Source organism: Paenibacillus sp. RRE4 (assembly GCF_031844205.1).
In the GTDB taxonomy this organism is placed as follows: Bacteria; Bacillota; Bacilli; order Paenibacillales; family Paenibacillaceae; genus Paenibacillus; species Paenibacillus xylanexedens_B.
In genome coordinates this window covers 634,386-691,163 of the sequence record NZ_JAUZUT010000001.1, presented here as the reverse complement: position 1 = coordinate 691,163, position 56,778 = coordinate 634,386, and the positions used below count along the sequence as shown (strand labels likewise).

The following is a 56,778-nucleotide window of genomic DNA, read 5'->3' as shown; positions in this document are numbered from 1 at the left end:
CATAATTCGGTTAGATTTTATTAAAATCCCACAAGGTCTAACTACGTTATTATTAGTGAACATCAGCACATCTTCTCCAGCATGAAAATTACCTGTAATCGCCACTGTTGCACTTGCAAGCGTAGTGCCGCTATCGGCCGTTACCGTTATGCCTTCACTATTGCTAAAAAATAAGCATTAATGAACACCGGAATTAGTTGAACCCCTTATAAAACCTTTACTACATAGACAAAATTCATTTTGCGGCATTATCGAAAAGAATTCCTGTGCTTTAAGAACTATCTTTAGAACTTTCGCCCTACTCCAAATCATTAAAACCAAAAAAACAGGTCACTTATCCTCTTTACGGAGAGAAAAGATGACCTGTCTATAGTCTTTAGAATGGCTATTTGAACCCTGATTAGGATAAATGCTTTATGTAAACCCCAACAACGCCTGCTCAACCTGATCCACAATCCCATTGATCCCCAACGGCCCATAACTGCCAATCCAGGTTGCCGCATCCACCGAATGCACTCGTTGCTCCTCGCCGCCACCGAGCATTCCCAAAACCCGCTGCTCTGTCGCCGATATCCCATCCTGCATAAGCTCATTACTCAGCAAAAAGTAGTGACTTGCCTGCACTGCGGGTAATCTCTCAACCGAAATATGATAGGCCGTATCCGAGGTGTCTGCGACAAACAGTGGAACAGGCAGACCCAGATCACTATACAGCACAGCACCTGTGCGATGAGCGGCGGAATGCACTCGAACGAGCGAATCCAGCGGACGGATCAGAGCCACACTTTTGCCTGCCAGTACTGTAGCTATTTCCTCAGATAGCAAAGCCGTTCTACGAAGATAGTCAGCAATAATATGCTTGGCTTCTGCTCGTTTGCCTGTCAGTTCACCGAACAGACTAAGGATCGTCTGCCAGTTTTCATTACGTTTGAACATGAGCACTGGAGCGGTCCCACTTAATCGTTCAAGATACTGCTCATGGACCTCGGTGCAGATAATCAGATCCGGTGCAAGTCTTTCTACCGCAGGTAGATCTGGATATTCATATGTACCTAGTAATTCAGTGTGCTGGAGTCCCGCCCGAAGGGATTGGGGGAAAGATAACTCTCGGCTTCCTAATCCGACACTTCCTACAGGTGCCAAGCCCAGCGCCAGCAAATGATCGGCATATTGCACATCAAGGACAGCGATACGCTGAGGTGTTTCGGTGACGGTGTACTCTCCTTGCATATGACAGATGACCGGGCCTTGGGCTGATTCATAGGATGAAGCTGTGCGGTTTTGTAGCAACGCCTTCGCATAGTCTGCATCGGTTCTCGACGCAGCGGCATGCCGGTAATGTAGCGGTGGGACGCCAACATACTTTTTAAATGCTCTGCTGAAATAATACATGTCTCGATAGCCCAGCTTGTCCGCAATTTCACCGATCGAAGCATCCGTATGACGCAACATACGTGAAGCACTTTCCATGCGTAGCTGAATGACGTACTCCATCGGTCCGAGCCGCTTTTCTTGTTTGAAGCGACGCTGCAATTGTCTCACACTACAGCCCGCAAGGGTAGCCAGCTCTTTGAGTTCCAGGTTCTGACGATAGTGCGACGCAATATAGGAAGCGACCACATCCACCATATCGGACTTCGCTCCCCCCTGACCACGTTCATACGCCATGATCAGCTCGTAGATCATTCCCTGTAGCAACGCGTTGGCATAGAATCGTTCCAGCCCTTCGCCGCGGCGCCATTTGGCCACGATTTTCTCCGCGTTTTCGATCCATTCGGCATTGGTTGCCGAGTTCTGCACAAAGGATCTGCGCAGCGGATGTTTTCGGTACGAAGGCATAACAATAGAGGCTCCCTCCATGGAAGAAGCCTTGTACTTGATTACAATATAATGAATGTCCTCTGATCTGGCCGTCAGCGTGTAGGATGATCCCTTCACCGCATGACAGGCAAAAGAAGCTCCAATGTGGCATCCCTCGCCATCCATTGCAAGCTCCCCTTCCCCTCCGTATGCCAGCAGTAGCACATTAGAAGTTACATTGGTTTCGTGTAAAACGCTGCCTGTCTGCAAAGTACCGCTATACCCGTCAAGCATCTTGATTGCTGTATCACTCCAACCACTTGTCTGTTCTTGCAGCGGCATTTCTCTCATCTCCTGACAATCGCATCGGTATAATCATTGCTGTTGTCATTGTAGTTGAGATTCTTTCTCATTGTCAATTTTCGGACTCGGCACGGCTCTTCGTCATGCAACTCACCCAGAGCAACGGTACGGACATTATGTAGGAAACGAATATTCAGTTGTTAGGAGAAGCTTCATCAATATTGATCAAACTCTCGTTAATCCCAATCCCTATCCAAACACTTAATATTTTTAACATATTTTTAACTTGTATGTATAACAATTACATGTATAATAGTGGTAATTGAGAGGAGGTGAATACAAATGAAAAAATTAGAGATTAAAGAATTGATTCTTAAATCGGAAAAACTGGCTAAAGTTAATGACTTGTGGTACTTTGTCCGATCTGGAGAAGGTGCTTGGATTATAGGTTCAGGTGGCGGAGCCAAGTAAAATGGCTTTATTGAATCTATGATTCTTAAAAGTTAAAACTCAAATTAGTGGTTGAGTCAATTAAAGCTCCAAGCTTCTTCATCCATTTTGGTACATAACATACGGGAATTACTCATGTGAGCTCTGGCACATTTTGCGCCTGAAGACTGCCAACCACTAATTATGAGGTCTGGCTACTTTATTGGGAATTATTTAGTAGGAGTTTCGAGAGACTGTGTATGAAAGAGTACTTTACATCTCACTTCATTTAAGAACGGTAGAAAGGAAATGTTTATGTATAACAATGCGGTAATAAATCTTGGAGCAAAATGTAACGCAGCCTGCGCTCATTGTTGCTTTTCTTGTTCTCCAGCATCGACTCAAACTATGGATCAAACTTACATAAGAAAACTTGCCCATGAATTGGCTGAAAATAATAAAATAAACGTGATTTCATTTACAGGTGGAGAGATTTTTTTGAACTATCCATTTTTACAAGAGCTATTAGAGATCATTAAACCTCATCAGAAGAGAATCACCCTTATTAGTAACGGCTTTTGGGGCATCAGTAGAAAAAAAACAGAACAGTATTTTAACGACATGGAGTATTACAATGTGACTAATCTAACCATAAGTTATGATGAATTTCATGAACCATACGTTAAAGCTGATGCCATTAAAAATATACTGGAATGTAGCAGAGACTTCTCTAGTACGAGAGTGGCGCTAAATATGGCTGTAACAAAAAGTAAAATGTCTAATCGTATATTAGAATATATGGGAGAATCTTTGCTTGGGATCAGAGTGACAAAGTTTCCACTCATGCCTGTTGGAGAAGCAAAGCATGAAGACCCGGACAGCTTTCAACATATTTATAAACTCAGTAACGAAAGGAGTTTGTATTGTCCTGGATTTGAAGTCGTGTATCATTTTGACGGTCAAATATATCCTTGTTGCTCGCCAGCAGTATTTGATACCAAATTGCATTTGAGAGAAAGCATGGATCAAACGTTTGACAGAACTATTGAAAAATTAAACTCCAATCTTCTATTTTACATTATGCGAAAGGAAGGATTTAAATGGTTCATTAATACAGTTCAGAGCAACCCTGAATTTAATCACATTGAGATCCCAGAACAATTTTCATCCATATGTAACATTTGCAACATTCTATTTAAAACGGAAGAGAATATTGATTTGTTAACACCATATATGATGAATTATTACGAGAGCATGGTATGAAACAGTGCTTTACGTTTGAAAACGAAGAATATGAAATTTTTGTAGAAAACGAAGTGTTTGTTAAAGATAAGTGCAAAAAAGAATTTTATAAGACAAGCATTATCCATTTAGATGAAACCTTAAAAGAGCAGTTGAGCGAATATAAGAGTAAAATTAATTCTGTAAATTTCACCATCTACATCATACTCTTTTTAGTACTGCTTGTGTCTAATCTTTATTTTATTCATTTTTTCGGTTATACATTCCCTAGATTTGAACATAACTTTAAGAATTATTCTATTTTTGTTTCTTACATGATTTTCAATGTCTTTATTCATGAGCTTGGCCATATAAAATCTATGAATTTTTTCGGAAGAAAACATAACAAAGTGGGATTCAAAATGAACTTTTATGTTTTTCCTTCTTTTTATGTTCAACTAAACGATATTTATATGTTATCCAAAAAAGAAAAGCTCATTGTTCATTCAGCAGGAATTTATATCAATTTATTCATTATTTTAACGATCCAGATCATCAATACGTTATTCTTGAAAATGGATATGTTGTCGGTATCCTATATTTTCTTCTCTTTAGCTTTATTATGGAATGTAATCCCGGTGCTGAACTCTGATGGATACAAGATTTTACTTACAATCCTAAATAAAGATGAATTTGAAAACTCCAAGAAAAATCATTTCATTATTAAATTCATTCAGATTATTGGGGTATTACTCGCCATACGTTCAGTATTATTGTGGTTTTAAGAGAGGAGGAATTCATGCCATGGTTTTAGATATAAGTGGCTATACGTTAAAAATCAAAAATAATCTCTTGCTTGATCACGCACATTTACATTTTCAACCAGGGGGTGTCAACCATATTGTAGGGAAAAACGGTGTGGGGAAATCCAGACTGGCGAAAGATTTTATTCTAAATAAGAGCGGTTTTTTCCCAAAACACTTGTCCTCAAATCTGACCGTAATCTCAAGTTATTCTAATATACCTGAAGATATTTCCGCCAAATTGCTTTTTAAGATATTAATGAAAAGATATGATCGGATGATGTTGGATCAGCTTAGTGATTTATTGAATATTGAAAATATACCATCCAACATTCTCATTAAAAATCTAAGTGACGGACAGAAACAGAAGCTTAAGCTGGTATCATTTCTTTTAGAAAATAAGGAAATGATCATACTCGACGAGATCACTAATTCTCTAGATAAAACAACAGTCAATGAGATTCACCAATTTCTTAACATTTATAGCAGACAACATTCAAACAAAATCATCTTAAACATCACTCACAATTTATCAGATCTCAAAAACATCGAGGGAAGATACTTCCTCTTTCAAGACAAGAAGCTAGTGCAATACGAGAACAAAGATCAACTAATAAAAATATATATTGAGGAATAATGACTATGATTGAATTTGCAAAAAGCCTATTTAATAAAGTATTTATGTTTCTGGCACTTATTTTTTTGTTGTCGTTCTTGATCGGTTGGTTCCTTCCTATTGGTCTTGATAAAGTTACATCCCTAAGTTATCGAGAGTATCTTTTCAGTACCTATACTGTCTTTACTCAATTTGGATTTTTAATGTTCTCGTTCATCATAGCTTTCTTCGTGAATAAGGAATATTCGAATAAAACCATTCTGTTTTATAGGCTGTTATCCTATGACAGTCTTAAATTCTTCTTGAATAAATTTGCCGTACTTTTTATTGAATCGCTTATTTTAATCACCATATTCCTTTCCGTTGTATCTATGGTGTACCAGGATTTTAGTCTGTTTTTGCTCATGGTATTTTTGTTGACATCTGTAGTCACACAATACATTCTTATCATTGGAACGATCAGTTTGCTTTCATCTAATATCTTGATGAGTATTGGTTTAAGTATTTTATACTGGATATTGAGTGTCGTTTTAGTAGCCAGTTCAGATAAATTAACATATGTTGCTGTTTTCGACGCTTCAAATTACCTTTATAGGCACATCAACCAAGTGTTTGCACAAGGAAACAATTTCATTTCTTTAAGCAATGTATTAACGGTTATTGTGTATAATCTTATCTTATTTTTAGTCAGTGTTCTGATCGGTAAACTGATGAACAAACGTTGGTTAAAGCTTGGAATCGACTAAAAAGTTGATGTAAAAGTTGGAATTTGGGGCAATCTGATAGGAGCTTTTTTTACACAATTATGTGGATTGTCCCCTCTATAACAGGCAAAAGAAGCTCCAATGTGGCAACCCTCGCCATCCATTGCAAGCTCCCCTTCCATCAATAGTACACTAGAAGTTATATTTGTTTCGTGTAAAACGCTGCTCTTGCAGCGGCATTTCTCTCATCTCCTGACAATCGCATCGGTATAATCATTGCTGTTGTCATTGTAGTTGAGATTCTTTCTCATTGTCAATTTTCGGACATTTGAGGCAATATTCCCCTGACATCTGGTACCAGAAACAGCAGGTGAGCCGATCACTTTTGGCAACATGTACATTGTCCTTACAATCGGTGAAACGGGTCAATGGATTCTTCCTCTCACCAAACACTTGCCCGGACGCCACCTGCGTCAGATAGGAGAAGTCCTCTCGAATGATCTTACGTTCCTGCTCCGTCTCGCCTTCATCAGGAGAGAATAATCGCCCGATCCGTACCATGATATTCTCCCAGAGAATACTCATCGAAAGGGTAGCAATCGCAGCAAGTGTCTTTAACAGTGGTGTCAGTTGTACCGCGAACATCTCCTTAACCGCCTTTTCCCGCCATACGTCCCGGTCTCCCGTCAATTCCTCAGCCCGAAGCTCGTTCACCGCTAGAAAAGGAAAACGTGTTCCTTCTTCATGTTCTTCGAGCTTCGGATGATAGAGAAAGCTGTTCTCCAGCTGAAAGGTTACATGCTGATGATGAAATGTCATCGCGGTCACCAACGGGGCTGTCCATAGATATCCAAGTCGCTTGGCTAACATGGAAGCAGCAACCTTCATGTCTGGTGCATCGATATAATGTTGAAACCAGCTGATATACTCTCGGCACGCCTCTTCGTCATGCAGCTCACTCAGCGCAATGCTACGGACACTATGTTGAGGCGGCTCGCCAAGCAAAATCGAATGATCCTCCACCGTCTCTTTCCATGGGTCTGTCGAGAGATATCGGCTCATATTAGTTCGATCCCAGCAGGGCTTCCGAAGCCTGATCTACAATCAGATTAATCGCAAGCGGTCCGTAGTATGCGATCCATAGTGTGGAGTTTACATCATACGTGCGGTTATTTTTCACAGCATCCAGAGACTTCCATACCGGATTGTTTACCATCGCCTCTGCTTCTGCGGCAAACAGCTCATCCGACAATACAAAATAACGATCTGCCCCAATCTCAGGCACTTTCTCCATAGAGATCTCTACGGAAGTATCATCCTTGATACCTTCAACAAGTGCAGGCATTTTCAAGCCCAGGTCATTATACAGAATGCCACCTGTACGGTGCTCGATGCCATGAACACGGATACCTTCTTTACGTGGACGAATCAATGCTACCGTCTCATCACCCAGCTTCTCAGCCAGTTTCGTTTTCATTCCTGCCACTTTCTCTTCATACGCTGTGCGCACTTTCTCTGCTTCGTCTTGCTTGTCCGTAATCTTAGCTACTGTAGCTAACGTATCACGCCAGTCTTCGTAGAAATCGAGTACCAGGGTAGGTGCAATTTTGCTTACACTCTCGTACTGCTTTTCTTGGAAGTCGGTCATGATAATCAGATCCGGGTCAAGTGCAACAATGGCTTCCAAGTTAGGCTCGTCCCGTGTACCCAGCACTTCAACGCCATTTGGCTGGTCTCCCAAGTATTCTGGAAAATCAGTGTTTCCTCCAGCGATAACACTACCTGCTGGCTTTTCGCCAACCGCTAACATTTGATCCAAAAACTTAACATCGAGCACGGCAATTCTCTTCGGTTTTTCGTTTAGGGTTATATCACCCTTCATGCCCTTGATCGTTACTGGAAAAGCACCGTCAGTCTTCGTCTCAGTACTCGCAGGTGTATCCGAAGATGTTGCCTCGGATTGTTTACCGCTATCTGTACCTGTTCCGGCACCGCAAGCCGTCAGGACAAGAATCAGGGCTAGCATCAAGCCCATGAGTAATGATGATTTGTGAGCAGCATAGCCTTTGCTTCCGGCCGCTTGCCCCTGTATTCCTTGTTTCATTTGTAAATCCCCCTTATGTATACTAGTGATAATGATTTTCATTATCGAAACATAAAGAGAGTATAAACGATCTGTGTATCGTGTTACCATGTACTTTTGCGACATTTCAGTCGGACTAATGCGACATCATGATCGATATTTTACCTACACCTATCCACTATGCACCTTTTAATTTCTCAGCAATATAAGCCTGTAGACGGTAGATATCCGAAAGAAGCTCTTCCTCCTCCGGTGTATTACCGTACTCTCCCAGCCAGCGCGGTGTACGAATATGCCAATCTTCTGTCAGGTATTGCTTTTCATCGCGATACTCTAGAATATGTCCCAGGAAATATTCCAGTGAGCCGAAGGATTGTTTCTGATTATCGTTGATGATGGCTTGTGTATTTTCAATGATAGACTGCAACATTTGCTGGATATGATCTTCCGTCTTCATAGCTCCTCCTTCAGTCTCTTCTATTCAAATCGTGAATTGCCGCGTATTCCTGACTAAAAATAATATGTATGTATGCCTTTGCAAATCACAAGATGTGGTGATTCTCCCATTTAAGGAATAATACAATCAAATAACTATGTGACTACGTCCAATCAATTATGAACCTCTTAAATATGATATTAGTATGAGAGGTGATTAATATGACAGTTTTGTCTACAGGCGTTATCGAAAATCGAAAGCGTCAAGTAACCAGCCTAGCCATCAGCGTATCAAATGAAGCTAATCTGAATGCAACCGCTCAGGTTGAAGTGTATTTGGTTCCTACGCTTGGCGTGAGCAATGCAGAAGTGTATTTTTTAAACGCATTTTCTTTAAATCCGTTTAGTACCACTGATTCTATTGTCACGTTTGACAATGTATATGCTAATTTTGATCATTTTGGTGTTCGTGTCATAACAGGTGGGGAGGGGGTAGATAACATTGTAGTGACTGTAACTGGTTTAGATAGTTCTGCAAATCGGATCTTCGAGATTTTTCCTGGTGAGTTAGGTCCAGGTATACCTGGGCCTCCAGGCCCGCCTGGAACTCCAGTTTTAACAGGAATTGGGGAACCCACATGCGCAATTGGTAATTTGGGAGACATTTATATTGACCTCTCCACAGGAAACACATTTTACAAACTATCTCAACCTGTTCCTCCCCTGGTCAGACCTATTCCTGCTCCAACCGGTATCACAATCCCGGTAGGTTCAACGCAGACGTATACCACAATTGATGCGGCTTTAGCTGCTGCTAATCCTGGTGACAGACTATTGCTTGATGCTGAGACCTTTACGATTACATCCACTATTAATGTTAACACACCGGTGACGATTGAGGGTCAAGGAGTAGGACTCACTATTGTGACCACTACCCTGAATACCGTGACCACTATGTTTAATGTGACAGTATCGAATGTTGTTTTTCAAAATATGTCTATCGTCCAAAATTTCCCGCAGGTATTGAGCATTGAGACCGTTATTTCATTAAATAATTTATCGGCAACAGGTATATATGTCGACCGTTGTGAGATTTCAGTGTGCGAACTTGGTATTTCCGTTAAAGTAACGGAATTCCAAATAACAAATTGCAACTTTACCTATGCACCTCTTGCTTCACGTCCCAATGGATACTACTATATCATTATTTCCTCTACTTCTGGTGAAAGCATTATTGACAATAATACGTTTGTATCTGACGCAGGCAATTCTGATTGCCGATTTATCATCATTACCAATATAGCTGTTAATTCAGGGACACTCCAAGGGAACTTGGTAGTAAACAATAATACACAACTTGTCTCTCCCTTTACTTTGCGTCATTTGCTAGTAATTGAGGAATTTATCGGTGCAGATTTTGGTTTGTATTTTATTAACAACACTACAATTAATGAGGGAAATGTCCCTGTATTACTATTTAACGCAAACTTAAATATTTTTAAATTTATAGCAACTTATGGAAACAACGTCCAAAACACTGCAGGAAAAGAGATCATCGGAATTGACTCAAGTTATATCGGTACAACCAATATTTTCAGTTCAGGCAATACAATTGCAAATGAATTTTTTACTTCGGGGTGGGCTTCTGCAACCGTTCCGTCTAGTTTTATTGTGGGCTATAATACAACAGCAATTCCGACTGATCCTAATCTTCCATTAAATAATTGTTACTGGCTAATGTTGATTTCATGATGAATAGCTATACACTAGAACTCCAAATTGGATTCCATTGGTATATACAAGCGTCAAGCCTCTGAATATGGTCATCCTTGCGAGTGTTGCTATTGAAGCAACAGGGTGTCAGCCAGCTTCAAGCGATAGCTTTTGACCAGCGTGTTTCCCCCTGTCATAAACTCTTTATCCAACGCTCGTTCAAACCCCAGACGCTCATAAAGACGAATCGCCGACCCCATCATGTCCGAGGTGTGAAGGTACAACGTATCTGCACCTCGTTCCCTCGCCAGTTTGACACTGGCCCGAATAAGCTCTGTTGCCACACCTCTGCCGCGAGCCTTGCCAGTTACGCCCAGCAGACGAATAATCGGTGAATGGATGCCTAGCGCTGCATTGCCGTATGCCGTCTCGGATGAGTCATACACAAATACGCTGCCGACGATTTCTCCATCCAGTTCTGCGACAAGCTTGGCAATTGTTGACGATGTCCGAGTCGCTTCTGCAATGCCCGCTTTATAGACAACCCAAGCATCCTGAGGAAGCTCCTGTTCATATTGACTGTATGCTTCATACAGGACGGCCTCCAGCAAATGACCTTCATTGGCAGCCGCTTCCCTGATAATCAGTTCTCGGCTGCCCGTACCCGAACTCGGATGCTGGCTGTCCGTTGATTGCGCCTCTGTGTTTGCCATTATTGCACCTGCTTTTCAGCTGCTGCTTGCTTGATTCTGCGAATCTGGTTGAGGTGGTTCTGCACATGAGCGACAAAACCCGGAATGATCACAGCTAGAGATACCGTCTCTCCTTTGAAGTTAACACCTGTTTTCTCCCATTCTTCGTCGCTCAGCCGCTCCAATAGTCCCGAGTTGAACTGAACCAGACCATTAGCAATCGTAATCAGCTGAGAAATCTGCTCCTCATTTGCTTTTTGTCCGGCAACCCATGCATCCTGGTTAAACCCAGGCAGCGTCGCCGGTGATCCCGCTAATATTTCACGGATGCGGAAGGATACGACGATACTGTGGTCCACCAGATGTGCCAGCACTTCCGTAACACTCCAGGAGGATGGAGAAGACTTCCATCTCAACTGCTCTTCGGTCAGACCCGCAATCTCCTGTTCAATCTCTTCATAAGCGTGTACATATGCCGATATAATTGCTCCCGTCTTCACTGTTGTGTTCCCCATGATTACCGCTCTCCGATCTATATAAGTTTAACTAAAATACGGATGATAGGATTTGCTATGTCTACACCAGTTCCCCTGTAAATGCTTCTTTCAGCAATTGGAATGAACGTGTCCGTTGTTCAAAATTAGGAATAATCGTTGTAAACACAAAGCTGTTTACGCCATATTCCTCCGAAAGCTCAAGCAGTCGCTTCCGTACGGTTTCCTTGGTGCCACGTGTAATGTCCGCTTCGCGCTCAACCGCCGTATATGCTTCTCCCGCTTGCCTTGCGAATTCCGCTGCCTGCTCCAACGTCTGTACATTCACGGTTTTGCCACTCGCCAGCGTTGTACGCACCGTTTTGTGCTGTCCTGCCAGTGCATTCGCCTCTTCTTCCGTGTCTGCAGCAATGACCGACAAGGCCAGAATGGCTTCAGGCTCTCCGCCATGTTCCGTGTTAAACTGCGTGCGGTACGTATCCAGCGCAGCGCGTGCAGTTTCGGGATCACTGTTGATAAACAGCGCAAACGCATAAGGTAGCCCTTGCTTGGCTGCCAGTTCCGCACTGGAAACACTCGTGCCCAGCATATAAATACGTGCCGGCTGCCCTGGTAACGGATGAGCTGTCAGTCCTGGCTGTGCATGGGTTTCACCTGCCGGAGCGTTCAGAAAGTTTCTCAGTTCCACCAGTTTGTCATCCAGCGTTTCCGGCTCGGCAATTCCCTTTTGCAACGCCTTTGTGGAACGAGGTAAGCCGCCTGGAGCTCGCCCAATCCCTAGTTCAACTCGTCCCGGAGCCAGTGTCGCAAGCACATTGAAGTTTTCAGCCACCTTATATGGGCTATAATGCTGGAGCATGACACCTCCGGAGCCAATCCGGATTTTTTGAGTCTGTGCGAGCAGATACGAAACGAGCACTTCTGGCGATGAACCGGCAACCCCCTCCGAGTCATGATGCTCCGCTACCCAAAACCGGTCATATCCAAGTGATTCTGCAAGCTTCGCCACTTCTACGGTATTTTTCAACGCCTCCGCGGCCGATTGGCCCGGAAATACAATGCTCTGATCCAAAATCCCTAATGTAAAGGACATATCTCTTCCCCCTTAGATATTCTTTATCATGTTTCTAATCCCGTTTTCTTATATGGAGTACGCACTATCCGGCGTAATGCGCTTGAGAAACTGCTTCGTCCGCTCTTCCTTCGGATAGCGGAACAGCTGCTTCGGCTCTCCTTCTTCCACAATGACCCCGCCATCCATAAATACAACGTGATTCGCCACTTCCTGTGCAAAACCCATTTCGTGAGTCACGATGATCATCGTTATGCCCTCCTCGGCAATCTGGCGAATAACCGCCAGCACCTCACCTACAAGTTCCGGGTCCAGCGCCGAAGTTGGTTCGTCGAACAAAATAACCTCTGGGTTCATCGCCAGCGCCCGGGCGATCCCGACGCGTTGTTGCTGTCCGCCCGAAAGCTGGCTAGGGTATGAATCAAGCTTGTTTCCGAGACCTACCTTTTCAAGCAAAGCGATACTCCGCGTCCGTGCTTCCTCTTTCGCCACTTTGCGTACAGCGACAAGTCCTTCCATTACATTTTGCAGCGCTGTTTTGTGGCGGAACAGATTATATTGCTGGAAGACCATCGCTGATTTTTGGCGTAAGGCATGGATGTCCTTTTTGGCGTGCTTGCCGTAATCCAAGGTGAAATCACCGAGTGTGATATGCCCGCAATCCGGTTTTTCCAAATAGTTCATGCAGCGCAGAAGCGTTGTTTTACCTGATCCACTGGGCCCCAGAATCGCAACGACCTCTCCGCGCGCCACCTTCAGATTAATTCCTGACAGCACCTTATTGTCTCCGAAGCTTTTGTGTATTTGCTTGAGTTCAATCATGACACGCCTCCCCGGTTGTACGATCTGAACCGCTTCTCTGCCACTGCGGTCAGTCTTTCAATCATGATGGTCAGCCCCCAGAAAATGAGAGCTGCCGCCACGTACGCCTCAAAAAATTTCCAGTTGGTTGATGCAACAATTTGTGCCTTGGCGTTAATCTCCACCACCGAGACCGCAAAGGCCAGTGTAGATCCATGCAACATGCCAATCAGCATGTTTGAAATGTTGGGTAGACTGGCTGCAAAAGCCTGCGGCAACACAATTCTGCGTAATGCCTTCGTCGCTGTCATACCCAGTGAATACGCCGCTTCGATCTGACCGCGATCCACCGCGAGCAAGCCGGATCTGACTATCTCTGACGCATAAGCACCCGCGGTAATCGAGAATGACAGGTAAGCAAAGCCGATCAGTGGAATAGACGATGAATTGAACCCAAGTCCGAGTGACGAAGACACACTGTCAATGATCATCGGCAAACCGAAATAGATCAGAAGCAGATGTGTAATCATCGGTGTACCGCGAATAAACGTAATGTAGGCAGTCGCTAGCTGGCTGAGTACAGGAATCCGAAACTGGCGGAGAAGTGCCACCGCTGTGCCGATGATAAAACCGAGAACCACCGAGACCACCGTGATGGCCAGTGTGATCGGAATGACACCGAGAAGCTGCACGAAAGCGGTCCATACAAAGGAAAGATCAAAGCTCATATCGGAGCAAACCCCCTCTTCTGCACTCTACGCTCAAGCACATCGAACACCCGCTCTAGCACAAAACTCAAAACAAAATAAATGAGTGCCAGCGAGATATACGCTTCAATAAAATGACGAGAGATCGTTGCAAGTGTAGACGATTTGCCCGTCATCTCCATGACACCGACACTGAAGGCAAGGGATGTATCCTTCAGGCTGCCAATGACCATGTTGGCGAATATAGGCAATGCCGTCACATAAGCCTGCGGCAATACAATTCGGAAAAACGCTTGCGGGCCAGACATGCCCATGGCATAAGCAGCTTCTACCTGGCCCCGATCCACGGAAGCGACGGAAGCCCGAATCATCTCCACCATAAACGCTCCGCTATGGAGCGAGTAGGTCAGAATGACAAAGTAGATTGCAGGTGCACGGTTGGCATTAATACCGAACAAACCCAAAATTTCCGGCACACCGTAATAGAACAAAAACAGCTGAATCAAGATCGGTGTACCGCGAAAAAAGGACACATACAGCTTAGACAGCTGTTTCAGCACCGGAATATTGTACATCTGCGGCAGTGCCGCGATGGAACTGATGATTAGACCAAGCACCATTGCACTAACTACAATTAGAAGCGTAGTACTGATGGTGGGTAGGAGCTTTACAAAGTAGTCAATGACATAACTGAATTCAAATGGTGCACCCATCGCTGCGACCTGCCTTTCGTCTACGTGTTATTTGCTTTCTGATTGCGTAGCGTCAAAGCCAAGCCACTGCTCACTCAGTTTCTTCAACGTACCGTCTGCCTTGATTTCCTTCAGCGCTTCATCGATGCGGTCAGCGAGCTTTTGCTCGTCCGGATCATCCTTGCGGAACATAAACAGGGTGTCCGATTCACTAAGTGCAGGACCCACCAGTTTCAGCTCGCCGCTCGGATCAATAAGTGGAAGCGTAAAATCCGCCGCTACAAATGCTGCAACCCGTCCAGCCTTGAGCTGTGCGATGGAATCGTTGGCCACACCGCTTGAATACACAATATCTAGTGCATTGTTATTCTGCTTGTTGTAGTTTTCCAATAAAATGGCCTGGGCACTGGTTGCTGTCGTTAACACTTTTTTGCCTTTTAGATCATCAATGGAATGAATGGTATTATCATCTTTGAGAACCGCGATTTTGTTCTTCCAGTGGGAATATGCTTCTTTATTGAATAAATATTTCTGTTCGCGCTCCGGGTTTTTCTCCATCTGATGCGCAACCATATCAATCTTGTTCGTTTCGAGGCTGAGCAATAAGTTCGTGAACTCCATCGTCTGCAGATCAAACTCGTAATCATCCAGCCGTTTATCAATTTCTCTGACAAGTTCTACATCATATCCCGTCAGCTTGTTATTTTCGTCAATAAAAGCGACATTCGGAAATTGCGTGCCTGTTCCCACAATAATCTTGGTTGGTTCCTTCGCTCCATCAGCTCCCGATGCTGTCTTGGTGTCTCCCCCGGTACTGCATCCTGTGAGCGCCAATACGATTGCGGTTGTAAGTGTTAGAACAGACCATTTTTTCATGTTTTTCTCCCCCGTTATGTGTGCGATTATTTTAAACCACTAATTCTTACATGTTAACTAGGAATTAATTGATCTAAAAATAGCATTCCAACAGGAACATCGTCAACGGGTTTACTTATAGAACAATTCTATATATAAATAAAATATTCGATGGGTGCGATTACACCCTAATCACATGTTGATGATGGAACCTCATCGCAGGCACTGGGGAAACGCTCATAGGTAGCCCAGTTCGCTTGGTAAACGTAAAAGCAGTAGCCTTTCATATCTGGCACGTCAATGAATTTGTTCAAAAAAGGAAGGCATGGATTCCCTGCCCCAGGGAATCCATGCCTTCCAAACTGTTATCATCTCGTTTATTTTATATTAAAGATTGACTTTGCTGACTGGAAAGAGGATTTCGACTGGTTCTTCATCCGCTTCTTCATCGATATAATAAATCTCGATCTGACTCGAACCGTATAATTGAGGCTCATATCCATTCTGCCTGATCCATTCATGAAGCTTATCGTGGCCTTCTCCAATGGTTTTATTCGTACACAGTACTTTGACATAAGTGGTTTCTGGCAGTACAAAAGCCAACATTTCTTCAGGAACATCCGCAATCTCTGTCACCTCGACACAACCAAAATACGTAGCTATAATGCCATTACACATGAATGGACTAAATAATACTTCGTAATCTTTTCCATGTTTAATTTCCTTTCTACGATCCCAGAATGCACGTTGAACCTTAACCGCGAGCTCAGGGAATGCATCTGGAAAATTTCCCGTCTCACACAGGCCTACGAGCTTATATTCCCTATTCACTACTTCAATGTCAAATGATCTCGAAAGCTCTTTACCCATCACCTTTCATCTCCTTCAGTCTCTTCGATTTATTTTTTTAAAGGCCGAGAATTTCTGTTCGGACTGCATGTATTGCAGTATTTTCTCGGCACATGCAGCTGAACTGAATTCTTCCGTGTTCACTTCCAGATCATACTCATCGTAGGCGTATATGTAATCGAACTGGGAATGGGCTAGCCCGATCTCGCGATCCCCCCTGCTTTGCTCTCTTCTGGTAAGTTCTTCTTTGGAGCAATGAACACCAACAAACAGTATCGGATAATCGGCAAGCAAATCATAAAAATCATTGAAAAACTTGTCATCACTGATGACCGTATCCACAATTACATTCAGGCCCAACTCCGAAAATAGTTTAATAGTTGAGAAGTACAATGAGCCAATCGGGCCAAATAGGATATCTGACATCACACCCGGCTCCACTTCTCTTGTTGGCTGCATATCCGGATATGTCGTATCGATGAACTGATCGTAATTTTGAAAAAATTGATCTACGGACAGATGATGCAGCGGCATTTCCCCCTGTTTTTTCATTTCCAGCGCAATGCTTGTCTTGCCTGAACTGGACGTTCCGTTCAAAAAGATAATGAGTCCTCGTTCCATAGGATTCACCCTTATCTATTAAATTTTTCTTCCTAACTGAGTCCTTCTCCTCTTAATATATCCTTTGAAAATTGATCCACAGCGAACCAGGTAGACACATCGTCTTCTACATACTTCTTCCAAGCGATTACAACATGAATTTCACATATTTCATCCGATTCTATCTGTGACATGGGCACACTAATCCCTTTTCCAGAACTCAGGATGTACCCCTGTGCTTCAACATCAATACCTTCACCATAGGATTTCGGAATGCGATCCCCTTGGTTTCTCCTCATCATTAACAAGGTTCCGTCTTGTGTACCCATATGTAACCGATCGATTTGATTTTTATACTCAATCGCTTCGAGTCCTTCTCCTGTATCCGATCCACAGCTTGTCCAGTTATAACCCTCTTTCCACAAGGCTGTGAAGCTGCACTCATCAATCTGGTGATCATTCTTTGGTTTGATTCGGAATACAGCTCCCCAGCATTCCTCTACTGCCTGATCGCAAGCAAGTTCTACATCTACTCTACAAATCGCGAGTTCGCAGTCCCACAAGTCGTAGTAATACTTATACAACCATCCACAGCTACTGAGCTTGGCGCAATCTGTTGCAAGATAGGATTGGTTTGAGACCGAAAGCGAGAATTCCACGGTGCCCAGAGGTGTACAAATAGACGGCATCGCAGGCATCTGCGGTACATCGTCGGTTTCTTTTCCATGAAAAAGCTTCATGCTTCTCTTTCCTTCCTGATATATTGTTTAAAATAATTCCTAAACACATCATAGATCTCTTGCATTTCCATGATCTCGTTCCGAAACATATCCCGAATCTCTTCACTTTGTTTGTGCTCAAGCTCCATGTCGAACTCTTCAGCCTCATATTCATTTAACAGTTCATAGAAATATTCGCACTCCACTTTCACTGCCTGGTAATGATCGGCATACTGTCCGGAACCGAGCAGAAAACTGGCCCAGGATATTTCTCTTCGATCGTACTTCATATACAAACAAGCGATGTAATGGTCGTGTAAGGAGTTCAGATATTCATCGACGAAAGGTTCGGAGTGAATATATCTGTTAACGATGCCAATCGCGTCACCTTGATATTTCACTGTTGCTAATTCAATGATCCAATATGGTGGCTTCTCATATTCCAGAATAACGTCATCACAAAACGGATGGAAGTGCTTGTACCAGATTAATTTACTCTCAAGCATGATCCCCAGCTTACAAGCAAACTCTTTGGTAGGTTCAATTTTCATCGGAACCATCTCCTATTCTTCCCACAGTCTAGTCACTTTCTCTAACTTCATCCCGTCAAATTGTAATTGATAGATATCCGGTTTCTCGATCTGATTGATAAATTCCACACCGTACGTGGGATCAAAAGCATTTATCATTAACGTCATGACATGTCCGTGTGTGCCGATTGCTACTTTTTTCCCAGAATACTCTTCTAAAATCTGTTTCAAACCGCTCACAGCTCTATGCTGGCACACCTTGTTAGACTCGCCTCCGGGCAATGCATACTCTGGATCAGCAAACATTCTTTCCGTAATCGTGCTAAAATCCTCATCTGCAACAGCCTCATCTGAAAAATGCCTTTCTCGCAAATCCTCCATGAGCTGCATATCTAGCCCCAAAGCCGTTGCAAGCCCCTCCAGAGTTAAAACAGCCCTGGCATACGGACTTGAAATGATGGTATGTATTCCTTCTTCCTTTAACATCTCGGTTACTTTGGCCGCATTCTCCCAGCCCTTCAAGGTAAGTCCTCTTGTTCTATCCGTTCCTTCATTGTATGGCGACTCGGCATGTCTGACCATGTAAATGATCGTTTTCATAGAAAAACTCCTTCGGTCTCATCTCTAAAATCCATTCATCTATCGGTTCATACTCCTATGTATAATTTACAAGAATTCTCATATATGTGATAGTAGAAGTGGAGAAAAGTAATATCTAAGAGAGGATAAGCTTATGTATTCATTTCAAAAGAGATCTGTTCTAATATGCCTTGTATGCCTAGTCGTCGTCACTGTATCGATCATCTCATATATGAATGTTCAATCCAAACCGGAGCAAAGCGTTTATAACGTAGTCCATCTACCAGCCAACTCCATCACCTTCAGTGAAGCGGAAAAGCTACATTCATTTGCTGAATTCATCGTGATTGGTTATGCAACAGACGGGTTTGCGGATCGTGAGCATGTGATAACTGCATTCGATGATGGAGCCATGCAGTCCTTTCACACCAACACCAATATAAAGATCACGAAAATACTAAAGAAACCTGAGGATTTCCCTTCAGATCAAACTGAATTGACAATCATCGAACCTGTTAGCTTGAATGGAAATGTGAAGTACACGGCAAATGATTATGTAGAACTGCAGAAGAATGAACCAAGTGTGCTTTTTTTGCTGAGAAACTCCTATGGTGATTACGGTTTGATTAATGATAACTGGGGAAAATTCAGCTTGGAAGGCGTAAGCCAATATAGCTTACCTGAATCCTCATCATCTCAACAATTATCCGATTACCAAATCTTTCGGGATTCCGTTATGAAGAAATACAACCTGGACTAGGAGTCAGCCCCAACGTTGGGGCTTTTTTTATTTGGATTTATTTCTACCTTGGTTATTGCGGCAGATTTCACAATCGTTTATTCCGATCGTACTCCGTCAATTTCTCCTCAATGAATCTCCACGCACTGTTCAGATCACGGTGCACCCAGTCAATGTCTTCGGTGGTCTGATCACTATATACCCCTAATATTAACGTTCTGATCGCTTCTTCCGACTGTTCGCCTACAATAAGTGCTACTGGAAAAGGAATGTTGCGATACTGATCTTCACCAATATAGAACACATCCTCTAACTGATCTCCCCATTCATATGTCAGTTCACTGAAATCCAGGATCAAACCCGCTGGTTCCCAGGCTTCCAACACCGCTTTGCCTATGGCACACATATAGATGGCATCTGAATTCCCCCCAGAACCATATCCATATTCACCCGTGAACTTTAAAATCATAGTCTTGCAATACCTCACTGCCTCTGAATCTCCAATATGGACTTCATATTTCAAATCACTAAGCTCTTCCAGCTTCAACTGCTTGGTTACAATATCCATGACACCCTCCATATATAGCTACTTACATCCTCCATCCACCTCATGACAAGGCACATCTGATCGCTGAACTCAGTCATGATGAGTTGCTATTTTTCCATATAATTATAAACATTAAAATCATTATACTTCACATAGAACCCTTCCTTGATAAGCTTCTGTTGTTCCTCCTCAATTCCAAAGGAAAATGCTGCACCTGGACCAAGTCCTGTTTGACTTACTGCGATTGCTTCACCATTTTTATCGTACAATTTCACATTTGTATCCGTATAAGTTTGAATTCCCTCTTCAGTAAAGTATCCATTATATATAAATACGCCCGAAGGATTGTTCATATTAAAGATCGTTCTAAACGAAAAATAAATATCGTTACCTCTGTTCACCACATCCAGTAACAGCGTCGAGTTGTGGATCTCGGCTGCTTGGATATCTTTGTTCATGGGTTCATCGACATTAAAATTAATCCATTCCGGTTTTACAAAAATTTCAACAGGAATATGTTCTGATCTCAGCGTGACGGTATACCCATCTTGGTTCAAAACCTTCTCTGTTATTGCCTCGCTTGTGGAGTCCGACTTGTAATACTGATAAATAAATATTGCGGCTACAATCAGGATAACCGTTGAAAGTACTACCCATCTTCTGTTATTCATATCTGTTTCCTTCCTTTTTGATGCTTGGCTTGATGCTTAACTAAGACTATATGCTCATCTCTTCAGCGATTTGAATTAAAGTTGGAGCGGACTGCTGCTGCCCGATCAGTTCATACTGTAGCGCTTTTCCGCTACTTCCAGCCTCAATCCAGATCAACCGGTCCATTCCGTGATTCGAAAAATAAAATGCTTCCGCGTCCCGAACGCGTAGCGGTTTCACCTGGGACAATTCATCCTCAGACAGGTAAACTCGGCTTTTGGTTGTCCCAAAAATATGAAGGGTCAGTGCCCCTTCCCCTTGATAACGGATTCGGATACCTACTAGTTTGTTGTTTGGATGCAAATCGCGGATCACGACCTGCTGTCCTGTGGTTCTGCTCACTTCAGCCATAGCTTCAATCTCATCAGGTGTCAGATTATCGAATCCATAATAGACCTGAATGCTCTCAACTCCCGCATGGGCCGGAAACTGTGGTTGCCACTCCGTCAGCGTTTCCTTCAACTGCTCCAGTCCGTGCTCCCATTCAACGGCAGCATAATTCGTCTGCTGGGTGAATTGGTACTCTCCAGCATTTGCAATGTAAATGGCCTTTCCATCACCCGGTTTCAGAGTACGTATAATTTGATCTACGACGTAATCACTTTCCTGCGCTTCCATCTGAATTCTACCAAGAAAATCACCGTTTTGATTATTAATATCCAACCATGATCACTCCTCAGATTAGCTGTTTTTGATCCATCCGATTCAATCATCCTTCATAGTAAAAAGATTACATTTCTTCTCCATCTTACCTTATGGAGAAACCCCGCGACAATGAATCGCGGGGCTCATGTTTGGCATCAAATTTCGTTCATTTCTCTTTATTTCTTCCAAATATTCTGTTAATCACGTTGCTCTTTTTCTTCATTATAGGTTCATCTTGGAACTTTGCACTAAGCCAAAATGAACCAGTGATAATGTCCCCGACAACCATTTCCTGATTAACGAGTTCTGGATCAATGACAACATCAACCTCCCCACCTAACGTCTTAACTAATGCCCAGGTGAACCGCAACTTCGACTGTTCATTAACAATCTCTGCTGTTTCTACGATTCGTCCTGTGAACATGGCAGTTGCACTTGGCGTACCTTCACCAAGTAGTCCAGATGGAACAAAGGATTCCACTGCAAATTTGTATTCACTATCCTGGGATAAGTTAAATTCTTCTTCGTCTTTATAGAATGTCACTTCATGTGCGAATGCCGACAATTGTACCTGTATCAACTGTGGAATATGAATCTGCCCGTATACCCCTCGGTTAGGTATATCAAAAACGAATGGATAAATTCCCGAATCCATCGACTCATCGGGTTCAGCCCAAGCATGAAATCTGCCATCTAGTTTGTTGTTTTCGTCTGGTTCCAGTTCTGCGGTAAGTCCAATTTTCATACGAGATGAACCTGAGAAATGAGGATTCAATCCGATAACCTGATTCTTTTTATCTATCTGAAGCCATATCTCAATCCCTTCTCCCGCCAGAGCCAGAGCATATTCCCCATATGTAGCTTTGATCCTGATTCCAGTTGAAAGTGCATACTCGGCGATATCTTCAAAATCTTCGGGGGAATGTACACGAAATCCCAATGTGGTCATATGATTTACCATTTATGCTTAACTCCTTCTATACGTAATGTGTTCTGCTATGTACGCTTTGTCTAGCACTCATCCTTTGGAGGGATTCAACTTCGATTTATATTTTGATCGCATCATTACATCTAACAGATAACCAAGGAACAACCAGATAAGTACCCCCAAAAATGTAGTTACAAATCTAAAATGGTAATTAACAATATCATCGTATCCGAATAATGCTTTTAGATAAAACTCTATATTCGTTAAGATGTTGGCTATGATCTGATTCATGCCTTCCCCTGACCCGTTATGCATACTCTTATCTGTAATAAAAGCGGCGGTCACTAAGCAACATTGGATCAATGGTAGAATAAGACGATACTTCAATTTCTTCATCGCAAATCTTCCTTTACGATTTATTGGTTTTTATATAGACGTCCAAAAGTTGTTAGTTGTTTCAGATCATTTTGATAGCTTTTTTTGTAGACAGGTACTTGGGTTCTACTATCACATAATTTCTTATAAGCCCACCATTTCTTTTAAATCCTCGATTGTATTTTCACTTGAGTATTGAATGTTCTTTAGAAAAACAATGCCTTCAATTTGGGCATTCTTAAACGTACAAGCATCAATACTATTATCAATAAACTCCGAATGAGATAAATCAGTTTCACTAAATATCGAAGCTTTAATGTTCGAATGAATAAACTTCGCATGTCTAAAAGATGAGCCAGTAAAGTCTAATGACAATATACACTCTTCAAAAATTACTTCGTCAAAATTAAAATAATGAATAGATCCATATTCCGTTACTTCTACTTTTTTAAAATGCTTTGTTCCTGAACGTACGAGATCTTTTAATGTTTTAATTGTCATTTCAGTTTCTATGATCATTCTAGATGACTCCTCTTTATTTCATTTCACTTAGGTACTTCGTCCCGTTTCATCTAATGTCACCTTACTTCTTTAGTGAAACAATAAGATAATCGATCAAATCCTCTAGATTCATAGAATTCATGTGCTTTTGTACGTTGAAATCCGCAATTCAATATCATGTAAGAAAGTCCGTTCTTTGAAGCAAAATCCTCGGCATAGTTAATTAGTTTCGTGCCTATTCCTTTTTGTTGATAAGCTTCTTGAACAACCAGACCATTAATTTGCAAATATCCCATCTCGTATTCCAAAGCCATGATTTGCACCATTGAAATACAACCTATTACCTTGTTATCTAGTAAGGCGACGACTACTTTGTAATTTTCGTTTGACTTCATTCTTTCAATCCGTGCAGATACATTTTCTAAATTCACTGTACGACTGTTTAAGTCATTGTTCCATAACATGACTAAATCAGAATAATCCGTCTCACGGATTTCGCGAGTCACAACGTCCATGGTAAACCTCCATTAATTATGTTTTTCGTTCGCAGTTGATAGGTATTACCTATGGATTTTATAAATTCCATATATTGGTCTTTTCTCAACTTGTAGTATATCATTTCATTAGTCTAGTTAGTGAAGAGGGGCACGTTGATATGAATAATGATATAAGAACACAATTTAACCAGGTATCACAGAAGTATGACGAACAAAGAAAAAAACTTATTCCTTGCTTTGAAGATTTGTATAATATTGCTACTTCATTAGCAGCTTTAGAGAAGGAAACTCTTTCAGTTTTGGATTTAGGTGCAGGGACCGGGCTAATGTCAAGTTTTGTTCTTCAAAAATATCCGAATTCAAAGCTAACACTGATTGATCTTTCTGAGGGTATGCTTGATATTGCTAAAGTCAGGTTCAGCGATAATACCAGCATTAAATTCATTGTAAGTGACTATACTCAATTCGAGTATAGTGAAAAATACGATTTAGTCATATCATCACTTTCCATACATCACTTGACCGATTCTGAAAAGAAAGAGTTGTTTCAAAAGCTATATTCCATAATGACCCCAAACAGCATATTTATTAATGTCGATCAGGTTCTTGGGAAAACTACATATTTAGAGGAACTTTATAAATCCGATTGGAAAACATACATCGAAAATTCCGGCTTAGATCTGTCTGAAATCTCATCCGCAATGGAAAGAACAAAACTAGATAAAATGTCTACTCTCGATCAACAGTTACATTGGCTAACCGAAGCTGGATTTTCAGATGTAGATTGCATATATAAATACTTCAATTTTGTTGTCATGTTCGCTAGAAAAATAGATAACTGAACTGATTACGTTGAAATGAAATTCAATCATTTATAAGCACTCTTGTGTTAACGGATTTGTTCATCAGCCTGAAAAACTTGAGCGTATAACTCCTGCAGGGTGGGCATATGTTTAGCCCTGCAGAATTATCCAACTAAATCAGCATCCCCATTTTTAAAATCAACTCCTAAAGTCCCTGCTTAAGTAGGTTTCTCGAATCTCCTTGAACAAAAACTCCCGTAAAAAATCATGAGTTGTCTTGGGAAAATGATACGTTCTATGTTGAATATCTTTCTGTATTAATGAATGTTTGATTTTTGCAATAGGTAACCATTCTATTCCGATCTGCCCAATGTCTGCTTGTAAGCCATTAAGGACCTTGTTGGAATCAGGGATACATGTATACATAAAATCAATTGCATGCACTTCTTTCATAAGTAACGAATACTCATGATTTTGGGATATGTACTCTCGGATGCACACCAATTTACTATCTATAATATTCAGTCCAAGCTCCTCTAAGCATTCTCTTTTGAGGGACTGCCCTAACGTTTCATCTGGTTCCTGCGCTCCTCCCGGTAATACATAATAAATCCCTATATTCGGACGTTCTTTCTTAATAAAAAGCAACTTATCGTCCTCAACAATTAATGCTCTAACTGCGTTTCTGACCATCTTGATCCACCTCACAAGGTACATGTTTCACTATTTTAAAATTCTATATATCCCCCTTGTCTTCCCTCTTCATGATGATTCCGCCAAAACTCATACTGCTCTATTCGACCTATAATATAATTCGTCGTTGATCATGAAACGCTTAAATCTCATGCTCTCAAGATCTATAACATTCGTAGCTTCCCTTGAATGGAAAACAATCACATTGAAATATTCCAGCAAGAAGTTAAACGTCATTTGATACAAAGCTTGGATCATGACTTTCGTCCAATCCGAATTACAACTCATATTTAAATCATATAATTCTACAACACCAAAAGGAGGCATTACATCCTCATAATCGAAATCATCATTCGATGTATCTGTTACGTAACTATTTTTGATCCATGCGATCTTTGGTGAATGCTCCTGATATAAATCAATCAATTTACATTGAAAAGACAAGTTATCATTATATTGGACATGTATATGTGCAATATTTTCACTTTCTCCTTGTGTGACATTAATATGATGATCGACCACCAGCGCTTTGATTTCTGGAGACAAGTATTCTACATCTACAAATCTAAAATTTTTTTCTTCGAGAAATGTACTTACTCGCAATATTCCGCCTCCCAACACCCTTGGTTAAATCCCCAGAACTGAAATATATTCTTGAGTTCTCAATTGTTCTTTTATCCATGTTTCAAATTCTATAATTAACTCTCGAAGTCTCCGAACATTATGATCAAAGTCTTGTTGAAACTCATCTTCAGAGCTGCCGAAGAAAAAATATACACATTCGTTGAGCACATCCATTGTTACCTTCTCATCAAGAAGAGCAACAAGCTTATTTAATTTTCCAAGAATTAACATCCAGATATCTCGATGTATTTCAGTAAATGCATAATGATCATATTTAGGATATATATCATATATGGCTTTTTCTAAATAACCAAACACTTCTTCATCGAAAAAAATAGAGTGCTCATTCCAGCACGTTTCCAGATACTTTCCTGGTAAAACTTCAATATAACAAGTGCCTTCGAGTTCTTCTTTATCTCTTATGATCTTCATTTTTACCACCCTCAATCATCTGCGTATACAATCATTCTTTCTTTTGCATCACTCTTACGACCCTCCAGATTTTTAACGATCTGATTCAACCTGGTTTTGATTACAGGATCTGATCCATGACTCCATATAAATAATGATATTCTTCTTGATTCATTATTGATTTCCTCATTTTTCAGTTTGTTTCTTTTCAGCAATGCCTGAAGCCTTCTTTTTCTGTCAGATGGCAAAGTTATCTTCCACTCTTTTCGCTGAATTCTCGTTTATGATCGAATACGTTTTGAGGTCTTCGAATTTCCCTTTAATGAATATATGCTTTCTGTAAATCCCTTCAAACTCCATGCCTGCTTTCTCCATGACTCTTGAAGAACCCGTATTCGCTGATATACATCTAGCTTCTATTCGAACCAAGTCCATATGTTCAAAACCAAATTGGATTATTTTCTCTACACACTCCGTCATATAACCTTGTCCCCAATAATCTCTTGACAATGCGTATCCGATCTCTGCTTTGTGGTGATTAATATCCCAACCTACAAAGTCGCAAGTTCCGATGATCTTGCCTGTGGTTTTATCTTGTATCCCCCATGGGCTTATCTCGCTTTTGTTATATTTATCTATGATGAAATCAACAAATTTTTCGGTATCCTCTATTTTCATATGCGGATGCCATGTTGTATATTTGGATACTTCCGGGTCACTACAGTAAGAATAGATATCCTGCACATCATTTTTTTCAATTTTTCTAAGTATGGTTCTGGAAGTCTCAAGTACAGGTAAATCGTTGTACACATCTTCAATCTTCATTTTTCAACACCTCCAGTTTTTATAGTAGAATGATTCAGGCGTTACACTTCACTTTCATGCAAATGATCAACTTGGATCCAACTCATTTCTTGAATGTTCAGTACTTCCTTAAATTCATCAACTAATTGATGTTTAGATTCCAATTGAGAATAATAGTTTGCATTCAAAACTTGGCTTAATCGTTGTATTTGTTCATCAGCAATTTCAAATCTTTTAAATGCCTCTAGATTGCAATTTATAAACTGTCTTGCGATTGCCTCATTATATTTATTCGTGCTTTGGACTTCTTCAATGAGTTCTATTCGGATATTCTCCCCTCTAGGGTCGACATATAAAAACTCAATATGATCCTCTTCCGGATACCTCTCTTCCGCAAGCTCTATAATTATCGTATCTATTAATTCATATATGATTTGAAGACTTGCAATCTCTTTTGAGTTGTAAACTAAACGATAACCCCAACCATGGTCCTCGAAATTATAAAAATATAATACTGGGATTTTTTCCGAAATTCGAACTAAACTTTCCGGGATTTCTTCACTTACCTCTGTATCTTTAGTGATGAATACAAACCATTGATTATTTAAATCATCTATGTATATTGGATCATATTTAAGGATTTCCTCTTTATATTTCATTAATGTTACGCTTCCTGAAGTAAATTCGCTCAAGGTTTATGCTCCTTTTCATATTTTAAGACATATCTCAGCCAAATCAGATTACGGAAAATTATTATCATCTATAAAAGAACCCAGCCTTAGATCATTTTATCTTAGACTGGGTTCTTTGTGATGGGATTCTCTCCCGTTATTTTACTTTAAGAAGATCCCTCATTTTATCGCCCGGTAAAAGAGACCTAGAGCACCGGAATCAAAGGTTTTATTTTCAATAAGTTGAAGATTGATCTTCTGGTTGAGACCTTGGAATAACGGTAATCCGCTTCCGATTAATACGGGAGAAACCGTAATTTTATATTCATCTATTAAATCAAGCTGCATAAGGTAGTGTGCAAACCTTGGACTACCGAGTATGACCATATCCTGACCTGGCTGCTGTTTGAGATTTTTGATCTCTTCTTCGATATTTTCTTTTACCAATCTGGAATTGTTCCACTCTACATCATCCAGCGTTGTGGAAAAAACGATTTTCGCGGTCTTCTCGATCCACTCGGCATGCTCCCGTTCATGCTGAGAAGCTGATGCGTCCGACCGTACGGATGGCCAGTAACCGTGCATCATCTGATACGTCCCACGTCCCCAAATAACCGTGTCAGCAGTGCTCAGAACTTCTTTCGCGTGTTTCTCCAAGTCCGAATCGTAAGAAACCCAGCCAATATCCATGTCTCCATTTGGTCCTTCTACAAAACCGTCAAGCGATGAATGCAGAAATAAAACGAGTTTTCTCATCTTCACTTCTCCTTGTTTATAAGGGATATCTCCGCAAAATCTGAACTGAATTTGGACATGATGCATCTTGTTTTCTCATATGTTTTGCTAACTACAAATGAAATATACGACTATTTCAAAAAGATGTATATAACGTTCCTCTATTTACTTTGCATCTCTATTAATAATTTCAATTGTTGATTTCGATGTATGAGGAAACGCTTCATATATGATTTTAAAATGATTCGTTCGGTGACCCAGCCTATAATTCCAAACGGAGCTACCATAGTAAGCCGGTCTTTCATGAGTGTCTTGCCGTTATGTTCTTCAAAAATATGCTCATGGCGCAAGCTTTTAAACGCACCTTTCAGCATTTCATCGACAAAATAATAAGGAGCTTGGTACGCTGTGATCCTTGACGTCAACTTTTGCCTAATCCAAAAATGTCTGGCCTCGAAGGTTACTTTATCATTATGATTAATCTTTCCAGAAGTCACTCCTGCGACAGCTTTCTCTTTCGTATGTTTCCAGACCGTTTGTGTATGAACATCAATATCTCTCGCCATATCAAAACATAACTCTATTGGAGCATCGATTAGAATCTCTGTCTCAACTATAACCACTCCATAATCACCTCAACAAGTAACCAACGTTTTATTTGGATTAGGACTACATGAATCCGCCACTAACCTATAACCACTCTACAAGTTTATTTATTTTTCATTTTATCCATATGGATTTCACGCAATAATAAAAATAATGGCAATCCAAATGAAACCCCAGCAGTTAACGTTCCAATGATCGGTAGCCACATATGCTTTACTCCAATTCGCTTTCCTTCATATATGATAAAACCAATCAATACGACTGCCGAAATTAACACATCCAACCAAGCAAACTCACTAATCCGATTCTGTCTGGCTTCACTCAATAGCATGGTTAGATTGAATCCGTTTTCACCAATCCAAGGAATAAACGCCATGTAGGGCAATGCGATTCCTAAAATAGTTAACACCCCATAAAAATATCTCAAATCTCTCACCTCATTAATATATTTTGTCCATCTAAATTCACATACTGGAAATGACTCACGTGCACCCAGTCAGCGTTCTAGAATGCCCACCTATGATCTTCTGGCAAACACTCATCACAGAGTAATCGATCATCGACAACCGCTCCGTTGTTTAGTTCACCTATATGATCCGGTTTTTCTCTGTCGGTTACCCACGAGTTACATTTGAAGCACTTTCCGCAGTTCATTGTTTCTGAATCCAGTAAGATAGTAGAACTACTCTGCCAATCTAATTTTAGATTTTCCCCGACTATCATTTCGTTCTCAAGTTCTGGGATCAAATTGTCGCCAATTTCTTTGTATTCTTCATCGCTCAAATCAATTAAATAAGCAACCTTAACAAGATACGTTTTCTTATTCATTTCCTCCCCCTCCTTGATTTGTCCTTTGCAAAAAACTACACCTCAATGATTCCTACTGCAGTGTAGGGATAATCAATCTGCTTCTTTACTACATTGGCCTCTTCTTGGCCTGCAAACAATTCAATCAAATATAGTCCCAAATCAATCGATGTCGCTACGCCTCCCGCAGTGATCACGTTTCCATCCTTTACGATTCTCGTTTTAACTACTTCTTTGCAGTACGGCTCAAGTAAGTCATATGCATTAGGATGGGTTGTTGCTATCTTGTCCTTCAAGAAACCGGCAGCGCCTAATAAAAGCGAACCCGTGCAAACCGAGATTTTGTACCTTACCGATTCGGCAGTTCGAATCCAATCCACAAATTCAATGTCTTCTTTTAATTTTCTAGTCCCCATACCTCCTGGAACAAAAACAAGATCATATTGAGATAAATCAGGTTTGATGACATTCACCTTTACGTTCATCCCAAGCTCATCTGTCACTTCCTCAGTCAATCCACAGATGTCCCAGGTCGTTCCTTTGGTTTGGTCAAATAAATTCAACCGATAGATAACATCATAGAAACCAACAAAATCAAGAAATGTTACTCCATTGAATAAAATGAGTGCCATTTTCATAGAATCATTCCTCTCTTTTCTGTCGTAATCAACAATCGCCTGCAGTAGAGGTTGAAGACCTTTCCCGCTCACTCGATTTAATCAATCACAGGCTCCATAAAGTTTTCATCGGGATTCGCAACCTAAAGGTCGTCACCTATGTAATTCAAGTCTACATCCTGTTTTATCTTTAAACTTACCATCTTCAAAAACAAAGTCATTCAATTTTTCAAATCCGTTCTTCTCAAGGACCTTTAACGAGCCTTTATTACTCGCCAAACATGCACTTCTAAGAATTTGAAGATCTAATTCATGAAACGCAAAGGCAATAGCCTTTTGGGCTGCGATTGTACCTATGCCTCGGTTCCAGAAAGGAACTGCAATCCAGTAATCCAACTCTGCTGTTTTCTCAGTTAAATCAACAGCATTTAAAGACATGACACCCGCAAATTGATCATCCAATAAAATCGTAAATACATAGGATATTCCTTGTTCACGTCTGGCAATCACCATTTTTGCCCATGATTCACCTGCTCCATCTGGATAAGGATATGGAACGTTGCTTGTCTCTGAAATTTCAGGGTAACTTGCATATTCCTGTACATATTCCGCATCACTAGGTAAGACAAAACGAAGCGTGACTTTCAACCGAATCATCTCCTTTTCATGCTTTTGAATGATTTAGGATTGCTTCAAAATCACCAGTATCCAGAAGATTATGATTGTTCCTAAATCGGTCCTCCAATGTATGGAGTTTTTCCATTCCAAAAATCAATTACATGATTCCACCATCGTTTTGATTCTGGTTTTAAACAATTTTCAAATTCAATATACTCAATATTCTCATCAAGTAATTGGTTCTGAAATGATTCAAGAATACCGACTGTAGCAAATTCTTTAACAAATGAATCTCCATTCGTATGAAACTCTTCAATGACCTCGAATAATGCATCGAATTCATCCGTCTTTTTGCGTTGATAACACTCAATAACATGTTTGACGAAGTCACTTATATCGACATAGATCAATCTCTCTTCTCCAAGTTCATAGTTCTCTTGGATGTACCGTTCGTATCTATTGTTATAGGAGGGCACGGCTGTTAATAACCTCTCCATGATTTCTTCTTTTTCAATCATTGTCGTATTCACCTTCGTTTCAGGTTCGCATTTCTCTGACATAGGGTGTGACTGCAAAACAATCTTCCAGATCGCTCTCATCTTGAGCCCAGTAATTAATGGTATGGATATGTAACTCATAGTCTTTACGTAGATTTTGTCTTATTCTATCCCATAGTTCCTTATCATCTGTTCCTTTTCCTTCGGAAAGGTAGTCATCCAATGAAGAGATCATAATGATCATCAGTGTAAATTTCTCATTGTCGTTTAATGGATGATTTTCGTAATACGTAATGAATTCATCTAATCTCGATGCATCAGCCGACGTATACTCCCAGTCCTGTGAAAATGGAGTGAGTGGCGGCAGATTTAACTTTTGTATGAGACTTTCCATGGACGCTTGTTCAACGTATCTAGGAGTTGCCTCCTTCATCTGTCCCACCTCACATTCATTTTAATTTCTGGAAGCAGCCATTGTATGTAAAGCAGTCTCGAAATAGCGATATACTTCCTCTGCATTTCTCAGAAACTCTTCAACAGGTACACGACTACTATCCAAGTAACAAGCATACAGATATTCAACTAAAGCGGGGTCAATCTCGCAATAGTTTAATATCGCATTTTTCATCTTAGTCATGTCGTCTTCCCATACCCCTGTATCTTCTATGATCAACGAGTATAATGCGCGAAGTAATCTCTTCGAGTAACCTTTAGTGTATCTCGTTTTCAGCGCGTCATCACTAGCATTAGAAAGTGAACGATGTACACGATCCACTTCCTCCTTGGTATCTGTATTTAAGTCTAAAATGAATTCCGGAGAAATGATGATCGGGGGTACTTTTTCACCATTGTCCTCCCCATGTATGCAAACACAAATGATTTTAACCCAAAACCCCAATCATTCGGCCTACTTAATACATCATCCATCGAGCAAATGATCGTATCCATCTTCGTGACAAATGGGTATTCTTCCAAAAGCTTGTCCTTGATATTCGACAATTTTTCGTAATCAATATCCTTGGGATTGGCACATACAATCGTAAAGTCTGCATCGGACTTATAAGGTTGAGCCGTTCCTTTGGGAATCGAGCCACACATATAAATGGTATGAATCTTATCTTTGAATTCGTTCAGGATATGCTCTACATACGTATCAACCAAATCCTTATATTCACTTTGTATGTTAATTTGACTTATAACTTTTTCTAATATCATATAGGGTCCTCCTCATTTAAGAACTTCTTTCGGCTATGTGTGCGGTGGATTCCTCTTGCTCGAAATGCCTCTATTATGGTTTCTTTAAGTATTGGATCATTCCTGCACCATAACCTTCATTGGGTCTCTCCACGAATCCAAATTTCTTATAAAAATCCTCTTTGCCTTTTGCCGACATGAGTCCCACTGAACTTCCTGGCGGATAAGTACTGGTGATATACTCCATCAGTTCCGTCATTATTTTATGGCCTAAACCTAGCCTTTGATAGGAAGGTAACACGATAATGTCTTGTATGTAAAAAGTAAACCCACCGTCGCCCACGACTCTTCCATATCCTATGGTCTGCTCTTCAACCTCTAGACAGATGGAATATAACGTGTTCTTTAATCCACGTTCAATGGCCTCTATATTTTCAGGATTCCCCCAGCCCACGATTTCCCTGAGATTCATATAATCTTCTACACTAATTTGTTTTTTGAGTATTTGTACTTCCATTGAAATCACCTCCGCTAAATTTATGTTGAGATTCCCTGGTATCCTCTACTGCACTTTGAATTCTTTGGACTCACTCGATAAACTTATTTTCTTTTGCTTGCCATCATTATTCATCATAAATTCGACGTGCGTTTTAACTTTGTAATTGCCCGGCTGCTGGATAACGAATTGATAATACTCCTTACTTCGTTGATCTTGTCCATTATTTCTATATTCTTCACCTGGCCCAATCTCAACCTGATAGCCAATAGCGTGTTCTAATAGCACGGTTGCGTCTGGAAGGATTCTCTCGTCATCTCCATTATAAATCTCATAACTGAACATACCTGATCCATGAGATATCTCCACTGCCTTTTTTGAAGAATTTTTCAAATACCCTACGAATTGAAAGGGTTTGTTGACCTTAACATTTTCAATCTCATCTATTCCAACCTGAAAGATGGAGTCAGAAGACTCTTTTTCATTACTGGCCGAACAGGCAGTCAAAATTAAAAATAATATCAAGATCATTGCTTTTATATTTAATTTTATCATTTGATACATTCACCTCATGCAAAAATATCAGATAACGTTTGGAATTCACGAAGTCGAGAAGCTTAAAAGACGTATGCTTCAGCCGCGACATGGTTAGATCCTCAATGTTGTCCACTGCAAACGACTCATCGAAATGCCCTTGCGGTTCAAGGAGCCGGTAGGCACCGTGTATGAATGTGCGATTAGATTAAGTATTAAGCCTTCTTCGAGGGTTTGCCCTGTTACAAATTATTTAGGCATTCCTCCAGTATTCGTAATGGTTTCAATGAGTCTTCATACATGTCACTGGTTATTGCAATAACCATATCCAAACTAGGTATTATGCATATATATTGACCACCAAAGCCCAAAGCAAATATCATTTCTGTCCCACTTGCTTCTGTATTGTTCATATTAAGGTGTCTTACCCACCAATGGTAAGCATAATGACCAATCGATTCATAAGTAAAATAATAAGGTTGCGTAGATTTTTCCAACCAGTCTGATGAAACAATACGAGTGTTTTTCCATATCCCTTGTCGCAAACATAACGTACCAATCTTTAACATATCAACAGTAGTCATCGTCAAGCCATCTGCACCCCGGTTAATCCCTTTATTGTCTTCGTACCAATGTACATTCGTGATACCAAGTGGTTTAAACAGATGGAGGTGTGCGAATTCTATAGCTTTCATTCCTGTAGTCTTCTGCAAGATCGCTGTTAACACATGCGAACAACCAGAATTGTAATTCATTTTCTCTCCTCTGTTATGTTCAAGATTTCGTTCAAACACATACTTTATCATGTCCGAACTAAACAGCATTGGAGTGGAATAATTCCATTCACCGAATTCGGGCCATTCAAACCCCGCCGACATCGTAAGTAAATCTTCAATCGTGATGTCTCGTTTTCTAGGATCATCAAGGATATTTGTTAATTCCGGGAAAAAACTACACACTGGTTCTGCAATACTCTTTATGTATCCCTTATCAAGTGCAATGCCAATAAGTATGGATAAAATACTTTTAGTGCACGAATTGATTTTTTGAGGATTGTTTTCTATTTTACGATTTTTATAGTATTCAAACACTAAACGATCTTCCCTCATGATTAGACAGCTTTTGATTTTTGTCTTTTTTATCGCTCGTGCAAATTTATCAAACGTCTTCGAATCCATTCTATCATCCTTATCTGTATATTATTTTATTTAACGTTCACTGTGATCATGAACGCCTACGGGGTTGTCTGCTGAAATACCTCTCCTACGCAAACCAAGGCTCCGAAAGGAGCCATAGCTTGGATATTATGTTAGATGCACCACCCCGCCCTCGTCATAATTAATTTCTTGTCCATGTTGCCCGGGTATATCCAATTCTCATACCTACTCTTTCCATGTTCCGATGGCTTTGCGAGCCATATGAGCACTGACTAACAACGAGATTACAATCGTTGTAGGCATCATTAATTCGTCTAAGTAATAAATTTGTTTGAAATCCTTTATTTCGATATTCCGGTAGTGTTGTCGCAAAAGTTAATGAAGCAACATTATCCTCGATATACATGACAGCTACTGCAGCTGGACGCCCCTGAGCCAACCCCAAATAATAGTGCCATCCCGGACGGGAAAACAATACTCGGTTATTTGCAGCTACGTGTTCTTTCCCATCAAGAGATAATCCTGTACCTAAACAATGAATTTCTGCATATGTATTGAACTCATCTTCGTGCAGTTCACGAATTTCCAGTTTATCATTATCGAACGAATCTTGATTTCCAGGTTCACAAAAAAGCGTTGTATGAAATCCTGATTGATAAAACCCTTTATTATGGAGTTTTTTCATTACTTCTTGATTTATGTTACCGGGGATAACTTGTATCTCAAAATTCCTTTCCCTCCCACTATAAAAGTCTAAGATATCTTCAATGACATCTTCAGAAATTCTTCCCTTTACATTATTAAAAAGCCCCCAGGGCATGGTTTTACTATAAAACGCCGTGCTCTCCCCGAATTGTTTAATTTCAATACCCTCAGGGTTTCCTTCTCGTTCTTTGATTGCAGTCATTCGATCAACCATATAATTAATTTCAGATTTTTCTAGGATATCTGCTAGTTCCAAATTCAAAATCATCAAATTTATCCCCTTCCTTGATAGCATACAGGTATACTGCGTGGTTTCACTTAGCGTTACCATATTCACGAATCCGAATCCGAAAGGCCAGCCGCGCCAATACGTTGTAATACAATGTCTGTTCTTCCCTTAAGTTTGGATATTCACAACAATAAAATATCGATGATTTGATGAAATTTCATTCTATTCTCATCTAATTCAGAAATTCCATATCCTTTCATAAACTCCTCTACTTCTTCTTCCTTATCCGTATAAAATGTAAGACTTTTTACAAGATAATAAATATCATAGTACGGATCGGATATTCCAGATGCTCCTACATCAATAAATGCTGCAATACGCCCCTTATGTATCATAACGTTTCCCGAACCATAGTCACCATGCGTAAAAACCAGTTCTTCTGTCGACGCTTTATACATTTCCAAGAAATCCATCAATTGCTCAATGGTATGATTGGGAAATGACTTGTTAATAGCATCCATGACTTCATGTTTTCTTTCAAAAATATTCCTCCTTACCATATCAATAAGCTTATCCGGCAAATTATCGTTGAACTGACAATTATGAATGGGGATATTGTGTATTGTTCTTAATCCCTCTCCCAAAATATAACTTAGACTTTTTTGACCCTCTTCCTGCTTGTATTCTTCGGCAGCACAGCCCCCTATGTAGGTCATAATTAAATGTTCCTTTCCGTTCTCCTTTAGATAACCAATAACTTTAGGAACCGGAACTATATCATTGAGCCATTTCAACCTCTCTGCTTCGTCCATCAAACTTCCGGAATCTTCAACATTTTTTTCTTTCAATACATACTTTACAGAATTACTAAACTCCAATATGCACACCGATTGATAATGTCTTCCTTTTTCGATGGCTGTGGCACTAACTAATTCGGATAGATTTATTAATTTACTTGGTATTGATAATCTGTTATCCATGGTTTTGTACTCCTTAATTTTGTATCTTGCGCTATTACACTGTTTTCCAATGGAACTGCCACCTTGAATTTATTTTCATAATATATGCTTTTATTCTCACCGGTCTCTATGATATTACTGTACAAACAAGGACTATCCATAATGACACTGTGTCCATTCGATAAATAAAAATCCTGGGAATCCTGACATCTGTAAAAAAACATACGTACACCTCTATTTTCAAATGTAGTATTGTAAGTCTTTCAGAGAACGTTCGGATATTATGGCGATGTTGTCTGCTTAGATGTGCTTTCCAAATCTATGTTTTAAATAGTACTTTAACCCCGCACGATCTACATCTGAAAACTGTTTTTGATCTTCTATCATCATTTTATAGACTTCTTCGACATTTTCCCATCTGATATTGGTAGTTTCATCTCCTACTTCTAAGAGATTGCCATCAACCTTACATATAAAATACATTCCCATAGAATCAACTGGACCTTTTATAGTTTGATATACACAATAAGGTTCTAGACACTCAACTTCAAAATCGGGATCAACCCCACGTGTATCTATACGCTTATGACTACCTTCCACTTCAATAACAGTTAAACCTGTTTCTTCGAAAACTTCTCGTCTCAGACCATCTAATATGGATTCGAATAATTCTAATCTTCCACCTGGCAATTCTGATGATTCCTCATTCTTTTTATTTCGGGTCTGTATGATTATTTCCGTATTATCGTTTCCTTTACGTTCGACAATTGCTCTTGCATTAACATAGAACATCCAGCACTCTCCTTTTTATGTCGATCTCTAGTGGTACTGCAGCAGTTTGCATAACATTCCTGTATTAATAAAATGACCCAGCCTTAGATAGTTCTTATCTTAGGCTGGGTCGTTTGTTGTCTGAGATTCCTTCATGATTAGCATCTGACAACCAACGGTTATAACCCTGCAGCATGAATACTATGTTATAGGATTTCTGAGTCTTCTTTGATACTTTGATATACCATAAAGATTTTTTTAGTTGGTAACTCGTTCTTTTCCTAATCTTAATCTACTAAATATTATCCATAGGGATCACATAATAAAGAGATTCCGCAGACACATCAAATCCTATGGACTGATACAGACTTAATGCACGTCTATTTTGAGTAACCACACTCAAGCGGATTGGAGAGTACTCTTGATTTTGCAAGAACTTAACTACCTTCGACAGAATTCCACGGCCATATCCCCTCCCCTGAAATGCAGGAAGTACACAAAAATCATGGATAATGGCAGTATTCGTATGAAGACAATTCACTCTAATCATCCCTACGGGTGTCAGACGGTCCATAGCAATATAAGTGATACGTGAAGATTCTTTAGTATGGCTCAGATACTCCCTAGTCCAAGACTCGGAATCTCCAAAAGCCTCAGACAAACACGTAATCATAAATTCTAAGTCCTGTTCTACAGCCAATCGCAGATTAATGTCTCTGACACATAATTTTGTATCTTCTATGCCCTTGAAGGTCATAGAGAATTCAGATGAATTAAAGCTAGCTCCTAGATGTCTTATACAATCAATGCCTGACTCAGAGTTTGATGGAATTCTGAAACGGCAAGTACGTATACCCTGCATTTGCATCTCCGCCGTTGCCCTTTGAAGTAATTCCCGAAAAACACCAGAACGGCGAGATTGCGGATGAACCATACTATTAATATTGGCTTCCATCCCATCTGAGGAATACCAGCTCAGAAAACCGACTAACTGATCTTCATGATGGCAAAGGAAAGCATGATCTCCATCTATCTCTTTAAGGCTTTCGATCCCCACCCTCAAACTTGAGTTATCGTTTATCTTGCACAACTCTTCTAGCATTCTAATTTGATTGATCTGATCATTTGAAAAGTCATTCATTTTTATAATTTGATATTCTTGCACTGGTTGCCCTCATCAAGAAAGAAACACGCAGTTTATGGACGAGTAAGCGCTATCCCTCTAATTTCTGTCCAACTATTCATGGTTACCAATCGAACCGCCTCCTTGATAAGCTATGTATACATTATTAATTTAATCATGAGAATAATCAATGTTTTCAGGATATTTAAGTGCTTTGGATTTTGCTGCTCACTTGAGAATATTAATGCCAGTAGGTATCTAATTGATGTTACGATTTACGATGATTTACTATAATGTTCCCGTATACACGACATCCCACCGACTCATGGTTGTGCCAGCAGCCGGCCGCGAAATGGTTAGTCGGTGGCATGTGTCCGGCTGGATCGGCGAATACTAAATTGCCTCATCTTGAACTCACTGCAAACTACTACGGGACCTAGGGCAACGAAGTTGCCCCGATGTGTGAATATGTTGTTAGGCAATGCCAAGGCCGCCCTGAGTTCCTTCAAATGATGTTGTAGTTGTCATTATTCCATAAGGATTCTTTAAAATAATTGATCGGTTCCTTGTAATCTATTGGTTTATGAATCATTCTATTTAGCCACTTCATGCGTTCAATGTTATCGTGAAAATCATCTTCAATAAACCACGTCACTTCTTTCATCGTTCCTAGGACGCTTCTATTGTTTGTTTTCGAGATAACTACTTCTTCGCTATTCGCAAAATATCTATTGATAAGACTTTCATTAACGCCCTCTCGGAGTAAGTATTCCCGAAGAGTTATGATAAATTTTTCTTTCAACCGCTCAATTTGCCCTGTTCTAATTCCATCAATGATAATAGCTAATCTAGTTAGATCGTTCACAAAAACAATGTGTTTTCGTTTGTTCAAGTTATAAATATTTACATGCCAGCTTAAAAACAGAGCTGCATTGATATCTTCAACTGAAGTCACTTTCATATCTTTCAATAAGTCTTTTGTAAGTCTTAGTGCTAGCATTATGTTGTCCCCTCTCTTACTGATTTCGCCTAACGTTGTTGTATTCATGAGCCCGAAAGGCTTAAAGGAGCAAAGCGACTGGGTGGCTCAGCCACTTAGCCTTGCAGGGACGTCTGCCGAAATCGACTGCTTCGAAAATCCTCGGGCAAACCAAGGAGCAATAGCGACGCGACACAGATATATTGTTACACGATGTATCCGCCTTCTTTGAAGTACCTACAATTATTTTTTTTGCAACACTCAACTACCATGTCCTGTTATCTTAATGACATCCCCGTAGTGTGTCTGTTTATATGGAATACACTTCGTATTCTTTTTCCAATTTGTAACCTAATTTTTCTGCAAGAGCAACTGACTCTATATTAGCTGCCTCCCAGTTTGGGTGAATATTTCGGCTTAGGCACTCAAGAATCAATCTTGATGCGCAAGCTAGTGCCAAACCTTGGCGTCTGTACAAGGGATGTGTCCCAATTGTAACTTCAATACACCCTTCATGATAAGTATAAGAAGAAGCACCGGCAATAATCTGATTATCCTTGAGGATAACAAATCCAATTCCATGCTGCATAAATTCTTCTAAGGAAGAGAAGAAACAACAACAATCCGCCATAAAGGGATCTTGCAGTACCATTGGGTAAATATGTTCATCTATGGGTACGATTTTGAAAGCAGTATCTATCATTTTTATGTTCTCTTTTAATTGTTCTATTTGGAAATTCGATTCTTTCTTAAAGGAATACCGGTTAAACTTTTGGAATGAATCTGAGTAATGTTGAGATAAAAGGGATATCCAAGAAAACTCATTCGTAATTATGATTTTCCCCCTGCATTCTTCAAGAACAAACCACAATGGAACATCTACTTCTTTCAAAGCTTCGACACTTCCAAGTAAGAATGCGAAATCTCCTGCAATAATTACGGAGTACGTGGGCTCCTTCTTACTGTCAATCCATGCCCTTCCTATATTTCCTTCTATACTCGCAAAAAGAACTGTATTACTTCTACTGTTGCATAGAAAGCGAACAGTCTCGAGCTCATTCTTAGCTAATTCTAACACCAATCGTTCCCCCCACATCTAAGCAAGTTGCACTTAAAAATTACTGATACTCTACACGATACCATACAGATAGCTCGTTGAAGTTCAAAAATGTATTAAGCTGGTTTAGCTTAAAGTACATCTGAGCTTTGATGAAAGGTTTTATTCTTTAAGGCTATTTCATCTAGCGTTGTTGTATTCACAACGTCCTACCGATTTAAGACTGCGAATGCAGCCGAGCGTGATGAGGTTAGTTGGGGCGGATGGGTCCGCCTGAATCCAGCTTCCCAACTACTCTCCTTCTGGCGGACCGAGGAGCCGTCATGCCCCGACACATGGATATGATGTTATATGATTGGAATGCCTACTTTGAGTTACTTAACAATTTTTCGTAATATCAAAAGTTTGTGATATCACTTTTTGTAGTCCTAAGCCATCAACCTCAATAGTCTCTTGTTCTTCGAAGTAATCAATATGATGCTCTTCATAATATTTCTTCCAAAATCGCACTGCTGGTTTATTTTCCACGAGTTGACCGATGCTTATTTTCCCTTTTAATTGCTTAAATACTTTCTCTATTCCTAACGAAGCAATTCGATTACCACGATATTTCCTTAATAAAAATAATTCCTGTATTGTAAAATCAATTCCTTCTGAAACAAACGGAGGCGCACAAACTAATATGAAGCCAATTGGTTTACCTAGATGCATAACAAAAAATGGATGCAACTCCTCTCTCTCAAGGTAAAGGTAAGTATTTGTTGGATCAAATTTCCCATCATCTTTGGGATCTTCACAGGTATATTCTGATAAGTCATACAAATATAAATTATACAAATTCAAAAAAGTATCCGCTTGATCTTTTGTTATTTTTATGATCTCAATATCCATTTTCAAATGACACCTCTTTTTGGTATTCTTTGCATCCCTTTCATATAACGTTCCTCTATTCACGACGTCCTAGCACCTAAACCTAAACTGCTCGCCGAACGACTAGTTCGATCGACTGGCCACGACCGCGATTCGTGGTAGGATGTGTCGCCTGAATCCACTTCCCTGACTTATCTCCTGGCGACCGAGGTGGCTTGTCCGCCAATGCGTTAACACATTGTTATACAATGCGCACACCTCCCTCGATTACGCTAACTTAGAAAATCGATCTTTTATTAAATCATTAATTAATTTGTGTTTGACTTTACTTGTATATAGCATTGTAAGACTCTGACCATCATTAAAATGAATAAAGTAATTTTCATCGTCACTTCTGATAGCTAGTTCCCCAATCTTCCTCAGCAAATTAAAGTCAATCCAATCATCTTCAAAATGTATTTCCCATTCATATTTCTGATCATCTAAAATAAACGATACTTTAGCATCTTCATTATCAAAATCAACATGGCTTTTTACCTGTTGCATTTGCAATTTACCACGAGTTAAACTTACGAGTTCATTAATCATTGTCGAATAAATCTCTTCGTTCTCAACGCATTCGGTATCAAAGCTCCAAACATCGTTCGACAATCTAACTTGATTGTCATTTTCATCAATAAGATCAAAACCAATCATCGAAAGTAAGAGAGAATAGGGATCGTCTTCGTAAGTTTCGCGATCAAAATGATGCAACAACTCTTTAACAACACCATCATCATCAGTTGTGAAAGATATACCAATATCTTTGAGTACCTCTATTTGGTTTTCTAGTGAGATCTTTGTTTCTTTTGATTTCTTATGAAAAAAGTCAAACATCCTTGATCCCCCCTTAATACTAGCTAGCGTCCCTTTCATATAACGTTCCTGTATTCATGAATCACAATGGGGTTGTCTGCCGAAATGCCTCCTCGAAATCCTTCCCGCAGACCAAGGCTCATGTGGAGCCGCAGTGTGAATATTATGTTAGACGAAGTTACTATTATTGTCCCAAAAAATCTTTATATATTTTTACAAGATTTTTTAAAATTTCAATACTTTCTTCGACTTCGTTTGTTTCTAAAGAATGATCAGCATTAGCGATTTTAACAATTTCATTTTCTTCGTTGATTTTACTTGCCAACTCTTCACTAAATGCTTGATCTTTTGTTCCGTATATAACTACTCCATTGAACTTATTGACGTAGCGAATAGTATCTTTGATAGGTGTTAAAAATAGGTGTTTAATTGGCATATCAAGTTTCTCATGAACTTCTCCAGCTATTATTGTTCCTAGACTCTTACTAATAAAAACAATTTGATCATATTTATTTACTACTTGCTTAATCGACTCATGACTTTCTTCTACCACTCTTTGTACATCACCATGATCCAGTTCGGCTCGCGCAACTTGATAACCATACTCTAATATCAGAAGGTCAAAACCACTTTGAATAGCGGAAGTTCCTGCGAAATGCAAGGTAGGTTTGTGACATGGATAATTTTGTCCAGGAAATAGAACAACTAATTTTTTATTTCCCTCACGAACTTGATAGTGTTTTTGTTTCATTTCGGTTCCCCAAAATGAAGGTACATTTAAAATCTCTAATTTCATTTTCACTATCCTTTCTGGTTTTGGGTTATTTCGTCTAACGTTCCTGTATTCAAGACGTCCGACGAAGTCGGATGTGTCTGCTGAAACGCTTCCAAAAATTCATCCAGCAGACCAAGGCTCCAAAGGAGCCGCAGCTTGAATATTATGTTATACGACGGAATCACTTCTTGAATATACCTTCACTATTTTTCTTCTTCAGGTACATATTCAATTAAATCCGATAATTTGCAGTTAAATGTATCGCATAGTTTAAATAAGGTTTCTAGCTTTGTTGTTTCTATATTCGTCTCCCGATATAACTTGTTGATTGAGTTACGACTTAAGCCTGATCTCACCATCAATTCTGTTATATCATCTATTCGATGTTCTGCCATGAGTTCTCGAATATTACACTTGATTACGTTCATCTTTTCCCCTCCATATTTCTATCTTATCTTCCACATTAGTAATCATCAATCAAAAGCGAAGTTTTAACTCTACAAAGTCAAATATTCACCTTGTAATTAACTTTATGAGGTTATATAATAACTCTATAGAGTTAATCAAAGGAGGAACAGGATATGGTTAATACATTAGAATCGCTAACAGAACCACTGATAAGAATACGTCTAGAATTACTCTATACTGAGCTTTTGGATTGTCATGCAGAATACACTCGGCTTTCTTTTGAGACAGATCAATACTTTAAAACACTTCGTGATGCTTTGCCCGATCAACTTCAACATACGGTTTTTCTTTACGAAGACGCTCAAATTTCTCTTCAATCCATCTTAGAAAGAAGTATCTACATACAAGGTTTCAAAGACGCACTACAACTCTTTAGTGAATTGCAAAACTCTAGCATTTAGAGGATCAGATGATCCTCTTTTCTATTGTATTTTATTCTGTCGTAAAACGTTTCTGTATTCGTGAACCTCGAAGGAGCTTTCTACTGAAATCTCTCTCCGAAATTCACTCAGAAGACCAAGGCTCTGTCAGGAGACGCCGCTTAAATATTATGTTAAATAACGTAATAATGATCTTTACTGCTTTAAATAACTCAGATACCAGATAGGTGGAACATTCATTTTTTCTAAATAACTATAAATATCTCTTTTATTAGACCAAAGATACCACCTATTCTGAATTATCAAATCTATGTTCTTTATAGCTGTATTTTGAATTTCCTCATCCTTTGAGTCACTTAAGATCACAGATATGTTAAATAAATCACCGGCGCTGGACTCGTTGACTGTACAATCCATAAAGAAGCTTTTTAAAACAGTTTCAATTTTTTCTATTTTGAATTTTTTAGGATTACTTACATAGTGTTTGAAAATTGACCTCCATGTAATATGATACTGATTTGGTTCATTAATACTTACACAATTCAACTCGGGAAATTCCGAAACATTTGTCAAAAATTTTTCTAGCAATTTATCAGGAGGCATTAAATCTTTATTTACTTCTTCCCATTCCTTTTTCCAACATTCAATCCCTAAATAACAACTAATCAATCTAGCTGTAAGAAAGTTTAAGGAGTCTAATATTTCAAACGATTCATTAGACATGAAAAAAAACGGTGGTAAAGGCCAAGATAATTTTTCTTGGTATGTAAATCTCCCATGAGCAATAGCATTTCTTGTTTTTATTACAGAGTCTATAAAATATTCAACAAAAGGATTCAACATATTGAATTTAGTTAGAACAAATTTAATTTTATGTGACAATGCTAATTCCCTACCAATCAAAACTTCAGTAAAGACTTTTTTTACTGAATTGACTTGTGACTCAAGTTGATTTTCATTGAAAAAGAAATGTTTTTTATAAAATTCTTCAACATACCCTTTTATATTTTCTTCCAAATCTATTCGTAAATCTTTTGAGTAGATTTCACAAATTAGTTCTATAATATGAAAATAATTAAGAATAGCTTCATCATGGTAGAGATTTGCATCAACGCTTTCATTTACTAAGTAGTTTGCTTTTCTCCAACGGTCTAATAAAGATACTACAACCTCTTCATCGGATTCTAACTTCTCCAACACAGATTTTAATCGTTCCGTATAATCTTCATTTTCAATAGTTAATTTTAAAGGTTCCTCATTAATTAAATTATTCGGTATTATTGTATCTTCTCCTTTTATTTTATGATAAACCGTTAATGAGATTCCCACGAAAAAAGAAACAATTCCAAGTACTGTAAGTATGCTTGCTCTATTGTATCTGTTACTTTCATTTATTCCTTCGTGCATTTCAATACTGGTAATGCAATTCAATTGGAACTCCCTTGCTTGAGAAGCTCCATTATCTGTATAAACGCTTGTAAGATTATCAGTACTAAAAAAAGTCATATTTTTATATTTGAAGAAGATCTCTATATTTGTAAATTCATAAGCATATGTAATCTGACTGAAAACTATTTTTTCCATCTGTATTCTCCTTTATGTCATCTAACGTTCCTTTATTAACCGACTCAGCATGCGCTGAGTCGTTAATATTATGTTATACGTCGGAATCACTTCTTGAATGGGTTTTCGGCAATTGACTTTGAAATTTTCCAATAATTCTTTCTAATCTTCTAATAAGATCATCATATGTAACAATGTCCATCACATTTTTATACTTTCGTTTAATAACTTCTAAATCTCGAAGTTGTTCAATCCCAAGATCTTCTTCTCTTCCAAGAATTAATATAGCATTAGGATTTGTTATGTTAATCTTGAAACCATCCGGAAGCAAATCCTTATATTTATCTGTTAGCTTCAATTCACCTTGTCTACCCGACTTGTTTAAATGAAACAGATACTTTTCTACTTGCATGATAGTACCCGAGAGTTCTCTAACAGGGACATAATTGTCTCTATATGTTCTTGTCGAAATTAAAGCATTAGAATTAGGTTTTTTTATTTCAACCACATCAACATTTCCATTTGAGTCAACTAGCATATAATCTAATCTTCTTTCTTTCGAATCGTAATCGTCGTAGACGATTACTTCTTTGAATACTGTGATATATTTAGGATAAATCAATATTAAAACATCAATAATTTCGTTTTGCCAGTCTGATTCAGAATAGCCTTTTTCATTTTTCAGCATATCTTTAAGACGATTCAACACTATCTGATACTTCATTATTTCATATTCAGCAAATGAAGCACTTAAGCTAGACCTAGCACTATTAGCAACTGACTTTTTAGACATGTAGGAATTATAGTCCGATACAAAATCTCGTTTCATATCTACATATTCCTTTAATATATGGCTAATCCTTGCATTCGAATATTTCCGTAGTTCAGTAGATTTGGGGAATATCTCTAATATTTTCTTGAATTCTTCTATAGGTAAATCCGACTCTTTTGGTCCAATTGACAAATCCCCTTCTATCACATCAAAAACCCTTTTGAAAATAGATATATTGTTCCATGTCTTAAATATATTTAGTTGGAATTTTATACTTTTATGGATCAATAACTCCTTCTCTATCCCAATTGCAGTTTTCTTGACTCTAAAATAGTCGCCTTCTAACTTTGCAAAAGAAAATTGTGCCTCTTCTATTATAGTAAATTCTTCTGAACCGATCTCCTTATATAAATCATTCTTTTCGAAGTAAAAGGTTTTATGTATAGCTATCTCCTTGTTATCTTCAAATTTCTTCGCTATCCAATATACCCCATCCCTTGGTGTGTATCGAATTATAATTTCATCCTCGATTTCTTCGAATCTAATCATAAAATCTCCTTAATAAACATTTTTTACCTTAAGATTAAATTAGTTCTATATATTTAGCGCATAGTTTATATTTAATGGATTGTTAAACACGATTACATCTGTGTGTTATATATCTGCTATTTAGATTCTGTCGTATAACGTTCGTGCATTCCCGAATCCTCACTGCCTTAAACGACCGGAGGGAGTGGCCGCGACGCGGTTAGGCAGTGCAGGGTTGTCCGGCTGAATATGCTTCCCTGCTATTGAATCCGCTTCTTCGAAACCGCTTCTCTTGCTTCGGCCGGACCAAGGAGCGCTAGTGACGCAGCGGGAATGCCGTGTTATGTGATGGAACATTCACCACCGAGTAATCATACTAAAATTTCTTTCTTATATTTTCATACTTTTCACTTTTTATTTTTAGTGGTTTTATTGGGCTAAGTAAGTCATTTGTCACTTTTGATTTACATTGAGGACATGAATAATTTTTATATTTAGAATTATTAATAGTCATATGTACCAAACGTTTATCTACATCCCAGCATCTTGAGCAATAAGGCGATTTTCTTTCGAGATCTGATTTCTTCCAGTAGGCTTGTAAATCAAAAATTAATGTTTTTTGTGTTCTTGACTTCTTTATCGAATGATTTAAATTTTTAAACGTCTTAGAGATAAAAGTTCTAAATTTCTTGAATCCCAAAATTATAGTTATTCCTAAACCACTAAATATCCATTGTGCATTATCTAATAAGTAATCTATAACAGTTTTAAATATACTATTAAAATCTTTGATCCAATTCATTTTGTTCTCCTTTTTATTTATTTCTGGTCTTTCACATAACGTTTCTGTATTCACGAACCCCAAAGGAGTTGTCTGCTGAAATGCTTCCTCGAAATCCATCTGGCAGACCAAGGCTCCGAAGGAGCCACAGCGTAAATATTATGTTATATGATGGAAATGCTTCTTCGAGATTGCTTACTATTCTGCTCTTTATCATTGTTCTCTTTATTTTGATTCATCTTTTCAAATGTGTTATCATATTATCAATAAAGACCAAGTGCTGCGAACACTTGGTCAATACAATTGGCTTGGATGGTTAATCCCTTCTTAAGTCAAGTTAGGACGAAAACCCACCTTCGGCTGTCAACCTTGGGGTGGGTTTTTACTTTCTCTTGTTGTTATTGATGTACGTTAAAAGTGCAAGAATGAATGTTCCGAATAACAGCATTAGAGTCATCGCATCTTTCACTTCCATGGTCTCACCTCCTTTCGAAGGGAAACCATACCCACCCAAGATTCAATTGTATCTATATTTTACCTGTTCTTACATCTGCGCACAAGTGTTCTTATCTGTTTCTTTCATTTTCCCTTTTCTCTTTTCTCTTTGTTCATCCATCATTTCTATCATATAACATCTAATTTATGTACTTCGTAAATACCACACATTAAAGATAATATCTGAACTACGTATATGATAACCTATGAAGCCATATATGCGAAGAAAAATTTGGTGAAAAAGGGAGAAGTTTGAGATACTCAATCTCCCATATCCATACGATCCAGCGGGCTCTGAATACGCTGAATATTTTTCGTGCTCACGTGCGTATATCGCTGTGTTGTTTGTGCACTCGTATGACCAAGAAGCTCCTGAATATAACGCAGGTCCGTTCCGTTTTCCAGCAAATGCGTGGCGAAAGAATGCCGCAAAGCATGAATACTGCACTTTTTCTCAATACTTGCTCGTTGTCTGGCTTCTTCAAAAACCTTTTGTACACTACGCTCGGTAATATGTCGATCTGAAGATTGTCCCGGAAACAACCAACGATCGGGTTTATATTCGGCGATGTACTTCTGTACAATCTCCCAAGCAAGATGGGTTAGAAGAGTTCTCCGATCCTTTTGACCTTTTCCCTGCCTTACGATAATAGTCTGACGCTCAATATCCAGATCGCTATAGCGTAGACGAACGACTTCGCTTACACGGAGCCCTGCCGAATAGGTTAGATAAAGAATTGTCTTGTGCTTGAGATTAGTCACAGCTTTCAGCAATTGGGTGACTTCTGTTTCGGACATGACATTGGGCAACTTCGTTTGCTTTTTGGGACGTATATACTGAATTTCAGCAGGATGATGGAGCACATGTTTACAATAGAATCAAATCGCACTGATCGTCTGATTTACACTGGAATGGGAGACTCCTCGCTCAAGTAAACTTAAACAATAAGTTTGGACATGAGACGCGCTGATCCCGTTGTTGATCTGAGGAAGACTGGCCACAAATCGTTCAATCTGATTACAATATGCTTTAATCGTTTTACGACTGTATCCTCTTAATTTCAGAGCTTGCTGCAATTGATCTCTTTTCCATTGTGTTTGCTCTCCACTTAACTTCCACTTTCTCAATATGTCGCTCTCCACCCACAACTCCGGGGATATCTCTACATCTAGCGCATCAAAATGCTTTGTAAACTCTTGAAGAGATGCATCTGAGTAAGGGATGATCCAGCGTTTCGTATCAGTCTCCCACCTTCTCCCTGTTACCTGACGAATGCGCTGAATGTGCACCGTATTATATGGAATTTGCACATATAATGTATCAGCAGAACCTTTGGTTAGTATGATGGTGTTATCTGCTTTATCTTTCATAAAAACTCTCCCTTCAGTGAACTAGATATGTGAGTTCTATTGAATTTAGAAAATAAAAAAAGGAAGATCATCTTCATCCCGTAAGGGAATCCAATGATCTTCCGATGCTTTCGGAAATATGGCGCTGCACCTACATGGCAGCGGCTTCTTCTCCCAGCGGCAGCGTGTAATACTGCGCCTGCTGGTCTTCGTGCTGCTGGTATACCACGACCAGCAGCGTTTGGCCTTTCGCGGCAAGCGGGCTGGCGCCAGCTAGCACACGCTCAAGCCGGAACGGAAGCACGTCCAATACGGCGTGCTTCTGCAGTTCCTTTTCGCCGAGTCGCAGATCGGCGAAAGCACGGGCACCCATGACCGTCTGTGCGGTCATGGCCGAGGTCATCGGCAACGCACGCGAAGCGTTGCCGTGCCCCATGTCCGCCGCTCCATCCGCGGCGGACTCCACTGCGTCGCGCGCTGCAAGCGACGCAACATCCCCGGCATGGCTGCCGATCACACCCGCCGCATCCGCGGCAGTGTCCTCTTCGGCAGCCGCCGAAGTTCCCGCAGCAGCCGTTCCACTCGCGCCGCTGCTTTCCAGCCAAGCCGAGCCAGAGGCACCGGCAACACGCGGCAATCGAACGTCCTCTGGACGTTCAGCCAACGTTTTCATATAGCCTGCCCATTGATCTTTCTGGAGCACATCGTCCCACCAGATTTTACGCGGCTTGTACTTATGTCCCAGGAAATAATCCAGCTTCATCAGACCCAGCACAATATCCATATGCGGCGTGTTCCGCGACTCTAGGAAGCTATGCAGACGAGTAAACAAATCCTCTAGCTGATGCCCGATCTTCTGCCAGCCCTGACCCTCCCAGTAATCGCCAAAGGCCTGAAAGAAATCAAACGGTGAATCAAACTCCTGCTCCATCAAATACTTCAACGTATGATCCATCCGGTGTGCGTTCCAGTATTTCTCCAGCACATCCTCCAGGCGTTTCAGGCGAACGATTTCGCTGAACGGCAACACGTCACTGCCCAAAATCTCATACGGAGCGTGATCCATATACGTATAATTGTACTTTTCCGCATCCAGACGAAGTCCCGTACCACGAAGCATTTTGAGGAATCCGAGCTGTAACTCTTCCGGCCCCAAAGCAAACACATCGTTAAACGTCTTGCGGAACGTATTATAATCTTCCTCCGGTAGTCCTGCGATCAGATCCAAATGCTGGTCGATCTTGCCGCTGGCTTTGACTTTATTCACCGTACGACTCAGCTTGGCGAAGTTCTGGCGGCGTTTCACCAGTTCATTCGTCGGATCATTCGTGGACTGCACTCCGATTTCGAAGCGGAACGTACCCGGCGGCGCATTCTCTGCCAAATAGTCGAGCACCTCAGGACGCATGATGTCAGCCGTGATTTCAAACTGAAACACCGTTCCCTGATGATTCTCGATCAAAAACTTAAACATCTCCATCGCATAATCCCGTTTAATGTTAAACGTCCGATCCACAAACTTGATAAGCTTCGCACCCTTTTCGATCAAGTATAGAATGTCCGACTTCGTCCGCTCGATATCGTAATACCGCACGCCGACCTCAATACTGGAAAGACAGAACTGACAGCTAAACGGACAACCCCGGCTGGTCTCAAAATAAACAACCCGCTTCCCGAGATCCGGGATATCCTCTTCGAAACGATGCGGCGACGGCAGATCATTCAAGTCCGCTTTCGGGCGTCCTGGCATGAGAATAACTTCTTCCCCTTTGCGATACGCCAGTCCATACACAAAATGAAACTTCTTACTGCCCTCAAGCTCCGTCAAAAGCTGATGCAACGTCTCTTCCCCTTCACCCATGACGATAAAATCGACATTTGGAATCCGGTTCATCCAATATTCGGTGTCGTAGGATACCTCCGGCCCGCCCAGCAAAATTTTCACGTCAGGCATAACCTTTTTCAAATTATCAATCACCTTGATCGTCTCTTCAATGTTCCAGATGTAACACGAAAACCCAATGACATCCGCACCGCGCTGGTACAGATCCGACACAATATTCATGACCGGGTCTTTGATCGTATACTCCGCCAGCTCAATATCAAAATCCTTCTCACTGTACGCCTTCAAACACCGTAGCGCCAGCGAGGTATGGATGTACTTTGCATTCAAAGTCGACAAAATTACCTTCATGGTTCACAACCTTTGCCTGGACACCCAGACCATATATTTTTTTGGGAAAAGTAAAGCTCCACAGCCATCCTTCCCCGGATGCTGTTCAGACAAACCTCTAATGCAACTCCGAGCCTTATCTCTAGCCACACTTGCACAACAACTCTCACCAGTATCCGCGTCAGCACGCGCGTCACGCACCAGCACACCCCCGGAATCTATCAACAAGATCTATTAACAAGATTTATTAACTAGTCCGTATGCTAACCGTCCGCGTCTCATAAACAACCCTCATGTCTTCGAAAGAGCGGACACCTCTTTTAAAAGAATACACACCTTCGCCCGACTAAAAACAAGATCTATTAACCAGTCCCTATGCTATAACCGTCCATGTCTCATAAACAAATCCACAATTTGTCTTTCAAAGAGTAGACACCTCTTTTAAAAATACATACTCTCTCCGCCCAAATATAGACACAATATATAGACTTAAACTCCCTTAAAACAACTATATACTGTGCCAACACTCGTTAGCAATTTTAACGTCCATGTCCACCCTTTGGAAGACATTCTCGCCCATTTTGTCTACTCTGAAAGGACGCAGTTCATGAGATACATGTATTACTTTTTGAATTCGTTTCTATTCTGAGCTTGGCTCTGATCCTGTTACTGGTTCTAATTCTAGTTGTGTTTCTTGTTGTGTTTCTTGTTCTGTCCTGTTCTTGATCCCGTTGTGCTTCTTCTTGTGATCCTTCTTCTAGTTGTGCTTCCGGTTCTGCTTCTGATCTAGTTTCTGATTCTGAACTATATAAGTAGAACTGATGAACGTACACAATCCACTCCAATATTGCTCATCCATCCATGCACATTAGTCAAATATCACCCACCGCCTGTGGCTAGTGCATGTCTGTCACCCTCTACTGCGAGCGCTAACGATCAGGAGAAGTCTTATTTCAGCATATTCGGGCTTTGGAAAATTCTAACGATTCCCAGAGACGCTATTCTGCTGAAATCAGCTTGATCAGACTCGTTTTTCAGGATTTTGAATAAAATAAGCTTCCTGGAGATCGTTAGATTTCAAATGTCCCCGAATCAGGGCAAATAAGCTCCGTGGTGATCGTTAGCTTTCCAGCTTCGATGAGTAGCCTGCCAAGGCTGGTATTATTGCCCGATTACAGCGTTATTTAGATCATGGACAGTTAATCGAAAGTCGTTCCTTTGTTTCAATCTAAATAGTTTCTGATTCTGATTTCTCCCATAACTCTATCTGTATTTAATTTCTATCTCTCAGCTCAGTATGATCTCTATCCCCTAGAACAAAGTCTGGTTCTGGTTCTGCTTATAGGTTTAGTATTAGGCTTCAGTCACTGATCAGATATCACTTGTCTCTTGTCATTTATCCTCATTACTCATGACATATCACTATCATATATCACTCATATTCGTAAAAAGCATCATCGTCCGTGTCCACTTCTTCACCCGACTGCTTCTGGAAGAATTCCAGGAACGGCAGACCGTACTTGCGGTACTTGACCTCACCGACCCCTTTAATGGTCAGCATGTCACGTTCTGTCTTCGGACATACCACACTCATCTCGCGCAAGGTGGCATCGTTAAAGATAATATAGGATGGCACATGTTCTTTGGCAGCCAGATCACGGCGGATCAGGCGTAGCTGTTCAAACACGGTTTCGTTCACAGCCGATGGCATTGTATCACGTCCGCGGCGTCCGCCGTAGTTCGTACCGGAAGCTGTAGCTGCTGTTTTCCGTACGACACGCTGCATGACTTCACGTTGACCTTTTAGCACTTCCACCGCCAGCGGCTGCAAACGAACCACTGGATATTGGCCCTCGGACAACATCAGGTAACCTTCGGATACCATCACGTTGATAATCTCGGCAATTTCACGCTCTGTGCGATTGCCCATGACACCATATGTCGGCAAGGAATCGAAGCCGTAGTCCAGCACTTTTTTGGCACGTGAACCTTTGAGTACCGAAGCGACCAGCGATACCCCGTAGCGTTCACGCATGCGGTGAATGCAGCTGAATATTTTTTGCGCATCAATGGTCATATCCACCAGTTCACGGTCGTCTGTACAGGAACTGCAAATGCCACATGGCTTGTCCTCGTGCACTTCACCGAAATAATCCAGTTGCGCACTGCGCAAACAACGAGTGGTGTAACAGTAATCGACCATCTGTTGCAGTTTGCGGTAATCGTTCGCCTTGCGGTCACCCTCCATTGGATTCTGCTCGATCAGGAATTTTTGGGTGATAATGTCCTGTGCTCCGAAAAGCAAAATACACTGACTCGGCTCGCCGTCCCGTCCTGCACGTCCGGCTTCCTGAACGTATGCCTCCATATTTTTCGGCATGCTGTAGTGAAGCACGTAACGAACGTTGGACTTGTCAATCCCCATTCCGAACGCGTTGGTTGCAACCATCACGCGAATATCATCGTACAAAAACTGCTCTTGGCTCTGCGCCCGCTCATCGTCCGTCATGCCCGCATGATATCGTCCTGCCGGCAAACCAGCCTGCAACAAACGCTGATGCAGATCGTCCACGTCCTTACGGGTCGCGGCGTATACAATACCTGGCTCGCTGGCATGCTCGCGCGCGTAGTTCAAGACAAAATCCTTTTTGCTCTCGCCGCGCAGCACGCTAAACGCGAGATTATCTCGCCCAAGTCCGGTCACATACGTCTGCGGGTCCTGCAGATGCAGCAGCCGCAGAATATCGCCCATGACCTCGGGCGTCGCCGTCGCCGTAAAGGCCGCTACCACCGGCCGCTCCGGCAAACTGTCCACAAACGGCGCTACCGCCAGGTAGCTTGTCCGAAAATCATGGCCCCACTGTGACACACAGTGGGCCTCATCCACTGCCACGCACGAGATTGGCAGTTGCCCCATCTCATCGCGGAACCAGTCCAGCTCCAGTCGCTCCGGCGCGACGTAGAGCAACTTCAGCTCACCGCGCTGCGCCGCGCGGATGCGCTCATTCACTTCTCTGCCGCTTAACGTACTATTAATGTAAGCGGCGGCAATGCCTGCAGTCGTCAGCGCATCGACCTGGTCTTTCATCAACGAGATTAACGGGGAGACGACCAGCGTCAGCCCCGGATATAACAAAGCGGGAATCTGGTAACAGATTGACTTCCCGCCTCCGGTTGGCATAATCCCCAGCGTATCCTCGTATTCGAGCAGGCTGGAAACGATCTTTTTTTGACCCTCACGAAAATCGGGATAACCATAATATTTTTGCAGGAGACCCTGCGCTTCTTCTAAAGTAGGTGCTTGCACACTCATGTAAAGACTCCTTACTTGTCACCGGTGTTCCTGCACCGGCTTGGTTCGATCCGATTCTGACATCCAAATGCGGCAACAGCGCCGCATCCTTGACAACAAAATGGCGTTCTCATGACTTGTCCGTCAAGCAAAACGCCGCTCCCTTTAGTTTAACGGGCACAGCCCGAATGAGCAACCGCGTTTTAATGTAAAAACGGTTGACCCTTCTCAAACGCAAGTCAAACAGCCGCATTTTATAACAAATCATTTGGTTTAATTTAATTGATTTGTAATCTATACAATACTCACTATGATATGATCAGGAATGAAAATAACAATGAAGCTTTACGAATCAAGGTACGATCGTTGCTCAATGATTAATTACTCCTTTCTTATTTATGTCTTTATTTCTTTTTCCGGTTTCTAAAGTTTCGGTTCCAATTTCTAAATTTCTTGTTCCAACTTCTATGCTGCTAGGGAGGTTACCTGATTCCATGGAACATTCCGATCAATCCCAGTTCAAATCCAAATCCATATTGCCGCGCAAACCTTGGATTCGCAGGCATCCTGTTTCTTCAATATTTATTCTTATGTTTGTATTGCCCACCGTTGCTTTGATGCTTTTCTTTACGCTTCGTCCGTACCTTTCCACATTTGACCGTTCGGGTGAGGGCGATCTGAACTCTTCCATGTCATCCCCAAATGGGGAATACACGGCCGAGCTATACGGTGTTCCCTATGGCGGCGCAGCAGGCGGGGTGACGATCTGGGTCGACGTGAGGAAAACAGCGGATGCGAAAGCTTCGAATGCCAAAAGCATCTATCGTGCAGAGTATCATGGCGGAAATCACCTCGAATGGGAAAGTGACAATACCCTACGCATCGAAAACTGGAGCGAGTATAGTAACGAAACGGTTACCTTGAATATAGATGAAGAAATTTATGATGGTTGGGGCTGGGCTTGTACAAGTTTGCGCACAAAAAATCAGTATGTCCGATGCTTGGCGCCTGAATCGTGAGCAACGATAAGAACCCGTTAACCGCTTTTCTCGGTTTAACGGGCTTCTTTGTATTGTCGGTATTCGTAAGAAGAATACCGCTGTACAATCAAATTAAATTTTTTTATGTTCGGGAAGTGCTCTTTGAGTTACTTTGGAGTTGCTTTGGAGTTGCTTTGGAAATGCTTCACTTTACAAAGAATTTAATGTCACAACCCTACTTCTCTCTTTTTCACCTTCTGTTTCAATCTTGATTTTTACGAGTGCTATTCTTCTCTCTCTTTCCTCTGTTTGCGAATCACGGCTTCGAGTTTCTCCCGGTTGCCAACCAAACCTGGATCATTCGGCAGATACTTGCGAGCTTTCGTGTTATGCAAAAGCGCCTGCTCCCAGTTGCCCAGATGAGCATAACAGAGTGAGAGCCGGGCATGCGGCAGCCACGTTCGGCAAGCAGCCGGTACAGGGCGCAGCCCCGGATCACGGCTGCTTACATCCACCGCCTGCATATACCAATAGATGGCGGTGACGATCTCTTGCCGCTCATGGAAACAGGCGGCAATGGCGCAGCAAAAATCGGCATGCGGCAAGTCGTACTGGAACGACTGCAGCAATGCGCCCAGCTTACGGCCCGGCTCGCCAAGCCGCTCATAACATTCCGCCAGCCTAGCGCAGGCAATGAGCCGATCTTCGCGGTAACCGCTCGGCTGCTCCAGCAGCTTGGCGTAACCACGTGCCGCCGCCGCATAGC

The 56,778-nt window shown here is 40.6% G+C and carries 67 protein-coding genes and 1 pseudogene (1 of these 68 cut by a window edge); 10 read left to right on the top strand and 58 right to left on the bottom strand.

The features are described from left to right. Positions 1–414 precede the first annotated feature (414 nt). The gene (locus tag Q9R46_RS03185) at positions 415–2,142 is read right to left on the bottom strand and encodes a helix-turn-helix domain-containing protein (RefSeq protein WP_311278936.1); all 1,728 of its coding nucleotides are present in this window, start codon (positions 2,140–2,142) and stop codon (positions 415–417) included. A 303-nt stretch (positions 2,143–2,445) separates the two neighbouring features. On the opposite strand from Q9R46_RS03185, the gene Q9R46_RS03180 reads away from it, so the two are divergent. The 4 genes from Q9R46_RS03180 to Q9R46_RS03165 all read left to right on the top strand — a co-directional run bounded on the left by Q9R46_RS03180 (position 2,446) and on the right by Q9R46_RS03165 (position 5,193). Then, positions 2,446–2,574: an epipeptide YydF family RiPP gene (locus tag Q9R46_RS03180; protein WP_090921902.1), complete on the top strand. Its 129-nt coding sequence runs from the start codon at positions 2,446–2,448 to the stop codon at positions 2,572–2,574. Between the two features lie 273 nt (positions 2,575–2,847). Continuing rightward, a complete protein-coding gene (locus Q9R46_RS03175) occupies positions 2,848–3,795 on the top strand; it encodes a YydG family radical SAM peptide epimerase (RefSeq protein WP_311278935.1) in 948 nt (315 codons plus the stop codon). Continuing rightward, on the top strand, positions 3,792–4,538 hold the full coding sequence (locus tag Q9R46_RS03170) for a peptidase (protein WP_311278934.1): 747 nt from the start codon (positions 3,792–3,794) through the stop codon (positions 4,536–4,538). Before Q9R46_RS03175 ends, Q9R46_RS03170 begins: the two co-directional genes overlap by 4 nt. Positions 4,539–4,557: 19 nt before the next feature. After that, a complete protein-coding gene (locus tag Q9R46_RS03165; RefSeq protein ID WP_311278933.1) occupies positions 4,558–5,193 on the top strand; it encodes an ATP-binding cassette domain-containing protein in 636 nt (211 codons plus the stop codon). Positions 5,194–6,161: 968 nt separating this feature from the next. Here Q9R46_RS03165 and Q9R46_RS03160 read toward each other — a convergent pair. From Q9R46_RS03160 to Q9R46_RS03150, 3 genes are all read right to left on the bottom strand, one after another. Continuing rightward, positions 6,162–6,938: a (2Fe-2S)-binding protein gene (locus tag Q9R46_RS03160; protein ID WP_311278932.1), complete on the bottom strand. Its 777-nt coding sequence runs from the start codon at positions 6,936–6,938 to the stop codon at positions 6,162–6,164. Position 6,939: 1 nt separating this feature from the next. Further along, the gene (locus Q9R46_RS03155) at positions 6,940–7,980 is read right to left on the bottom strand and encodes an ABC transporter substrate-binding protein (protein WP_311278931.1); all 1,041 of its coding nucleotides are present in this window, start codon (positions 7,978–7,980) and stop codon (positions 6,940–6,942) included. A gap of 157 nt (positions 7,981–8,137) precedes the next feature. Beyond that, positions 8,138–8,416 carry a hypothetical protein gene (locus Q9R46_RS03150; protein ID WP_248061021.1) on the bottom strand — a complete coding sequence of 93 codons (279 nt, stop codon included), beginning with the start codon at positions 8,414–8,416 and terminating at the stop codon, positions 8,138–8,140. A gap of 200 nt (positions 8,417–8,616) precedes the next feature. Between Q9R46_RS03150 and Q9R46_RS03145 the strand changes: the two genes are divergently transcribed. Next, a complete protein-coding gene (locus tag Q9R46_RS03145; RefSeq protein ID WP_311278930.1) occupies positions 8,617–10,146 on the top strand; it encodes a collagen-like protein in 1,530 nt (509 codons plus the stop codon). An 89-nt stretch (positions 10,147–10,235) separates the two neighbouring features. On the opposite strand, the gene Q9R46_RS03140 is transcribed toward Q9R46_RS03145, so the two are convergent. From Q9R46_RS03140 to Q9R46_RS03085, 12 genes are all read right to left on the bottom strand, one after another. Further along, the gene (locus Q9R46_RS03140) at positions 10,236–10,820 is read right to left on the bottom strand and encodes a GNAT family N-acetyltransferase (protein WP_311278929.1); all 585 of its coding nucleotides are present in this window, start codon (positions 10,818–10,820) and stop codon (positions 10,236–10,238) included. Then, positions 10,820–11,314 (bottom strand): DinB family protein, encoded by a 495-nt coding sequence (locus tag Q9R46_RS03135; RefSeq protein WP_311278928.1) that lies wholly within the window; start codon positions 11,312–11,314, stop codon positions 10,820–10,822. Before Q9R46_RS03135 ends, Q9R46_RS03140 begins: the two co-directional genes overlap by 1 nt. A 61-nt stretch (positions 11,315–11,375) precedes the next feature. Next, on the bottom strand, positions 11,376–12,386 hold the full coding sequence (locus Q9R46_RS03130) for an LLM class flavin-dependent oxidoreductase (RefSeq protein ID WP_311278927.1): 1,011 nt from the start codon (positions 12,384–12,386) through the stop codon (positions 11,376–11,378). A gap of 48 nt (positions 12,387–12,434) precedes the next feature. Next, positions 12,435–13,187 carry an amino acid ABC transporter ATP-binding protein gene (locus tag Q9R46_RS03125; RefSeq protein ID WP_311278926.1) on the bottom strand — a complete coding sequence of 251 codons (753 nt, stop codon included), beginning with the start codon at positions 13,185–13,187 and terminating at the stop codon, positions 12,435–12,437. Then, positions 13,184–13,894, bottom strand: a complete 711-nt coding sequence (locus tag Q9R46_RS03120) for an amino acid ABC transporter permease (protein ID WP_311278925.1) — start codon at positions 13,892–13,894, stop codon at positions 13,184–13,186. Before Q9R46_RS03120 ends, Q9R46_RS03125 begins: the two co-directional genes overlap by 4 nt. Continuing rightward, positions 13,891–14,586: an amino acid ABC transporter permease gene (locus Q9R46_RS03115; RefSeq protein WP_311278924.1), complete on the bottom strand. Its 696-nt coding sequence runs from the start codon at positions 14,584–14,586 to the stop codon at positions 13,891–13,893. Before Q9R46_RS03115 ends, Q9R46_RS03120 begins: the two co-directional genes overlap by 4 nt. 27 nt (positions 14,587–14,613) lie before the next feature. Continuing rightward, positions 14,614–15,441, bottom strand: a complete 828-nt coding sequence (locus tag Q9R46_RS03110) for a transporter substrate-binding domain-containing protein (RefSeq protein ID WP_311278923.1) — start codon at positions 15,439–15,441, stop codon at positions 14,614–14,616. Between the two features lie 366 nt (positions 15,442–15,807). After that, positions 15,808–16,290: a GyrI-like domain-containing protein gene (locus tag Q9R46_RS03105; RefSeq protein ID WP_311278922.1), complete on the bottom strand. Its 483-nt coding sequence runs from the start codon at positions 16,288–16,290 to the stop codon at positions 15,808–15,810. Between the two features lie 15 nt (positions 16,291–16,305). Then, positions 16,306–16,890: a chloramphenicol phosphotransferase CPT family protein gene (locus Q9R46_RS03100; RefSeq protein WP_311278921.1), complete on the bottom strand. Its 585-nt coding sequence runs from the start codon at positions 16,888–16,890 to the stop codon at positions 16,306–16,308. A 32-nt stretch (positions 16,891–16,922) separates the two neighbouring features. Further along, positions 16,923–17,609, bottom strand: a complete 687-nt coding sequence (locus Q9R46_RS03095; RefSeq protein ID WP_311278920.1) for a hypothetical protein — start codon at positions 17,607–17,609, stop codon at positions 16,923–16,925. Continuing rightward, complete coding sequence (locus tag Q9R46_RS03090; RefSeq protein WP_311278919.1) at positions 17,606–18,139, bottom strand: hypothetical protein; 534 nt, start codon at positions 18,137–18,139, stop codon at positions 17,606–17,608. The genes Q9R46_RS03095 and Q9R46_RS03090 overlap by 4 nt, the downstream gene beginning before the upstream one ends. A 12-nt stretch (positions 18,140–18,151) precedes the next feature. Next, complete coding sequence (locus Q9R46_RS03085; protein ID WP_311278918.1) at positions 18,152–18,718, bottom strand: histidine phosphatase family protein; 567 nt, start codon at positions 18,716–18,718, stop codon at positions 18,152–18,154. Positions 18,719–18,851: 133 nt separating this feature from the next. Between Q9R46_RS03085 and Q9R46_RS03080 the strand changes: the two genes are divergently transcribed. After that, positions 18,852–19,457, top strand: a complete 606-nt coding sequence (locus tag Q9R46_RS03080; protein ID WP_311278917.1) for a hypothetical protein — start codon at positions 18,852–18,854, stop codon at positions 19,455–19,457. A 67-nt stretch (positions 19,458–19,524) separates the two neighbouring features. Here the strand turns inward: Q9R46_RS03080 and Q9R46_RS03075 are convergent, their stop codons facing one another. The 6 genes from Q9R46_RS03075 to Q9R46_RS03050 form a co-directional block, all read right to left on the bottom strand. Beyond that, entirely contained in the window at positions 19,525–20,004 is a 480-nt protein-coding gene (locus Q9R46_RS03075; protein WP_311278916.1) for a hypothetical protein, read from the bottom strand. Positions 20,005–20,090: 86 nt separating this feature from the next. Continuing rightward, positions 20,091–20,654 carry a hypothetical protein gene (locus Q9R46_RS03070; RefSeq protein WP_311278915.1) on the bottom strand — a complete coding sequence of 188 codons (564 nt, stop codon included), beginning with the start codon at positions 20,652–20,654 and terminating at the stop codon, positions 20,091–20,093. Positions 20,655–20,700: 46 nt separating this feature from the next. Further along, on the bottom strand, positions 20,701–21,357 hold the full coding sequence (locus Q9R46_RS03065; RefSeq protein WP_311278914.1) for a hypothetical protein: 657 nt from the start codon (positions 21,355–21,357) through the stop codon (positions 20,701–20,703). Positions 21,358–21,505: 148 nt separating this feature from the next. Beyond that, positions 21,506–22,300: a hypothetical protein gene (locus Q9R46_RS03060; RefSeq protein ID WP_311278913.1), complete on the bottom strand. Its 795-nt coding sequence runs from the start codon at positions 22,298–22,300 to the stop codon at positions 21,506–21,508. 486 nt (positions 22,301–22,786) lie between these two features. Then, entirely contained in the window at positions 22,787–23,161 is a 375-nt protein-coding gene (locus Q9R46_RS03055) for a pentapeptide repeat-containing protein (RefSeq protein WP_311278912.1), read from the bottom strand. Positions 23,162–23,220: 59 nt separating this feature from the next. Then, on the bottom strand, positions 23,221–23,658 hold the full coding sequence (locus Q9R46_RS03050; protein ID WP_311278911.1) for a GNAT family N-acetyltransferase: 438 nt from the start codon (positions 23,656–23,658) through the stop codon (positions 23,221–23,223). Between the two features lie 140 nt (positions 23,659–23,798). On the opposite strand from Q9R46_RS03050, the gene Q9R46_RS03045 reads away from it, so the two are divergent. Further along, positions 23,799–24,482: a class I SAM-dependent methyltransferase gene (locus Q9R46_RS03045; protein ID WP_311278910.1), complete on the top strand. Its 684-nt coding sequence runs from the start codon at positions 23,799–23,801 to the stop codon at positions 24,480–24,482. A gap of 159 nt (positions 24,483–24,641) precedes the next feature. Here Q9R46_RS03045 and Q9R46_RS03040 read toward each other — a convergent pair whose 3' ends face one another. From Q9R46_RS03040 to Q9R46_RS02940, 21 genes and pseudogenes are all read right to left on the bottom strand, one after another. Further along, complete coding sequence (locus Q9R46_RS03040) at positions 24,642–25,136, bottom strand: NUDIX domain-containing protein (protein ID WP_311278909.1); 495 nt, start codon at positions 25,134–25,136, stop codon at positions 24,642–24,644. Between the two features lie 90 nt (positions 25,137–25,226). Then, positions 25,227–25,739: a hypothetical protein gene (locus Q9R46_RS03035; protein ID WP_311278908.1), complete on the bottom strand. Its 513-nt coding sequence runs from the start codon at positions 25,737–25,739 to the stop codon at positions 25,227–25,229. Between the two features lie 24 nt (positions 25,740–25,763). Next, complete coding sequence (locus Q9R46_RS03030) at positions 25,764–26,192, bottom strand: hypothetical protein (RefSeq protein ID WP_311278907.1); 429 nt, start codon at positions 26,190–26,192, stop codon at positions 25,764–25,766. A 216-nt stretch (positions 26,193–26,408) separates the two neighbouring features. Continuing rightward, positions 26,409–26,996: a GNAT family N-acetyltransferase gene (locus Q9R46_RS03025; RefSeq protein WP_311278906.1), complete on the bottom strand. Its 588-nt coding sequence runs from the start codon at positions 26,994–26,996 to the stop codon at positions 26,409–26,411. A 41-nt stretch (positions 26,997–27,037) separates the two neighbouring features. Next, positions 27,038–27,667: a hypothetical protein gene (locus Q9R46_RS03020; RefSeq protein ID WP_311278905.1), complete on the bottom strand. Its 630-nt coding sequence runs from the start codon at positions 27,665–27,667 to the stop codon at positions 27,038–27,040. Between the two features lie 159 nt (positions 27,668–27,826). Further along, positions 27,827–28,402 carry a dihydrofolate reductase family protein gene (locus Q9R46_RS03015; RefSeq protein WP_311278904.1) on the bottom strand — a complete coding sequence of 192 codons (576 nt, stop codon included), beginning with the start codon at positions 28,400–28,402 and terminating at the stop codon, positions 27,827–27,829. 140 nt (positions 28,403–28,542) lie between these two features. Beyond that, positions 28,543–29,004: an SRPBCC family protein gene (locus Q9R46_RS03010; RefSeq protein ID WP_311278903.1), complete on the bottom strand. Its 462-nt coding sequence runs from the start codon at positions 29,002–29,004 to the stop codon at positions 28,543–28,545. Between the two features lie 86 nt (positions 29,005–29,090). Continuing rightward, positions 29,091–29,423 carry a DUF2834 domain-containing protein gene (locus tag Q9R46_RS03005; RefSeq protein WP_311278902.1) on the bottom strand — a complete coding sequence of 111 codons (333 nt, stop codon included), beginning with the start codon at positions 29,421–29,423 and terminating at the stop codon, positions 29,091–29,093. Positions 29,424–29,491: 68 nt separating this feature from the next. After that, positions 29,492–29,815, bottom strand: a complete 324-nt coding sequence (locus Q9R46_RS03000) for a hypothetical protein (RefSeq protein WP_311278901.1) — start codon at positions 29,813–29,815, stop codon at positions 29,492–29,494. Between the two features lie 35 nt (positions 29,816–29,850). After that, complete coding sequence (locus Q9R46_RS02995) at positions 29,851–30,432, bottom strand: DJ-1/PfpI family protein (RefSeq protein ID WP_311278900.1); 582 nt, start codon at positions 30,430–30,432, stop codon at positions 29,851–29,853. 132 nt (positions 30,433–30,564) lie between these two features. Next, positions 30,565–31,059: a GNAT family N-acetyltransferase gene (locus Q9R46_RS02990; RefSeq protein WP_311278899.1), complete on the bottom strand. Its 495-nt coding sequence runs from the start codon at positions 31,057–31,059 to the stop codon at positions 30,565–30,567. Positions 31,060–31,139: 80 nt separating this feature from the next. Further along, the gene (locus Q9R46_RS02985) at positions 31,140–31,547 is read right to left on the bottom strand and encodes a DUF7674 family protein (RefSeq protein ID WP_311278898.1); all 408 of its coding nucleotides are present in this window, start codon (positions 31,545–31,547) and stop codon (positions 31,140–31,142) included. A 19-nt stretch (positions 31,548–31,566) separates the two neighbouring features. Next, positions 31,567–31,959 carry a hypothetical protein gene (locus tag Q9R46_RS02980; RefSeq protein WP_311278897.1) on the bottom strand — a complete coding sequence of 131 codons (393 nt, stop codon included), beginning with the start codon at positions 31,957–31,959 and terminating at the stop codon, positions 31,567–31,569. Between the two features lie 21 nt (positions 31,960–31,980). Then, positions 31,981–32,741: pseudogene (locus tag Q9R46_RS02975) on the bottom strand (nucleotidyltransferase domain-containing protein). A gap of 73 nt (positions 32,742–32,814) precedes the next feature. Beyond that, positions 32,815–33,237 carry a GNAT family N-acetyltransferase gene (locus Q9R46_RS02970; protein ID WP_311278896.1) on the bottom strand — a complete coding sequence of 141 codons (423 nt, stop codon included), beginning with the start codon at positions 33,235–33,237 and terminating at the stop codon, positions 32,815–32,817. Positions 33,238–33,282: 45 nt separating this feature from the next. Then, complete coding sequence (locus tag Q9R46_RS02965; protein WP_311278895.1) at positions 33,283–33,771, bottom strand: hypothetical protein; 489 nt, start codon at positions 33,769–33,771, stop codon at positions 33,283–33,285. A gap of 221 nt (positions 33,772–33,992) precedes the next feature. Next, positions 33,993–34,928: a serine hydrolase domain-containing protein gene (locus tag Q9R46_RS02960; protein WP_311278894.1), complete on the bottom strand. Its 936-nt coding sequence runs from the start codon at positions 34,926–34,928 to the stop codon at positions 33,993–33,995. Positions 34,929–35,088: 160 nt separating this feature from the next. Further along, positions 35,089–35,880: a GNAT family N-acetyltransferase gene (locus Q9R46_RS02955; protein ID WP_311280936.1), complete on the bottom strand. Its 792-nt coding sequence runs from the start codon at positions 35,878–35,880 to the stop codon at positions 35,089–35,091. Between the two features lie 143 nt (positions 35,881–36,023). Continuing rightward, positions 36,024–36,821 carry a phosphotransferase gene (locus Q9R46_RS02950; protein ID WP_311278893.1) on the bottom strand — a complete coding sequence of 266 codons (798 nt, stop codon included), beginning with the start codon at positions 36,819–36,821 and terminating at the stop codon, positions 36,024–36,026. Between the two features lie 279 nt (positions 36,822–37,100). Beyond that, complete coding sequence (locus Q9R46_RS02945; RefSeq protein WP_311278892.1) at positions 37,101–37,592, bottom strand: NUDIX hydrolase; 492 nt, start codon at positions 37,590–37,592, stop codon at positions 37,101–37,103. A 274-nt stretch (positions 37,593–37,866) separates the two neighbouring features. Then, positions 37,867–38,736, bottom strand: a complete 870-nt coding sequence (locus tag Q9R46_RS02940) for a GNAT family N-acetyltransferase (RefSeq protein ID WP_311278891.1) — start codon at positions 38,734–38,736, stop codon at positions 37,867–37,869. A 223-nt stretch (positions 38,737–38,959) separates the two neighbouring features. On the opposite strand from Q9R46_RS02940, the gene Q9R46_RS02935 reads away from it, so the two are divergent. Next, a complete protein-coding gene (locus tag Q9R46_RS02935; RefSeq protein WP_311278890.1) occupies positions 38,960–39,091 on the top strand; it encodes a hypothetical protein in 132 nt (43 codons plus the stop codon). A gap of 108 nt (positions 39,092–39,199) precedes the next feature. Here the strand turns inward: Q9R46_RS02935 and Q9R46_RS02930 are convergent, their stop codons facing one another. From Q9R46_RS02930 to Q9R46_RS02905, 6 genes are all read right to left on the bottom strand, one after another. Next, a complete protein-coding gene (locus Q9R46_RS02930) occupies positions 39,200–39,694 on the bottom strand; it encodes a DUF6933 domain-containing protein (protein WP_311278889.1) in 495 nt (164 codons plus the stop codon). Positions 39,695–39,983: 289 nt separating this feature from the next. Then, positions 39,984–40,751: a GNAT family N-acetyltransferase gene (locus tag Q9R46_RS02925; RefSeq protein ID WP_311278888.1), complete on the bottom strand. Its 768-nt coding sequence runs from the start codon at positions 40,749–40,751 to the stop codon at positions 39,984–39,986. A 357-nt stretch (positions 40,752–41,108) separates the two neighbouring features. Continuing rightward, positions 41,109–41,621: a GNAT family N-acetyltransferase gene (locus tag Q9R46_RS02920; RefSeq protein ID WP_311278887.1), complete on the bottom strand. Its 513-nt coding sequence runs from the start codon at positions 41,619–41,621 to the stop codon at positions 41,109–41,111. A 246-nt stretch (positions 41,622–41,867) separates the two neighbouring features. Further along, on the bottom strand, positions 41,868–42,476 hold the full coding sequence (locus tag Q9R46_RS02915) for a hypothetical protein (RefSeq protein WP_311278886.1): 609 nt from the start codon (positions 42,474–42,476) through the stop codon (positions 41,868–41,870). A gap of 163 nt (positions 42,477–42,639) precedes the next feature. Next, the gene (locus Q9R46_RS02910) at positions 42,640–43,251 is read right to left on the bottom strand and encodes an alpha/beta hydrolase (RefSeq protein WP_311278885.1); all 612 of its coding nucleotides are present in this window, start codon (positions 43,249–43,251) and stop codon (positions 42,640–42,642) included. 182 nt (positions 43,252–43,433) lie between these two features. Continuing rightward, a complete protein-coding gene (locus Q9R46_RS02905) occupies positions 43,434–43,658 on the bottom strand; it encodes a helix-turn-helix domain-containing protein (RefSeq protein ID WP_145329937.1) in 225 nt (74 codons plus the stop codon). 153 nt (positions 43,659–43,811) lie between these two features. Here Q9R46_RS02905 and Q9R46_RS02900 point away from each other — a divergent pair, with 153 nt between their 5' ends. Then, positions 43,812–44,099 (top strand): hypothetical protein, encoded by a 288-nt coding sequence (locus Q9R46_RS02900; protein ID WP_311278884.1) that lies wholly within the window; start codon positions 43,812–43,814, stop codon positions 44,097–44,099. A 174-nt stretch (positions 44,100–44,273) separates the two neighbouring features. Here Q9R46_RS02900 and Q9R46_RS02895 read toward each other — a convergent pair whose 3' ends face one another. The 8 genes from Q9R46_RS02895 to recQ all read right to left on the bottom strand — a co-directional run bounded on the left by Q9R46_RS02895 (position 44,274) and on the right by recQ (position 55,053). After that, entirely contained in the window at positions 44,274–45,662 is a 1,389-nt protein-coding gene (locus tag Q9R46_RS02895) for a hypothetical protein (RefSeq protein ID WP_311278883.1), read from the bottom strand. Between the two features lie 73 nt (positions 45,663–45,735). Continuing rightward, on the bottom strand, positions 45,736–46,962 hold the full coding sequence (locus tag Q9R46_RS02890; RefSeq protein WP_311278882.1) for a Shedu immune nuclease family protein: 1,227 nt from the start codon (positions 46,960–46,962) through the stop codon (positions 45,736–45,738). A gap of 355 nt (positions 46,963–47,317) precedes the next feature. Next, complete coding sequence (locus tag Q9R46_RS02885) at positions 47,318–47,743, bottom strand: hypothetical protein (RefSeq protein WP_311278880.1); 426 nt, start codon at positions 47,741–47,743, stop codon at positions 47,318–47,320. Between the two features lie 361 nt (positions 47,744–48,104). Beyond that, a complete protein-coding gene (gene comI, locus Q9R46_RS02880) occupies positions 48,105–48,197 on the bottom strand; it encodes a competence inhibitor ComI (RefSeq protein ID WP_007431380.1) in 93 nt (30 codons plus the stop codon). 281 nt (positions 48,198–48,478) lie between these two features. After that, positions 48,479–49,015 (bottom strand): tyrosine-type recombinase/integrase, encoded by a 537-nt coding sequence (locus Q9R46_RS02875; protein ID WP_311278879.1) that lies wholly within the window; start codon positions 49,013–49,015, stop codon positions 48,479–48,481. 81 nt (positions 49,016–49,096) lie between these two features. Next, entirely contained in the window at positions 49,097–49,588 is a 492-nt protein-coding gene (locus tag Q9R46_RS02870; RefSeq protein ID WP_311278878.1) for a phage integrase N-terminal SAM-like domain-containing protein, read from the bottom strand. A 130-nt stretch (positions 49,589–49,718) separates the two neighbouring features. Continuing rightward, positions 49,719–51,761, bottom strand: coding sequence for a B12-binding domain-containing radical SAM protein (locus Q9R46_RS02865; RefSeq protein WP_311278877.1), 2,043 nt, complete (start codon positions 51,759–51,761; stop codon positions 49,719–49,721). A gap of 1,411 nt (positions 51,762–53,172) precedes the next feature. After that, positions 53,173–55,053 (bottom strand): DNA helicase RecQ, encoded by a 1,881-nt coding sequence (gene recQ / locus Q9R46_RS02860; RefSeq protein ID WP_311278876.1) that lies wholly within the window; start codon positions 55,051–55,053, stop codon positions 53,173–53,175. Between the two features lie 473 nt (positions 55,054–55,526). On the opposite strand from recQ, the gene Q9R46_RS02855 reads away from it, so the two are divergent. Beyond that, positions 55,527–56,051 carry a DUF5412 family protein gene (locus Q9R46_RS02855; protein ID WP_311278875.1) on the top strand — a complete coding sequence of 175 codons (525 nt, stop codon included), beginning with the start codon at positions 55,527–55,529 and terminating at the stop codon, positions 56,049–56,051. A gap of 245 nt (positions 56,052–56,296) precedes the next feature. On the opposite strand, the gene Q9R46_RS02850 is transcribed toward Q9R46_RS02855, so the two are convergent. Continuing rightward, positions 56,297–56,778, bottom strand: the final stretch of a protein-coding gene (locus Q9R46_RS02850; protein WP_311278874.1) for a glycosyltransferase family 2 protein. 667 nt of this gene lie beyond the right edge of the window; the window shows 482 of its 1,149 coding nt (coding positions 668–1,149); its start codon lies beyond the right edge, outside the window; the stop codon is at positions 56,297–56,299.

Bases quoted from the DNA above. Each gene is read 5' to 3' on its own strand.
- Q9R46_RS02935 (WP_311278890.1), top strand. From the start codon at position 38,960: ATGTTACGATTTACGATGATTTACTATAATGTTCCCGTATACACGACA.
- Q9R46_RS03090 (WP_311278919.1), bottom strand. From the start codon at position 18,139: ATGAAAATTGAACCTACCAAAGAGTTTGCTTGTAAGCTGGGGATCATG.
- Q9R46_RS03140 (WP_311278929.1), bottom strand. From the start codon at position 10,820: ATGGCAAACACAGAGGCGCAATCAACGGACAGCCAGCATCCGAGTTCG.
- Q9R46_RS03030 (WP_311278907.1), bottom strand. From the start codon at position 26,192: ATGAAGATCATAAGAGATAAAGAAGAACTCGAAGGCACTTGTTATATT.
- Q9R46_RS02995 (WP_311278900.1), bottom strand. From the start codon at position 30,432: ATGAAAATGGCACTCATTTTATTCAATGGAGTAACATTTCTTGATTTT.
- Q9R46_RS02895 (WP_311278883.1), bottom strand. From the start codon at position 45,662: ATGGAAAAAATAGTTTTCAGTCAGATTACATATGCTTATGAATTTACA.
- Q9R46_RS03185 (WP_311278936.1), bottom strand. From the start codon at position 2,142: ATGCCGCTGCAAGAACAGACAAGTGGTTGGAGTGATACAGCAATCAAG.
- Q9R46_RS03095 (WP_311278920.1), bottom strand. From the start codon at position 17,609: ATGAAGCTTTTTCATGGAAAAGAAACCGACGATGTACCGCAGATGCCT.
- Q9R46_RS02870 (WP_311278878.1), bottom strand. From the start codon at position 49,588: ATGAAAGATAAAGCAGATAACACCATCATACTAACCAAAGGTTCTGCT.
- Q9R46_RS02905 (WP_145329937.1), bottom strand. From the start codon at position 43,658: ATGAACGTAATCAAGTGTAATATTCGAGAACTCATGGCAGAACATCGA.
- Q9R46_RS02890 (WP_311278882.1), bottom strand. From the start codon at position 46,962: ATGATTAGATTCGAAGAAATCGAGGATGAAATTATAATTCGATACACA.
- Q9R46_RS02915 (WP_311278886.1), bottom strand. From the start codon at position 42,476: ATGTTTGACTTTTTTCATAAGAAATCAAAAGAAACAAAGATCTCACTA.
- Q9R46_RS03110 (WP_311278923.1), bottom strand. From the start codon at position 15,441: ATGAAAAAATGGTCTGTTCTAACACTTACAACCGCAATCGTATTGGCG.
- Q9R46_RS03050 (WP_311278911.1), bottom strand. From the start codon at position 23,658: ATGGACGTTGTGACTCGCGAAATCCGTGAGACGGATTATTCTGATTTA.
- Q9R46_RS02980 (WP_311278897.1), bottom strand. From the start codon at position 31,959: ATGAAGGAGGCAACTCCTAGATACGTTGAACAAGCGTCCATGGAAAGT.
- Q9R46_RS03085 (WP_311278918.1), bottom strand. From the start codon at position 18,718: ATGAAAACGATCATTTACATGGTCAGACATGCCGAGTCGCCATACAAT.
- Q9R46_RS02985 (WP_311278898.1), bottom strand. From the start codon at position 31,547: ATGATTGAAAAAGAAGAAATCATGGAGAGGTTATTAACAGCCGTGCCC.
- recQ (WP_311278876.1), bottom strand. From the start codon at position 55,053: ATGAGTGTGCAAGCACCTACTTTAGAAGAAGCGCAGGGTCTCCTGCAA.
- Q9R46_RS03115 (WP_311278924.1), bottom strand. From the start codon at position 14,586: ATGGGTGCACCATTTGAATTCAGTTATGTCATTGACTACTTTGTAAAG.
- Q9R46_RS03000 (WP_311278901.1), bottom strand. From the start codon at position 29,815: ATGAATAAGAAAACGTATCTTGTTAAGGTTGCTTATTTAATTGATTTG.
- Q9R46_RS02960 (WP_311278894.1), bottom strand. From the start codon at position 34,928: ATGGATTCGAAGACGTTTGATAAATTTGCACGAGCGATAAAAAAGACA.
- comI (WP_007431380.1), bottom strand. From the start codon at position 48,197: ATGGAAGTGAAAGATGCGATGACTCTAATGCTGTTATTCGGAACATTC.
- Q9R46_RS03145 (WP_311278930.1), top strand. From the start codon at position 8,617: ATGACAGTTTTGTCTACAGGCGTTATCGAAAATCGAAAGCGTCAAGTA.
- Q9R46_RS03060 (WP_311278913.1), bottom strand. From the start codon at position 22,300: ATGGTAAATCATATGACCACATTGGGATTTCGTGTACATTCCCCCGAA.
- Q9R46_RS03070 (WP_311278915.1), bottom strand. From the start codon at position 20,654: ATGAATAACAGAAGATGGGTAGTACTTTCAACGGTTATCCTGATTGTA.
- Q9R46_RS02855 (WP_311278875.1), top strand. From the start codon at position 55,527: ATGGAACATTCCGATCAATCCCAGTTCAAATCCAAATCCATATTGCCG.
- Q9R46_RS03125 (WP_311278926.1), bottom strand. From the start codon at position 13,187: ATGATTGAACTCAAGCAAATACACAAAAGCTTCGGAGACAATAAGGTG.
- Q9R46_RS02885 (WP_311278880.1), bottom strand. From the start codon at position 47,743: ATGAATTGGATCAAAGATTTTAATAGTATATTTAAAACTGTTATAGAT.
- Q9R46_RS02920 (WP_311278887.1), bottom strand. From the start codon at position 41,621: ATGGATATTGAGATCATAAAAATAACAAAAGATCAAGCGGATACTTTT.
- Q9R46_RS03180 (WP_090921902.1), top strand. From the start codon at position 2,446: ATGAAAAAATTAGAGATTAAAGAATTGATTCTTAAATCGGAAAAACTG.
- Q9R46_RS02945 (WP_311278892.1), bottom strand. From the start codon at position 37,592: ATGTTCTATGTTAATGCAAGAGCAATTGTCGAACGTAAAGGAAACGAT.
- Q9R46_RS02950 (WP_311278893.1), bottom strand. From the start codon at position 36,821: ATGGATAACAGATTATCAATACCAAGTAAATTAATAAATCTATCCGAA.
- Q9R46_RS02955 (WP_311280936.1), bottom strand. From the start codon at position 35,880: ATGATTTTGAATTTGGAACTAGCAGATATCCTAGAAAAATCTGAAATT.
- Q9R46_RS03100 (WP_311278921.1), bottom strand. From the start codon at position 16,890: ATGGAACGAGGACTCATTATCTTTTTGAACGGAACGTCCAGTTCAGGC.
- Q9R46_RS03015 (WP_311278904.1), bottom strand. From the start codon at position 28,402: ATGAGAAAACTCGTTTTATTTCTGCATTCATCGCTTGACGGTTTTGTA.
- Q9R46_RS02865 (WP_311278877.1), bottom strand. From the start codon at position 51,761: ATGAAGGTAATTTTGTCGACTTTGAATGCAAAGTACATCCATACCTCG.
- Q9R46_RS03130 (WP_311278927.1), bottom strand. From the start codon at position 12,386: ATGTCCTTTACATTAGGGATTTTGGATCAGAGCATTGTATTTCCGGGC.
- Q9R46_RS03120 (WP_311278925.1), bottom strand. From the start codon at position 13,894: ATGAGCTTTGATCTTTCCTTTGTATGGACCGCTTTCGTGCAGCTTCTC.
- Q9R46_RS02875 (WP_311278879.1), bottom strand. From the start codon at position 49,015: ATGTCCGAAACAGAAGTCACCCAATTGCTGAAAGCTGTGACTAATCTC.
- Q9R46_RS03155 (WP_311278931.1), bottom strand. From the start codon at position 7,980: ATGAAACAAGGAATACAGGGGCAAGCGGCCGGAAGCAAAGGCTATGCT.
- Q9R46_RS03075 (WP_311278916.1), bottom strand. From the start codon at position 20,004: ATGGATATTGTAACCAAGCAGTTGAAGCTGGAAGAGCTTAGTGATTTG.
- Q9R46_RS03055 (WP_311278912.1), bottom strand. From the start codon at position 23,161: ATGATCATAGAAACTGAAATGACAATTAAAACATTAAAAGATCTCGTA.
- Q9R46_RS02930 (WP_311278889.1), bottom strand. From the start codon at position 39,694: ATGCTAGCACTAAGACTTACAAAAGACTTATTGAAAGATATGAAAGTG.
- Q9R46_RS03175 (WP_311278935.1), top strand. From the start codon at position 2,848: ATGTATAACAATGCGGTAATAAATCTTGGAGCAAAATGTAACGCAGCC.
- Q9R46_RS03045 (WP_311278910.1), top strand. From the start codon at position 23,799: ATGAATAATGATATAAGAACACAATTTAACCAGGTATCACAGAAGTAT.
- Q9R46_RS03170 (WP_311278934.1), top strand. From the start codon at position 3,792: ATGAAACAGTGCTTTACGTTTGAAAACGAAGAATATGAAATTTTTGTA.
- Q9R46_RS03080 (WP_311278917.1), top strand. From the start codon at position 18,852: ATGTATTCATTTCAAAAGAGATCTGTTCTAATATGCCTTGTATGCCTA.
- Q9R46_RS02970 (WP_311278896.1), bottom strand. From the start codon at position 33,237: ATGGAAGTACAAATACTCAAAAAACAAATTAGTGTAGAAGATTATATG.
- Q9R46_RS03150 (WP_248061021.1), bottom strand. From the start codon at position 8,416: ATGAAGACGGAAGATCATATCCAGCAAATGTTGCAGTCTATCATTGAA.
- Q9R46_RS03105 (WP_311278922.1), bottom strand. From the start codon at position 16,290: ATGGGTAAAGAGCTTTCGAGATCATTTGACATTGAAGTAGTGAATAGG.
- Q9R46_RS02910 (WP_311278885.1), bottom strand. From the start codon at position 43,251: ATGAAATTAGAGATTTTAAATGTACCTTCATTTTGGGGAACCGAAATG.
- Q9R46_RS03165 (WP_311278933.1), top strand. From the start codon at position 4,558: ATGGTTTTAGATATAAGTGGCTATACGTTAAAAATCAAAAATAATCTC.
- Q9R46_RS03135 (WP_311278928.1), bottom strand. From the start codon at position 11,314: ATGGGGAACACAACAGTGAAGACGGGAGCAATTATATCGGCATATGTA.
- Q9R46_RS02900 (WP_311278884.1), top strand. From the start codon at position 43,812: ATGGTTAATACATTAGAATCGCTAACAGAACCACTGATAAGAATACGT.
- Q9R46_RS03025 (WP_311278906.1), bottom strand. From the start codon at position 26,996: ATGAAGATTGAAGATGTGTACAACGATTTACCTGTACTTGAGACTTCC.
- Q9R46_RS03040 (WP_311278909.1), bottom strand. From the start codon at position 25,136: ATGGTCAGAAACGCAGTTAGAGCATTAATTGTTGAGGACGATAAGTTG.
- Q9R46_RS02965 (WP_311278895.1), bottom strand. From the start codon at position 33,771: ATGATAAAATTAAATATAAAAGCAATGATCTTGATATTATTTTTAATT.
- Q9R46_RS03160 (WP_311278932.1), bottom strand. From the start codon at position 6,938: ATGAGCCGATATCTCTCGACAGACCCATGGAAAGAGACGGTGGAGGAT.